Origin of the sequence: Paraeggerthella sp. LCP19S3_G8 (genome assembly GCF_052119225.1) — a bacterium.
Taxonomy (GTDB): domain Bacteria; phylum Actinomycetota; class Coriobacteriia; order Coriobacteriales; family Eggerthellaceae; genus Paraeggerthella; species Paraeggerthella hominis.
This window is the reverse complement of the sequence record NZ_JBQKFQ010000012.1, coordinates 1-54,489: the sequence shown is the minus strand read 5'-3', so window position 1 is coordinate 54,489 and position 54,489 is coordinate 1. Positions and strand designations below refer to the sequence as shown.

The following is a 54,489-nucleotide window of genomic DNA, read 5'->3' as shown; positions in this document are numbered from 1 at the left end:
CGCACGGCTCGACCGCCGCGCCGCCGCGCCCGGACCGCCCCACGCCCCCGTACGCGCCCTACGCCCCCGCCCGCCGCATCCCCACACCCACACCCACACCCACACCCACACCCGCGTCCCCAACACGCTCCACCACTTTACTGCGCTAAACCGTAGAACCCCCTGAAACGACCGCTCGGGGGCCGTCAGGCCCTGCCTATCCAGTTCGAAACGCATAGTTCTTTGATAAAACGCGCTCGGGGCCGTATAGTGGTGCGACTGCATACCATGTGCATGTTCGGAAAGAGCGAACATTGTGGAAAGGGGAGAGGATATGAATATCAAGAAATGGGGCCTCGTTGCCGTTGCGGGCATGCTGGCCGCAACGCTGACGCTGTTCGGCTGCTCGTCCGGCGACCAGAACGCCGCTTCGGATGCAGCGGGAGCCGACGGGAGCTACCAGCTGGTCAACGGCGGTAAGCTTACCGTTGCCGCATCGCTCGATTTTCCGCCGTTCGAGAATCTTAACGGCGACAAGCCCGAGGGTTTTGCGGTGGACCTCATGAACGCCCTTGCCAAGGAAATGGGCCTTGAGTGCGAGTACCTGCCTTCCACCAAGTTCGACACCATCGTTCCGCTTATCCAGGCTGGCGGCAAGGCCGACGTGGGAGTTTCCTCGTTCACCATCACCGACAAGCGCCTGCAGCAGATCGACTTCACCGATTCGTACTGCGACGTGAACCAGAGCATCACCGTGCGCAAGGATTCGGGCATCACCGACGTGTCGCAGCTTGAGGGCAAGAAGATCGGCGCTCAGTCCGGCACGACCGGCTACGAGTGGGCTGCCGAGAACATCAAGGACGCTGAAGTAACCGCGTACGATGAGATGACGGCCGTGTTCGCCGCTCTCGATTCGGGTCAGATCGACGCGATTTCCGTTGACCTGCCCGTTGCGAACTATTACGTGAAGGCGTACTCCGACTGCGAAGTCATCAAAGAGATTCCCACGGGCGAGCAGTACGCCGTTGTGGTGAGCAAAGAGAATCCTGAGCTGACGAAGGCTCTCAACGAAGCGCTCAAGGCCGTGCGGGACAACGGCACGTACGACGAGCTTGTTGCCAAGTGGCTCAAGTAGTCTGACTGTTTCGAATCATGAACATCGTTAACGGTGCAAAAGCGCACATCGCTCGTGTCGCAGTGGTCTTGGCCGCTGCGGCACTTGCCGTTTCGCTGGCCCAGCCCTTGTGCGCGCATGCGTTGGAAACCGAGCGTTGGAGCGCCCAGCCCAACGACGCCGACGGTTCGCAGGTGCTCGGTGCCACGCCCACGCGCGTTACGTGGCAGGGTCAAACAGCCGAGGACGAGTCTTTGTCCCAGGTGGTCATCGACTTGCCCGAAGGTTCCACGGTTGAAGCTGAAAACGTGAAGGTCACGGTCATGAATGGGCTCGACCGGTTGGACGTGGCCGCTCAGGCGACGGTCGACGGCGTGCGGGTGACGGCGTCTTTCTCTGATCCCGCTCCTGCCGGTTCGCTTGTCATGCTGGAATGCAATCGCGTGTTGCTGCCGGGCGGAGGCGGAAGCTTTGGCCTGGCGGGAAGCTACACAACCGCCGATGGGCAGCAGCATGACATGCCTGCAACCGACAAGACGTTCACCGTAGTCAGCACGTCGCCAGCCGATCAGCTGTCCTCGTGGCTCGGGCAGCAAGAATGGGTGAAGGCGTGGAACTCCAACAAGTTCCTCCACCTGTTCTTCGATCCCACGATCGTCGTGACGTCGGTGCCCACGGTATTTTCCGGTTGGCTTGTGGCCCTTGCGCTGGTGGTGGTCAGCTTCCCGCTGTCCATACCCTTGGGGTTGATGTGGTCGTTCCTTCGCATGGCGAAAAGCCGTATTCCGCGCGCTATCGGCGCAACGTACATCAACGTCGTGCGCGGTACGCCTCTGTTCTTGCAGATCTACATCGCGTTCTTCGGTCTGCCGCTGCTCGGCATCAAGATGGACCTGTTCGTGCTGGGAGCCATCGTGCTGGTGCTGAACTCCAGCGCGTATCTGGCCGAGATATTCCGTGCGGGCATCCAGTCCATCAACACGGGCCAGTTCGAAGCGGCCCGCTCATTGGGCATGAACGGCGCGCAGACTATGTTCTACGTGATCATTCCGCAGACCATTCGTCGCGTCATTCCTACGATGACCAGCGAGTTCATCCTTATGTACAAGGACACCTCGCTCTTGGCGGCTGTCGGCGTTATGGAAATCATGATGTTCTCGAAGACCATCACGGCGGCAACGGGCAACGTAACGCCCTACATCGTGGCCGCGGGCTTCTACTTGATCGTGACCATCCCCATGACGAAGCTCATCAACTCGATGGAGCAGCGCATGGCGGGCGGTCGCAGGAAGCGCAAGAAGGGCGCGCATGCGGGTTTGGGCAGCAATCCCACCGATGCGATCCTTCCCGATTCCGACGCTGCCGTAGCGCGCAGCATTCGCATGTCCGAGACGTTTGCCGGCCCGGGTGCGGTGGGGGACGACCCCTCGCCCAGCGGCCGACTGAGCCATTAAGGAGGTGCTTCCATGAACGATGTAAAGGAATCTTCGGAGGCCCCCGTCGTGCGTATCGAAGGACTGCGCAAGGCGTTTGGCGACAACGTGGTGCTGCGGGGCATTGACCTTGACGTGTATCGTGGCGAAGTGGTGGTTATCCTGGGGCCGTCCGGCTCGGGAAAGTCCACGCTGCTTCGGTGCGTGAACATGCTGGAAACGCCCACCGAGGGCCGCATCTTCTTCGAGGATACCGAGATCACCTCGAAGAAGACCGACATCAACAAAGTGCGCGCCAAGGTTGGCATGGTGTTTCAGAACTTCAATCTGTTCCCGCACCTTACGGCGAAGCGCAACGTGATGCTGGCTCAGCAGAAGGTGCTCCGTCGCGGCAAGGAGGAGTCCGAGCAGATCGCGATCGAGCAGCTTGAGCGCGTGGGCCTTGGCGAGCGCGTGGAGTACAAGCCGTCCGAGCTGTCGGGCGGCCAGCAGCAGCGCGTGGCTATTGCGCGCGCGTTGGCCATGGATCCCCATGTCATGCTGTTCGACGAGGCTACCAGCGCGCTTGATCCAGAGCTTGTGCGCGACGTTCTGGGCGTTATGAAAAGCCTGGCGAAAGCGGGTATGACCATGATCGTGGTCACGCACGAAATGGGCTTCGCGCGCGATGTGGCCGACCGCGTCATCTTCATGGACGGCGGCTTCATCGTGGAGCAGGGAACGCCGGAAGAGGTGTTCGACCATCCGAAGTCCGACCGTACCAAAGACTTCCTCGGACACATTTCGTAACCCGTCCGAATACTGCGTAGAAAAGAGAGGGCCGGACTCCTGGAGTTGCGGCCCTCTCTTTGCGTGCGGTGCCGGTGCCGTCGAGCGCGATCGCGTTTTCCGTGAGCATCCCTTCATTCACGTTTAGCGTGCCAAGGAGGATAGCCTGATACAGGTCATTGTCCTGGTGCTTCTTATCCCAAAACGCAAGGCTGACCAGGAGGCCCGTATCTCCCAGGCAGCATCTGGAAGTCGAGTGCTCCGCGCTCAGTTTCTCGCCCGCCCCCGCTCCAGCCCCCATCCCACCCCCCCCCCATCCCGCGCCCGCACCCATCCCGCACCCCCCCCCCCCGAGTTCTACGCTTCCCTTACGAGGTCGAATATCTTACGAAAAGGGGAGTATATTGATGCTGCAAGGCTGTTTCGCCCTCGAAACAAGGCGTCGGCGCGGTATTCCCGTGCAAACGTACTGGCGCTTCTCCGTAAATGATGTTAATATTGTAACAATTAGGGTGTCGGATGGTTTCAGAGGGCGTTCGGCACGAGGGTGCAAGACGAGACAGTAAGGGGGTGTGCGATGGATATCTTCACCGATCCAGCGTTTCTGGCGCGTTTGCAGTTCGCTTGCACGGCGGCCTACCACTTCATTTTCGTGCCGCTGACCATCGGGTTGGGACTTATCCTTGCCATCAACGAAACACGGTACTACCGCTCCGGCAATCAGGCGGATGCGGCGGCTACCAAGTTCTGGGTCAAGATCTTCACCGCGACGTTCGTAGTCGGCGTGGCTACGGGCATCACGATGGAGTTCTCGTTCGGAACGAACTGGGCGGATTACTCGCGCTTCGTGGGCGACATCTTCGGCGCTCCGCTGGCGGCAGAGGCTCTGTTCGCGTTCTTCTTGGAGTCGGTGTTCCTGGGCGTGCTGCTGTTCGGGCGCAATCGCGTGTCGCGTAAGTTCTACCTGGTGTCGGCCTGGCTCGTGTGGTTCGGGTCGTGCCTGAGCGCCCTGTGGATCCTCATCGCCAACTCGTGGATGCAGACGCCTGCCGGAGCCGAGCTTGCTGCGGACGGTTCCAAGGCCGTCATCACGGACTTCTTCGCCGCGGCTTTCAACCCGTCGCTCATGGCGCGCTATTCGCACACGGTGGTCGCGCTGCTTATCGTGGGCGCGTTCGTGGCGATGGCCGTTGCTGCATGGTACCTGCTCAAGGGCAAGCATGCCGACTTCGCCATGAAGACCATGAAAATTGGCGCGGTGGTAGGCATTGTCACTACCGTTGTGATGCTGGGCACGGCCCATTCTTCGGCCGTGGTCGTTTCCGAGGAGCAGCCCACCAAGCTTGCCATGATGGAGGGCATGTACGAGTCCGAGGCTCCCGCATTGTACTTGTTCGGATGGGTCGACGAAGAGAAACAGGAAGTCCTTACCCCGTTCTACATTCCGGGCGGCACTAGCTTCTTGGCAACGGGCACGTGGGACACCGAGTTCCAGGGCCTCAACGATCTTGCCAAGTCCGAGAAGTACGGTGACTTCGACCCGTCGACCGCTCCCGTGAACTTCGTGTTCCAGACGTACCACTTGATGGTGGCCCTGTTCGGCCTGATCGCCATCACGGTTTTCCTGGCGCTGTTCTTCACGCTGCGCGGCGGCAAGATTAAGAACATGAAGTGGCTCCAGCGCTTGATCCTCATTTCCCCGGTGTTTCCGATGCTGGCCATCCAGGCCGGTTGGTTCACGGCTGAGGTCGGGCGTCAGCCCTGGGTAGTCTATCCGTCCGCAACGGGCCCGGATGGCGTGAGCCTGCTGACGAACGAGGGCATCTCCCAGTCGGTTTCCAGCGTCGAACTGCTCATTACCATGGTGCTGTTCCTGGTGGTCTACACGTTCTTGATGGTGGCGTGGGCGCGTGTCCTGGGCCGCTTCATCAAGGAAGGCCCCGTTGTCGAGCCTGCGTTGAAGAAGGAAGGTGAGTAGTCATGGAAATCACGTTCTTCCAGGGGCTGTGGTTCCTGCTGATCTTCGTGCTCATCGCTGGTTATTTCGTGCTCGACGGATTCGACTTGGGCGCCGGCGTGCTGTATCCGTTCGTTGCGAAGAACGATCGCGATAAGGCTATCGTGCGTCGCAGCATCGGGCCGGTGTGGGACGGCAACGAGGTGTGGCTGCTCACGGCGGGCGGCGCGCTGTTCGCGGCGTTCCCTGCGGCGTACGCCACCACGTTCTCCGGATTCTACCTTGCGGTTATGCTGGTGCTGTTCGGTTTGATCGTGCGCGCGGTTTCCCTTGAGTATCGCGGCCACGACCCCCAGTGGGGGAAGGTGTGGGACGGCTGCTTCACGGTGGGCTCGCTGCTTCCCGCGCTGCTTTTGGGCGTGGCCGTGGGCAACATCTACGCTGGCATCCCCATGGACGCCAACGGCGATTACGCGGGTATTCCGCTGCTGGGCCTGATCACGCCGTTCACGCTCCTGTGCGGTCTTTTGGGCTTGGCCATGTTCTTGGCGCAGGGCGCTACGTGGCTGTCGCTGAAGGCTCCCAAGCCAAGCGACCTTCAGGCTCGCGCGGCGAAGCTGCGCCTGCCGTTGCAGGTGGTTGCGCTGGTTCTGTTCGCGGCAGTGTCGGTGTACGGCCACTTCATCATCCAGCCGGCCATGGATCCCGCTCTCGGCGCGCTGCGCTGGATGTTCGCGATTTTGGTTCTGGGCGGCATCGGCGCGTCGATCTTCTTCGCGCTCAAGAAGAACTGCGACCTGGGCGCGTTTCTTGCCCAGTCCGTTTCGGCGGCGATGCTGGTGGGATTGCTGGCTGCTTCCATGTTCCCGAACCTGGTGGTTGCGTCGGCCGGCAGCGTGGGTCCCGCCATCACGGCGATGAGCGCGGCGTCTTCCGAGCTTTCGCTTATGTGGATGACCGGAATCACGTGCGTTGGCTTGCCGCTGGTGCTGGCGTACCACGTTATCATCTACCGCACGTTCCGTGGCCGGGTGACCGAAGAGGATCTGGCACACTACTAGGCAAGCGCCCGCAAGCGGGCATGTTGACCAGGGTGTTCTTGGAGCGGGGCCGTTGCATGCGGCCCCGCTCTTGCTTGTTTGAGAACTGAATCGATCGGTAAAGCATGGCGCGAACCTTCGGCCTGAATCTATTGCATCGGCGGTGCCGTCGGTATAATGCCTAACCAGCCCCTTGGGTTTAACGACACCGAATACGTGAGGACTAGTATGAGTACCGAGAACAATCCCAACCAGCCCCAACAGCCCGTCATGCCGCCAAACCCCGAAGGCAATCAACCTGTTGCGCCGCCGGCTCCTGATCAGCAGCCTGTTCATGCGCCCTCGAACGGCAAAGCGGTAGGTGCGCTTGCATGCGGCATTCTTGCTATCCTGTTCGCTTGGATGCCCTTGCTTGGCGTGGCGCTTGGCGTGGCGGCCATTGTTTTGGCTGGCAAGGCGGTCAGGGAGTCCGGGAAAGACGGCAAGGCTACGGGAGGAAAGGCCTGCGGCATCATCGGAATCGTGCTGGCGGTGCTTTCGCTTGTTCTCTATCTGGTTCTGTTCAGCTTCGGCACCATGGCTTACCTGATGGCGGGATCGACCAGCACCGAGTACCTTTCCTCGCTGTCGACGGGGGACGCCCGCGCGAACGAGGCCGATATGGAGGCCGTTGCCGCGGCTGAATACGATAGGCTCAAGAACAAGGATGCTGCGTTGATTCAGCAGATTGCGGCCAGCGTGGACAAAAGCTTTGCGTCTGCGGCTCATTACGGGCTGGCTGATCTGGGGCTTGATCCTCAAACGTTTGCTGAATGGATGCTGACCGATTTCGATTACAGCCTTGACGGCGCGTACGACAACGGTGACGGAACCGGAACCGTTTACGCGAACGTGACCGTGCGCGATGCGACCGCTTTCGCTAACGCGTTCGTGGCCGACGCCCAGGTGGCGCTCGATTCGGGCCAGCTGGACGGCTTGGACGAGGCTGCCATGAAGGCCAAGCTTGGCGAGATCTACGCTTTCTCCATGGCGAAGTCAACGGGCACTACGACCAGTTACTCCGGGATATCGCTTGTTCAACAGGGCGATGTGTGGAAGGTCGACCAGGATGCCTGGAACATCGAGCTCAAGCGTTTGCTGGGACTGTACTACTAGAACATGAGAAGCGCCGCGGTTCGTTTCAGTACGAACCGCGGCGCTCGATGGTTGCGCGCTAGGACAGCTTCTGGCCCAGCATTTGGGCGGCCGCTGCCTTGTCGAAGTTGCCGCCGGTCTTTCCCGTGAGGGCGCCCATGATGCGCCCCATATCCTTTTTCGACGATGCGCCCGTTTCTGCAAGCACCTCGTCGATCAAAGAGGCCAGCTCGTCGCCTGCCACCTGCTTGGGCAGATAGCTCTCCAGCACGGCGACCTGAGCGGTCAGCGTGTCGGTGCGCTCTTGGTCGTTTCCTGCTTTGATGGATCCGTCGAGCGTTTCCTTCGTCTGCTTGATCAGGCGCTTGAGCATGGCGTCCACATCGGCGTCCGTGATCTCGCGGCGTTCGTTCACCTCGATGTTCTTGATCTCGCCGTGCACTTGGCGCAGGATCGACAGGCGGGGCTTGTCCTTTGCTTTCATGGCTGCTTTGATCTCGTTTTGCAGTTCCTCGTAGTTCATGCGCTTCCTCTTTCGCTTGCGGCCGTCGTTCGTGTCCGAGTATACCTTACTGCGAAACCGCTACGAACTTTTCGTTTTCCAGAGTGACTTTCCTGATGCCCTCTTTTTGCAGAAGATTTCTCAGCGCATTCTCGGCTCCGTTTCCAGACATTGCGATGCTCTCTTCTGCGGGCAGTTCGTACCATTGGCCCTTTTCGCCCACCAGCCCGTTGTTGTCGCAGATGTACTTGGCTTTCCATCGATCCCCTTCGCTTATGCGCTTTTCGGGGCCCGCGTACAGGAACACGTGGGCGGCGGAATTGTCGTAGCTTTTGAACTGCAGGTAGTACGTCTTTTTGTCGTCCGTCGACTGCACCGAAGGCCATTCCGTTATGCCGGCTGCTTTTGCGTAGTTTTGTCGATACTCATCATCCGTCTTTCCGGTCCATGTTTGACCGCCCAGCCAATTGACCATGGCGTCTTCGGAGCTCAGCCCATGCTTGGAGCATTTGACCACCATGTTTCCGGGTTCCTTCCCCAGCGCCAGGCTGTAAGATCCTCCCGCGGGGCACAGATCGTGGTTGCCGTTGCCCTCCTTGAGCTGGGCGACGTATCCGTCCAGCATGCTTTGAGTGGGCGTTTCGTCCGTCAGCAGGTAGTTGTCGGCCACCATGACTTTCAGCGATCGTCGGTTGGCGGCGCAAGCGGCTTCCTCGGCGCTTTGGGTCGCGCCGGTGAACACGGGCACGGCAATGGCCACCAGCACGAGCACGATGGCTACGACTACCAGCAATTCCGCCAGCGTGAAGCCTGCGGTTCCGGCTTGCCGAGAGGCGAAGCGACGTGCGACGGCGTGATTCTCCATGAAGTTCCTTTCCCGATGCGCCCGCGTTCGGCGAGGAACGCGGAGGGAGCAGCGCGATGCAGCGTTCCGAACGAAGATCGCGTAGAGAGATTCCCCAGGCGCATCATAGCTGGTCGAGGTAAAGTTTACAATAAGACGCAGCATTGGCGGCGCCGGCAGCGCTGCCGGTCCTGTCGGCGCTGCATTTCGCGGACGCACCTTGGTGCCTTGTGCAAAAACCTCGTTACAGGGTGGGATATAGCGTCGGAGCCTTTTGACCGCTCTGGTATGATGGATTCCAGTGTTAGAGCTATAACGAGCAAAAGGACCTCCATGAAAGAATTGCCGGTCAATCAACTCAATCCGAAAATCAAGTCGGTGTGGCGGATAAACGACGCAGTGTGGCTTACCGTCGTGTTCCTGTGCTGCTTCGTGCCGTTTGCGATAGCGGCGGTGACGGATGCGTCTCCTTGGATCTTCGTCGTTTTGGCGGCTATCGCCGCCGTGTACGCGGCGTCGCTTATCCTGTGCCTGATCGTCTTGCCGCCCATTCGCTTCATGCGCTGGCGCTACGAGCTGTCGGATGACTATCTGGACATTGCGAAGGGCATCGTCTGGCGCAAGCGCTACATTATTCCGTTCATTCGCGTGCAGAACACCGATACGCGTCAAGGACCCATCCTGCGCGCGTTTGGCTTGGCGAGCGTCACCGTTGCTACGGCTGCGGGGGAACACGAGATTCCCGGCCTTGACGCCGATACGGCCGAGCAGCTGCGCGACAAAGCCGCCGAGCTGGCTCGCTTGGCGCAGGAGGACGTGTGATGTCCGACTTCCAGCAGCAAACGATTCCGTCCGAACCGACGCAACCCCAGCCCCAGGCCGATGAGCCCCAACGCCATCATGTGCACCATAGCTATATCTGGTTGAACAGCATCCAGGTGGCCGTCACGCTGCTCGTAGTCATGGCGTTCACTTCGTTCTCGTCCATTATCGGAGTGCTTGCCGACGGGCAGGCGTTTGGTCCGGGCAGCGTTCCCTTGGTGCTGTTCGTCCTGGGCGCGAGCGTTGTCGGCTTCGTTCTTCTGGTGGGTTTGATAGGGCTTATCCAGTGGTGGTCGTACAAGCATCTGTATTACGAACTGGGGGCCGAGGAATTCAACCTGTATTCGGGCATCTTCAACAAGAAGCGCGTCCACGTTCCTTACCAGCGCATACAGTCCGTCGATCAGCGAGCCACCCTTATGCAGCGCGTTTTCGGCGTGTGCACGGTGAGCATCGATACGGCCGGCGGCGCGGCCAACAAGGCGGTTCAGGTTCCCTACGTGCAGAAAACGCGCGCCGAGGAATTGCGCAGAGAGCTGTTTGCGCGCAAACAGTTCGCGGTTGCCGTGCAGAACGGGGCGGCTCCCGAGGCTGCCGCCCAAGCCGTTGCGGCGGCAACCGGCGTGCTTGTTCCCGGTGCGACGGGAGTTGCTGCGGATCGGCCTGCGTCCAACGTGCTGGATGCTCCTGCCGAGATCTGGCAGGACGTGCGCGGCGTGTTCGGTGGGCAGCACGTCGATACCGGCGCTGTCAGCTACGAATACGGCCTGTCCAACAAAGAGCTTGTTTTCACGGGCCTGTCGAACCACACGGCGTTTTGGGTGGTTGTTCTGGGCGCCTTCGGCGCTGTCAGCCAGCTTGCTTCTTTGTTTTCCGGTGCGGCGGAGCCGATGGTCGATCAAGCGGTCACGCTGGGCACGCATTTGTTCGGGGGCAACTTGATCGCACTGGGCGTTGCTGCGTTCTTCGTAGGGTCCGTTGTGATCTGGGCCATATCGGCGGTTGGTGCTTGCCTTTCGTACGGCGGGTTCCGTGCGTGCCGTCGCGGTAGCCGCATCGAGGTTGAGCGCGGTCTGCTGCAGCATCAGTTCCAGGGCGTTGACGTCGACCGCGTGCAGTCGATCATGGTGAAGCAGAGCTTCATTCGTCGGCTTATCGGCTATTGCGAGATATCGTTGGGCAAGATCGACGCGGCTGCGGAAGGCTCGGACGAGCAGCAGCAGGGGCTTGCCCCGCAGGGCGTCGTCATCCACCCGTTCGTGAAGCTCAACCGCGTGCCGGAGATCTTGGCCGGCATCGCCCCCGAGTTTGCCGACGTGCCGGTTGAGACCACGCCCGTTGCTCCCGTTGCGCTCAGGCGCGCGCTCATCCGACGCTGTCTGTTGCAGGGCACGGGCTTCTGGCTGGCTGTTGTTATTGCTGCCGGACATATCGCCGTCAACATCGCCGCAAATCCGGCGGATCCGGCGCAGGCTGCGTCCCTCGGATTCGTCAACGCGGGTGCGTGGGCGGGCTATGCGCTGTGCGTGGCGCTGTTCGCGTTCGACGTTGCGGGGTCTATCTTGTGGTTCCGCGGCTCGGGATTCGCGTACAACGATCGGTTCATGCAGGTGAGCAACGGCGGTTTGGCGCGCGAGACCATCAGCTTCCCTCGCAAGAAGATCCAGTTCGGCTATACGAAGACGAACCCCTTCCAGCGTCGAGCCGGCACCGCTACGGTTAACGCCCGCACGGCGGCGGGCATCGGAGGGACTACCATTCGCTTGATCGATGCGCGCGTCGAGGATGCGCAAGATTGGCTCGAATGGATCAAGCCCCATGGAAATGTGATACAGTAGAGCCATGGATACCCAAGCGACATCTGACAAACAAAGCCCCCGAAGCACGGAGTCCGGCACTGCCGACGCGCGGCCCGATGCCCCGGGGGACTCTTCCGCGAAGCCTCCGGCTCCCGGTTGGACGCCTTCGCAGTTCAAGCCCGATAATTTCGCCAGCATGCGCCGCGACCGCCACAAGGTTTCGAACACGTCGGCTAGCGCGGTGAACAAGGCTCGCAACGTGCGGGAGTACACGCTTGGCGAGGAAATCGCCAACTCCATCACGCATGGCATCGGCGCTTTGCTGGCCATCGCCGCAATCCCCATCTTGGTGGTGCGCGCGCTCGATGACGGCGGCGGCGTGTATCTGTTCGCCGCCCTTGTGTACACCCTGACCATGCTGCTTGAATACACCATGTCCACGCTCTATCACGCCATTGCGGTCGATCGTGCGAAGAAAGTGTTCAAGATTCTCGACCACAGTTGCATCTACCTGTTTATTGCGGGTTCTTACACGCCGTTCTGCCTGATCTCTCTTGCGGATCACGGTGGCATGTGGCTGTGCTTGTTCGTGTGGGCGGTCGGGTTGGCCGGCGTGGCGTGCGAAGCGTTCTGGGTGTTTCGTCCCCGTTGGATTTCGGCGCTGCTGTATTTGCTCATGGGCTGGTGCGTCGTGTGGTTTTTGCCGGTGCTGGTTTCGGCTATCCCCGCGCAAGGCCTGTGGCTGCTCGTGGGCGGCGGCGTGTGCTATTCCATCGGGTGCATCTTCTACGTCCTGAAGAAGATTCCCTACATGCATTCGATTTTTCATCTATGGGTTCTTGCCGGCAGCGTTTTGCAGTTTTTGGCTATCGCGCTGTACGTCATGTAAACAGGAAGCAGCATGGATATCTGGATAAGCATTATCGTCACATTCTTGCTCGTGCTGGTCAACGGATACTTTTCTATGTCCGAAATGGCGTTGGTGAACGCCAAGTTGGTGCTGCTGCAGCATGAAGCGGAAGCAGGCGACAAACGGGCGGAACGCGCGTACAGCTTGGCGAGCGATTCCAGCCAGTTTTTGGCAACCATCCAAGTGGCCATCACGCTGGTCGGCTTCTTTGCCTCGGCCGCCGCTGCCACGAACCTGTCCGAGCCTTTGGCTTCGTGGTTTGCCAGCTTCAACGTGGCGTGGCTTACGGCTATTGCGCCCGGCTTGGCTCCCGTGGTCATCACGCTGGTGGTGTCGTACCTCAGCATCGTGGTGGGCGAACTTGTCCCGAAGCGCATTGCCCTTGCCGATGCGGAGGGCATGAGCAAAGCGGTGGCGGGCCCGCTTATGGTGTTCGCCAAGATTGCTTCGCCGCTGGTCACGCTCACGTCGGCTTCTGCTAACGGATTGTCCAAGCTGCTGCGCGTCAAGAACGCCGACGAGCGTCAAACCGTGTCCGAAGAAGAGATCAAGTACATGGTCACGGACAACGACGAGCTGCTTGAAGACGAGAAGCGCATGATCCACGACATTCTGAATCTGGGGGACATGAGCGTGCATGAGATCATGCAGCCGCGCGTGGACATGATTCTGGTCGAGGATACGGAAACGGTGCAGCAGGCTCTCGAACGCATGCACGGCACGGGGTACTCGCGCCTTCCCGTGTATCACGAGGACATCGATCACATCGTGGGCATCGTTCATTACAAGGATCTCATGGGTCCGTTCATGGATTCCAAGGGCGCTGATCCGGCCTCTTCTTATGCGTATGAAGCGCTGTTCGTTCCAGAGACGAAAGACATCTACCCGCTGCTTGCGGAAATGCAAACGAACAGGCAACAGATGGCCATTGTCGTGGACGAGTACGGTGGAACGGATGGTTTAATTACCGTAGAGGACATCGTGGAGGAGATCGTCGGCGAGATCATTGACGAGTCGGACCGAGAGAATCCGTTCGTGGAGCAAGCGAGTGGCGACACCTGGGTGGTCGACGGGCGTTTCCCGGTAGAAGATGCCGAAGAGTTGGGGTGGCCGGTCGAGGAGTCCGCAGACTACGAGACCATTGCCGGTTGGTTGATGAACATGCTCGACTCCGTTCCTCAAACCGGCGATGAGTTCGACCACGACGGCTACCGATTCAAGATCTTGTCCATGCGCCGTCGCCGCATCTTGTCGGTGCGCGCTGAACGCCTGAAAGCCCAGCCCGATTCCTCTGAATGCTCATGTGAGGAACTAGGCCGGGAGGAAGCGTGACGCAAGGAAGGCAGCTGTATCGTTCGCGCGATGCGCTTATAGCGGGTGTTTGCGCCGGCGTAGCCGACTATTTTTCCGTGGACCCGCTTGTTGTTCGCATCTTGGCAGCTGCGTTTACGCTCGCTTCCGGGGGCTTGCTTGGCTTGGCGTATCTTGCGATGTGGATCGTGGTTCCCAAGGCTCCTAAAATAGTGAAACCGCTTGAAGTAAAACCCCAATCGGTTCATTCCGACACGTACGGAACGGTGGACTTCGGCAGTCGATACGGTTCGACCGGGCAGGGTCCGTCGCGGTCGAACACGCCGGCCCAGGCAGCGGGTTGGCGCTATTCGGTGCCATCGTATACGGGCGCCGCGCACGTGCCGCCCGAGCCTCCTGCGGCCGCGCCGTTGAAGCGGGTCCCGCAACCGGTGGTCCACCATCCCGTCGATCCTCCGAAGGAGGCGTCTGAAGCGGGCGTTCGAGCCGCTTTGTGGCTGGGCTCGTTTTTGCTGTTTACCGGCATCGTCGCGATGGCGGTGACGTTCGTTCGCGATATCGCGTGGTGGCAATACGCACCGCTCTTCTTTGTCATCTTGGGAATTGTGGGCATGGTTGTTCCGGGAACCCCCGGGCGCCGCATGCGCAAGTTCGTGGAGGGGCTTGCGTGCTTTTGCATAGGCTCGATGGCGTTGACCATGAGTTTGGGCATCGTTGCTTGGGAATCCATTGTTCCCATGCTGGTTTACCTGTGGCCCCTGCTGCTCATGACGCTTGCGTTCGCGGTGTTTTCGGCAACGCTTAAATCTTCCATGATGAATTTGCTTGCGGGCGCTTGCTTCGCGGTGTTCTGCACGGTGGGGGTGCTGTGGTATTCCATCCCCGGCCCTACGACCGAGATCGTGTTCATGGCTCCGTACGGGCGCGAATACCATATTCAGATGCTGTTGAAGGAGCGCGAATTCGATTTGCTCAACGGAGACGTTCTAGAGTGGTCTATTCGGCTTTAGCTAGCAGAGCACTTACCGTTCGCCCGCATCTGCACATTTCGTTCGCTTGTTCGATTTTTCAATCGAACGCATTGCGACCTGCGGTTTTGTAAAGCGAATTTTTGTCAAGCGAACAAATGATGTAGGGTGTCTCCACACTTTTTTGCCCTATAGCCCCCTTGTCCGCTAAAATGTCTTGTACCACAACAGCATATCGCCCTCCAGGCAGCAATCCCTCTTACAATCTACTACGCTGTCAACCGCCTAAGCGGTAAGGGGTCGTGCGCTGTGTAACGAAAGGTTATTGAAGTTTTGACGGTGAAACGCACTAAACAACGGAAGTCGAACATAGCTGCCAAAATCGCTGCGGTTGGCTGCGCATCGTGCGTGCTGGCTGGGTGCATTGGCTTCGGCTTCGCCTCCGCGGGTAGCGGCGCTTCTCATGATATAGATTCGTTCGGGATTGATTCGGTAAGCACGGCTGCGTCTACGACGGACTATGGCTTTTCGTCGGAGGCCGCCGATTCTGACGCTCGCGAGTCCACGGTGCTTACCAGCACGGCTTCGCGCGATATATCCCAGGGCATCGCTGCCATAGAGGCGGAAGAGGAGGCGGCTCGCCTTGCCGCCGAAGAGGCCGCTCGGAAGGAAGAGGCGGCTCGCATTGCCGCCGCAGAGGCTGCGAAGGCCGAGCAGCAGGCTCGCGCCGCTCGCGAGGGTGCCGCAGATGCGCTGGCTTCCCTTTCCGACGTTGACTGGTCGGTGGGCCACGAGGCGTTCGTGGCCGAATGGAGCGGCCGCATCGACGCGTATCTGGCCGGTTCTCCCTTGTTTGGGCACGGTGCCACGTTCGCGGAAGCTGCTTGGGTCCATGGCGTTGATCCTCGCTGGTCACCCGCTATCTCCAATACCGAAAGCTCGAAGGGCTCTGCGTGCTTCAAGCCCTACAACGCTTGGGGGTGGATGTCCTCGGTTGCGTGGAGCAGTTGGGAAGAGTCCATCAACGCGCACGTTGCGGGTTTGGCTAGCAACTACGGGTATTCCATCACCGTAGCGAACGCGCAGAAGTATTGTCCTCCTACTTACATGGACTGGTTCAATAAAACGCTTACGCAAATGAAGATGATCTAATCGAAGCGCCGCCGGAAAGGCGGCGTTTCGCTTGTTGCGGGCTCGCGAGCCCGCCCCGTGCGCGAAGCGAGGCAACGATCGAGGCGCTGTGCTCGCCCTTCCGTTTCGCTTGCCGCTTCACCTCTTCGCTACCGTTTCGTTCCGTTATCTTGTTATTGCAGTATGCTGGGTGCTTGCAGGAAAGTGCGCCTTGGGCGCAGACGAAAGGACTGGTATGAGCAACGTGATCGTCGTAGGCTGTGGCCGCGTCGGTTCTCAGCTGGCAAACATGCTGTCGGACAACGGCAGCAACGTGTGCGTGATCGATCGCAATGCCGATGCATTTGCGAACCTGGGCCGCAACTTCAACGGTTCCACCGTGCAAGGGGTTGGCTTCGACGAAGAGACGCTGATAAAGGCCGGCGTGGAGGATTGCGACGTTGTGGCGGCGGTTACTCAGTTCGACAACACGAATCTTATGTGCGCCGAGGTGGGCAGCCGTTTGTTCGGCGTGCCTCACGTTATCGCGCGTCTGTACAATCCCGACCACGAACGCGCGTACATGCAGTTGGGCATTGACTACGTGTGCGGCACGTCGCTTGTGGCCGAGGACGTGTTTAGCAAGGTGGTGTCGGGGCACGGTGCGCACCTGGACACGTTCGGGGAGTTCGAAGTGCTGCGCTTTTCGCTTGACCTGAGCTGGTCGGATAAGCGCACCATTCGCGTGTCCGAGCTGGAGCGCGATCACGACATCCGCATTGTGGCGTTCGAGCGCGGAGACGGATCGGCCAGTTCCATTCCCACGCGCGATTCCATTCTGTATAACGGAGATTCGGTGCTGGCGTGCGTGCGCCATGAGCTGATCGAGTCGTTTTCGAAGTATATTCAAGATTAAGGTGCAGCGTTGGCCTGCAATGAATGCGGGCGGCTTGCAGGGCTGTCGGGAAAGGAAGCTTCATGTATATCGTGATCGCGGGAGGCGGCAAAATTGGCGAGTACCTGGCCACCGTGCTGCTGCAAAGCGGCAACGACGTGGCCATTATAGAGGAGACGCTTTCGACGGCCGACAGGTTGTCGGTGGCGCTGCAGGGCCGGTACCTGGTCATCCACGGCGACGGCTGCGATTCGAAGTATCAGGAAGATGCGGGCATTCGCCGCGCTGACGTGTTCGTGGCCACTACAGGCCAAGACGACGACAATCTGGTGTCGTGCGAGATCGCGCAGCGCGTGTTCAACGTGCCGCGCTGCATTGCCCGCGTGAACAGCCCGAAGAACCTTCGCATTTTCAAAGAGGTGGGCATCGAATGCGTGTCGTCCACCACGCTCATTGCGAACCTCATCGAAGAGGAGACGCTGCTTGGCAGCGTGAGCGTTGCGTCGTCGCTTACGCACGGCAACGTCATGCTGACCGAGATCGTGGTGCCGCGCATGCGCCATCACTCCAACGAGGCGGGTATTCTGGTGTCGTCGCTGCCCATGCCCGAAAACAGCCTGGTTGCCGCCGTCTCTCCTCAAGACGACGACAACGTGGAAGTGGTCAACGAGGAAACCGTGCTCTATCCGGGCGACAAGGCCATCGTCGTGGTTGACAACGAGGTTCTCGACGAAGTGCGAGCTTTGTTCAAAGCGTTGTAGCTTTTTGAAAAAGCTCCTTCGTTATGCGTCGGAAAGGCCGAGCAGAAAACGAAGTTGTTGTCCTTGCGCGGACAACTTCGCTTTTTGTTGCGTTTCTCATACGGTTATCCAGTTCCGTTCTTTGAAAGTTTCCCAGAGCACCTGTGACAATGGGTGCATCGAGCGGACGCTGCTCCGCTGAGAATGGGACGCAACAAGGAGGGGATCGTATGAAAGACGGTTGCGGTAACGGGTCGTTTGGCGAAGCGGGTATATCGAGGCGCACGTTTCTCGGAGGCAGTGCTGTAGCCTTTGGCACGATGGTGCTTTCAGGGGTTATGAGCGGGTGCTCTTCTTCGGGGGAAGGTGGCAAGCAGGGCGCGCAAGGACCCGTCGACGGCGAGCAAGTGCTGTATGAGCTCTATGATACGGACATCCTTATCATCGGCGGCGGCCTTGCCGGCTCTCATGCGGCGCTTCAGGCTTACAAGCAGGGACAAGACGTCGTGGTGGTGGAGAAAGCACCTTTCCATTTCGGGGGAGCATGCGGATACAATTGGTGCAATTGGGTGAACTTCATCCAGACCGATACGCCATGGGACAAGTCCGAAGACTTCGTCCTGAACGAGCTTACGAACAAGAAGATCGCCAAGGCGACTCACGAGGCATTTTCCGTCGAGGATCGCAATCTTCTCTTGCGTTATGCGCAGGAAGGGAACAATCTGTTTATGCGAGACGAGACGGGCGCGTTCGTCCCCGGCCTCGACATGCCCGGGTACCCGCTTTTCGGAACCTTCAATGGCTTTCCTCGTTACTTTACCGACTCGGTAGAGCGATCAGGTGCTCGTATCTTCGATCAAACTATGATTACTGATGTCATTATTGAAGACGGCGCGTGCATAGGCGCTATCGGATTGCATATTCCTACCGGGACGGTGCGCGCGTTTCGAGCCAAGTCGACGATTTCCTGCACAGGCGCAAGCTCGTGGGTGTATGGGTGGAATACAGTAGCGGCCACTTCCATCAACTCACCGGACAATACGGGCGATGTCGATGCCGCAGCTTATCGACGAGGCGCGGCCTTGCAGGATTCGGAGTTCTTCCAGTTCGATCTCATCAGCATGTATCCGACCGGTCTTGCAGCTACGTTCGTAGGCGGTATCGGCGCCGACAACCTATGCTGCGAGTACATTTGCGATGCGAACGACAACTACTTCTTCAGAGGGATGGACTACTCGACGCTCGACCGCATCACGTTCACGCGAACGATTGCCAAGGCTATCCACGATGGCGGAGGGTCGCCCAACGGCGGCGTGTACGTGGATTTCTCGAGCCCTGAGGCTTTCGCGGCTATGGGGGAAGTCTACCGTCGCAACGTTACCTTGTGGAAAGAGGTGTTCGGCATAGACGTATCCTCTTCCAAGCTCGAATGCGCGCTTGAAACGTACGAGCACGGTGGAAATCCGCGTGTGGACGAGAGCCTGATGGTCGAGGGCATGCCGGGGTTGTTCTGCGCCCGCGGCGGCGGCGTCTCGGGTGCTCAAGGGGGCACTTCGGTCAATGTCGCATACCGAGACGGATCCTATGCGATGATGAAGGCGATTGAATACGCCGAAGGACCGGGCAAGAACAAGCCGCAGTCGTTTACCTTCGCTTCGGTTGAAGAGGAAGTCGGGCGGTTGCACGAAATGCGTACGCGCCGATCCGGTGGCAAGCGCCCCCAGGAAATTACGCGCATGATTCAACGCGCCTGCTATCAAGCATGTCAGCCTACGCGGGAAACCGCGGCAATGAAAGAGGCCGTGGCGGAGCTCGAGCGCATCCGTGCGGAAGAACTGCCCAAAATGCAGCTCGGAGACGCCTCTCTGAACTACAACACCGACTGGAAGGCCGCTATCGAAGCTTACAACCTGCTCGACATTGCCGAAGCTAGTTCGAAAGCAGCTCTTATGCGCGAAGAAAGCCGTGGACATAGCTATCGACCTGAATTCCCGCAAGAAGACCCGGCAAAGTGGACGTGCAACATCGTCGCTAAAAACGTGGACGGCAAAATGCAGCTCGAAACCGTTCCCGTTGTCGAATTGGACTAGCTGCTGCTGTTTGCGCGCTTACGAGGAGGTAAGTTATGAAAATCAAGATTCAAAAGTACAATCCTTCGGTGGATCCCGCTCCTCATTTTGAGGAATACGAAATCACGCATACCGAGCATATGACTTTGCTCGAGGCGTTGGTTCAAGTTAACGATACGATAGAGCCCATTGCTTTCGACTACAGCTGTCGTGGACGCGTGTGCGGGCGGTGTGCTATGACGCTCAACGGGGTTCCTTGCCTCGCTTGCGTGACGCCGGTGGAAGATTCAGATAAAAACGAGGTTACCCCTCTTAAGCATTTCCCGGTAGTGCGCGATTTGATCGTGGACAAGACGAAGATTACCGACAGGGTGAGTCGAATTCTTGCGCGCCAGCGTGCTTTCGATCTTACGGTCGAAGAGGTGAAGGCTCCGGTCGACGCATCTTTGCCCAAGAAGCTCGAACCGCTTGAGTATTGCGCTCGTTGCGGCGTGTGCACGGCAGCTTGCCCTGTTGTGGAACAGAAAGGACTTAAATCCTATATTGGACCGACGGGCATGATTGCTATCGCAAATCGATTTTACGATCCGTACGATCAAGGGGACCGTGTGGTGGAGGCTGTGCAAAACGGCTTGTGGGAATGTATAGAATGCGGCATGTGCGATACCGTGTGCAAGGCGCTTGAGATCGATCACCTGTCGGTTTGGAAGGATCTTCGCGAAGCCGCCGAATCAGCCGGGTTGAATCCGCCTCGCTCTTAACGAGCTTCGATGTAGGTTTGAAATAGCCTGTTGATTTCCCAGCTCCGTTTCGCGACGGAGCTGGGTTGTATGCTGGCGCTCATCGTGAGTGTATACTGGAGGGGCCGTATGGGGATGCGGACGGAGGGGGCTATGAAGGCGGATTCTTGGGAGCCGAAAGGGCTTTTTGATGACGAGGATGTGCAGATGAAATTGCGCATCATGCACGCAGTCGATAGATCTCTCGATCAGGTTAAAGTGACGGATCTTTGCGAACGCGCAGGTATATCCCGACAGATGTTCTATCGGCATTTCGACAGTAAGTACAGCTTGCATTGGTGGTGGCCGACGCATGTTCACAAGTTCTATCTTATAGAGGTCGGTCGTACGATAGACTGGGAAACGGGGTATTTCCATCACTTGACCCTGCTGTCGCTTGAAAGCGATTTTTTTAAAGTAGCGACGCAATACACGCTTAACTGCCCGAGCGAGCGCAGCATCATGCCTCATTACAGAAAGTGCGCGTTGCTCGAAACCCTGCAAGATTACCGTCATATGGAGATTAGCGATGAACTTATGTTTTGCCTCGATAGATGGGTGAAAACTGAAACAGAGATACTCACTGAATGGTACCGCATGGGAACCATGCCCTCACCTCAGGAGGCTGCTGAAAAGTTGGCCCTTGCGGCTCCAAGAATGCTCTACGATGCGTTGCTGATGGATTGATCCCCGGTCGACTATCCTTGTGCCGCACGCAGCTCTTCAAGGGCTTCGGGCGGCGTGTAGCCGCACGTTCCGTCGCCTAGAGAAACCACTTCAACGGCGTCGCCTTCCTTGATTTGGCCGTCGGAAAGCGCAACGAAGAAAATTCCTTCGCGCGGGAAAATGCAGTCGCCGGCTAGGTGATAGATGGCGCATTTCGTGTGACAGACTTTCCCGATTTGGGAAAGCTCCAGAAGCACGTCATCGCCGATGCGCACATGTGTGCCCAAGGGCAAAGAAAGCAGATCGATACCTTCGGTGGTAACGTTTTCGGCGAAATCGCCTTCTGCCACGTCAAGGTCCATGGCACGAGCCTTCTCGATGGACTCCCAGGCTAGAAGCGAAACCTGTCGGTGCCAATCGCCGGCGTGCGCGTCGCCCGCCACGCCCTGATGCTCGATGACGGCAATAGGGGAGGTGCAAGGCGTTTTGCGCGTGCCTTTTCGTTTGGAGACGTTGACCGAGCGTACGCGGCCTCGCATGTTTCGATTTCGTTCTGCTTGCTCCATGACGTCCCCCTAAAAACTAGAAACTTACTAGGAAATAGAGTACTGATTTGACGGAAGAAGTCAAGGATGCTTCTTCCGTCCGGCCCACCGCGCCGCCGCGTTCGTCTGCGGCCTCGGCGCTTTCCGTGGAAACCGTCGCTTGGCCGCATGTTTGCGGTATCCTATTGCCATCAGGTACGATTGGGTGAAAGGGACCGGCGTGATCAACCGCTACACGCGCCCCGCAATGGGGGCCATCTGGGAGTTGCAGAACAAGTTCGAAATCTGGAAGGAGATCGAGGTGCTGGCGTGCGAAGCCCAAGCAGAGCTGGGCCAAGCGGGCATCACGAAGGAGGAGGCTGCGTGGATTCGCGCGCATGCCGATTTCACCGTGGAGCGCATCGACGAGATCGAGAAAGTGACGAACCACGACGTTATCGCCTTCACCACGAACATGGCCGAGTACATTGACGCTGACGTGCCGGAGGGCCAGGAACCTCCCAGCCGTTGGGTGCACTACGGCATGACTTCGTCCGACTTGGGAGATACCGCTTTATCGTACCAGGTCACGCAGGCTATCGACATCATTCTTGAGGACATCAAGCAACTGGGAGAAACGTGCAAGCGTCGTGCGTTCGAGTTCCAGAACACGCTGTGTGTCGGTCGCACGCACGGCATTCACGCCGAGCCTATGACGTTTGGCATGAAGTTCGGTAGCTGGGCTTGGGCGCTCAAGCGCGCGCAAACGCGCATGGAAGAGGCGCGCAACGTGGCGGCAACGGGCGCGATCAGCGGTGCGGTAGGAACGTATTCCAGCATCGATCCGTACGTGGAGCAGTACGTGTGCGAAAAGCTGGGCCTCACGCCCGATCCGCTGTCCACGCAGGTGCTCGCACGCGATCGTCATGCGCAGGTCATGGCTGGCCTTGCCGTGACGGCGTCTACGCTCGAAAGCATTGCCATGCAGGTGCGCTTGCTGCAGCAGTCCGACGTGATCGAGGCCGAAGAGCCGTTCACGAAGGGCCAGAAGGGCTCTTCCGCCATGCCTCACAAGCGCAATCCCATCACGGCCGAACGCGTCTGCGGCCTGGCGCGCGTGGTGAAGTCCAACGCGCAGGTGGCTTTCGACGACGTGGCCCTGTGGTATGAGCGCGACATCAGCCACTCCGGTGCCGAGCGCGTGGTGCTGGCCGACAGCTTCACGGCGCTTGACTACATGTTCGGCAAGATGCAGTGGATGCTGGATGGCTTGCAGACCTACCCCGCCAAGATGGAGCACAACCTGTGGCGCACCAAGGGTCTCATCTTCAGCTCGAAAGTGCTGCTTGCGCTGGTGGACACGGGGATCAGCCGCGAGGATGCGTACGTGATCGTGCAGCGCAACGCCATGAAGGTGTGGGAAGACATCCAGAATGCGGTGGACGGCCCCACGTACCGCGAGAACCTCGAGGCCGATCCCGAAGCCAAGTTGTCGAAGGAAACGCTCGACGAGATCTTCGATCCGTGGGACTTCCTTACCCGTAAAGACATCGTGTTCGATCGTCTTCAGGAGCTGGAGTTCTAGCTGATCGCCGGGACGCAAGATCGCATGGTAACGAAGGCCCTTCACGTACGGAGGGCCTTCGTGGTTCATGGGCTGCCGGCCGGAGTTTGAATGCCTGCAAGTTGCGGAGCCTTCGCGATCGCTTCCGCGCGTTTCTGGCGTCGGATCCAGATGAAACTGGCACGGCATTCCCGGTCTGCGTTCTCGAGCTAGCGTATAAAACGGACCCTTTTTGCGCGCATGAACAAACAGCGCAGGTCAGAGCTCTGGCGTTTTCCCGACGTCTGAAGGCGACGCACCGAGGGGAGCGCAAGCCCGTCGATTCGTGCCAAAATGCGGGCCGCGAGCCTCAAGTTGCGAGCTGCAAGCCGCCCGCCGCAAGCGGCAAACCCTGAATCGCATTCGACGGTGCGCCGACCTTCGGCTTCGGAACCGATCTGGGAATCGCTTGCAGCTTGTTCCCGGCTTACGCCGTCGGCGTCCACACGCGCACGCGGCAGCACTTCACGGGTTCGCCGCCAAGCGGAACGTGGTCGATGTTGGCGAACGTGACTACGGTGTCGTGCGATCCGGTGGAGGCAAGATACTCGCCGTAGTCGTCGGCTCCGCTCTCCACGTCGAACGCGAAGTACTCGTTGGTCGCAAAATCAACTCCGCATACGGCGGTCGTGGACTTCACCATGAAGTACTTGCCGCACCATGCTGGCGGGGCGGACGGCGCGCGGCCGAACCAGAACCACGGCGCGTTGCTGTAGTCGGCGTTCGTTGCGGCGGCGGTTGGGGTGTACGTTCCTACTTTGGAGATGCCGTCGCCGTAGTCGTACCCGGCATCGAACGAGAACGTGAATCCGGTTTTGCCGTACCCTGCCTCTAGCGGCTTCATCGAAACGGGAAGGGCTAACGAGTCTTTCACGTTGCCGGAATTTGCATCGATGCAGGTCAATTGATAGTGAATGGACGAGGTGTCGGTGCGGGGCGTGATTATCACAGAGTCGTTCGACGCATAGGGTGGCGTTGCCATGCGTCCGCGCGAGGTGTATACCACCTCGGTGTCGGATGCTCCCATGGTCGCACGCTTGAGCAAGGAGCTTTCCGCCTTCTTTGCGCCTTTCGGCTTGGGAAGCACTTGCCAGAACGCACGATTTCCAACTGCGGCGATGGACGGCGTCTCGTAGTCGGCGTTGCCTTCTTCAACCAGCACGGGCTCGCCTATGCTGGTGCCGGCAGAGCGCGCTGTGTAAATGCGCCAGATGCCGTCGAGGATGTCCGCCTCGGTCCAAACCAGTCCCGAAGACGTTGCGCGTACATCGTAGATCTCGAAGCCCTCGTCAAGGCCCACGGCTCCCTCCAGAACCGTGGTGGAGACGCCTGATCCCAAGGCCAGCAGGGCAACGTGCGTGAGCGGCTTGGCGCTTTCGGCGGGAAGCAGGCAAGCGGCTACGTGCTCGTCGTTCGCCCACACGAGCGTTCCGTAGGGCAGCTCGAAACTGCCGGTCAGGCTCATGCGCGTGCGGTAATCGTCCACGTTCGCGAGCGAGTCCGATGAGGTGACGGCGCTAGCGGGGACTTTGAGCACGGTCAGGTCGGCGTCGGGGTCTTTCTCCATCTGCTGCGCGACCACGGCAGCTCCGCCGCCGACCGCGGCCAACGCGCCGATTCCCAGTGCGCCGAACAGGAAGTGCCGTCTTGTCAGCAGGATTTCTCCGCCGCTTGGCGTGGGGATGCGCGGGCCGCTCGTATTGCCGCCGGTGGTTGCGCGGGGAGTTGCGTGGCTTGTGCCGGGAGAGGTCGTGCGTCGATGAGCCCCGCCGGATCTGACGTTGGTGCTGCCGGTTCCGTACCCGGCAACGTTGCCGACGCTCGGGGCTGCTCCGCGGCTGCTGCCTCCGCTTCCGGTGCCGAATCCTGCGACGTTGCCTACATGCCCGCCGCGCGCATTGGCCTTGCCGCCCGCGTAAAGCGGTGCGCTCTCCGAGGCGGCGCGCCTGTTCGCGCGTCGTTTCGAAGCCGTGCTGGGTTTGGCGTGATTAGCGTGTGTTGATCTGCGGGTTACCATGGTGTTTATTGTGTCATTTCCTGTACAGGTTCAAGTGCCCTCTTGCGTAATTGCTACAATAAACGCAAACACGACCACCGCGTTTTCACCTGGTCGCTTTAGAGGAAGCGGGCCACGGCGGTGGTAGCCACCGAGCTTGAGGAGTGATCCATGAGCAACGAAACACGACGCATCTTGCTGGTTGAAGATGAAAAGGCCATCCGCGATGCGGTGACCGCGTATCTCGAGCGCGAGAATTACTGGGTAACGGCAGTCGGCGACGGCCAGGAAGCCCTCGAAGAATTTTCAAAGCACCATTTCGATCTGGTTATTCTTGACCTGATGCTGCCTCGCGTTCCGGGCGAGCGCGTCTGCCGCGCCATCCGCGACAATTCCGATGTGCCCATTATCATGCTGACGGCCAAGGGCGAAGTTGAAGACCGCATCATCGGTCTGGAGCTGGGCGCTGACGACTATCTGGTAAAGCCGTTCAGCCCGCGCGAACTGGTTGCCCGCGCTCGCGCGCTTCTGCGTCGCGTGCATGCCGATTCGGAGCCTCAGCGCGAGGTTTTGGAGTTCGGCGAGCTTACCATTGACGTTTCGGGCCACAAAGTGCTTGTCAACAATGAGGAAATCGACCTGACCGCGAGCGAGTTCAAGTTGCTCACAACGCTGTCCCGTTATCCGGGTCGCGTGTATTCGCGCATGGAATTGGTCGAGAAGGTCCTCGGTTACGACTTCGAGGGCTACGAGCGCACCATCGATTCGCACGTGAAGAACCTTCGCGCGAAGATCGGCGACAACCCGCGTAGCCCGAAGTGGCTGCACACGGTGCATGGCGTGGGCTATCGCTTTGAAGACCCCACGAAGGTCTCCCAGTAGCCTGCAGCGCATCGTGAGCGACGCAATCAACGAACGAGCTTCGACCGGAACGTCCGTTTCTTCCGATAGATCGGCAGAGCGTGTGACGGTCGAAGCTGATTCCGGCACAACTGGACCTGTTGTCGTGCCCCATACCGGGGCCGGCAGGAAGCGCGGGCAGAAGATCCTTTCGTGGGAGAACCTGACCTACACGACGCGCGTCACCTCCGCCTTTGCGTTTATCGCCGTAATGACGGCGCTTGTCGCCATTGGCGTGCTTTCCTTTGTTTGGGAGCAGCATTTCCAGACGTATTCCCAGGACAACATGAAGTCTCTAGCCGAAAACACCGCTCACAAAATCGAGGAATCGTACCGCGAGGTCGGCACGCTTTACAGCCGGGATGTGCAGGCTATTGCCGAATACGCTCAAAGCTTGAGCAGCGGCGTGGGCATTGTGGTGGTTGACAACATCGGGCAAGCGGAAGTCTACAACTCCGCCCGGATCAAGATGGGGGATTCTGGTGCCCCCGCTCCGAAGGACGGGCCTTCGCTTGATGGGGGGCCGTCGCTTGCGCCGGGCATGAATTCCAACGGCATGGAGCACGCGAATATCGTCGTTGATGGTGTTGCCATCGGGTCCGTGCGCGTATGGGTGTACGGATCGGAGGCTTTGGTAACCCAGGCTGATGAGGAGTTCCGCAACAATTCCTACCAGGCGATGGTGTTTGCCGCGGTGCTGGCCATCGTGCTGGCTTCGTGCATCGGTTTTTTGTTCGCACGCACGCTGGTTGGCCCTATCAACCGCATGACCAGTACGGCAAAAGCTATCAAGGAAGGCGACCTGTCCGCCCGAACCGATTTGCACGGCGAGGACGAGATCGCGCGGTTGGGTGAGACGTTCGACGCCATGGCCGATTCCATCGAGCGCGACCGCGAATTGGAGCGCCGCCTGACCACCGATGTTGCCCATGAGCTGCGCACGCCGCTCATGGCCATCCAGTCGACGGTCGAGGCTATGGTGGACGGCGTGTTCGCTGCCGACGAGGAGCGCCTGGAAACGGTGAACTCTGAGGTTCAGCGCCTATCTCGCCTGGTCGATGCCATTCTGCGCCTGTCTCGCTTGGAGAGCCGTTCCACTCCCATGAAGAAAGAAATCGTGGACGTGGGCGAGTTGATCAACGGCATCGTGTCCACGCACGAAGCGTTCGTGTCCGACTCGGGGCTTACGCTGTCCTACGAAATGGAGCGCAACGTGTGCGTGCTCGGCGATGCCGACATGATTCGCCAGGCAACCGCCAACCTCATTTCGAACGCGGTGCGCTATACGCCCGAAGGCGGTCATATCTCCGTACGCGTGAGGCGCGGCGAGATCATGGCGGCTATTCAAGTGGAGGACACGGGCATCGGCCTGTCGCCCGAGGAGGCCAAAATGGTGTTCTCTCGGTTCTGGCGAGCAGACGCCGGGCGCACGCGCGAAAGCGGCGGTTTGGGCATTGGCCTGTCCGTGGTGAAAGAGATCGTGGATCGCCATCACGGATGGGTTCAGGTGGAGGGCGCCAAGGGCAGGGGAGCGTGCTTCACCATTCATATTCCGCTGTATAAGGACGAGGGGCAGCAAAAGGGCCAAAAAGCGCAAAAATCACGTGGAAAGTCCCGTAAAGACCAGAAATAGCCATTGAAATAGACGATAATAACGTAGGTTGAGGGAACTATCGCGCGCGAGCTATCCGGCTCGCGCTGCGTTGTTGAGAGAGCAATGAAAGGACCGGCATGACGGGGATTGACATCAAGCCCGATGCGCAGGGTAAAGTGCGCGATCTGTACGATCTGGGCGACAAGCTGCTGCTGGTGGCGACGGATCGTATTTCTGCGTTCGACTACATCCTGGAAGACGAAATTCCGCACAAAGGCGCGGTGCTCACGCAGCTGTCGTGCTTTTGGTTCGAGCTTTTGGACGGCGTGGTGGAAAACCACCTGATTTCCGCCGACGTCGAGGATCTTCCCGAGCAGTTCAAGCCCTACGCCGACTACCTGCGCGGACGCTTTATGCTGGTCAAGAAGGCCGAGATGTTCCCTTCCGAGTGCATCGTGCGCGGCTATCTGGCCGGCAGCGGCCTCAAAGAGTACCAGAAGCAGGGCACCGTGTGCGGCATCGACTTGCCCGAGGGCCTGGTGAATTCGTCGAAGCTTCCCCAGCCCATCTTCACGCCGTCCACGAAGGCCGAGATCGGCGACCATGACGAGAACATCAGCTTCGATCGCTTGGTCGAGATCATTGGCGAAGACGACGCGACGCAGCTGCGCGATCTGTCTTTGAAGGTGTACACCACGGCGCGCGATCATGCCGAGAAGCAGGGCATCGTGATTGCCGACACCAAGTTCGAGTTTGGCCGCCTGGACGGCAGGATCATCTTGGCGGACGAAGTGCTGACGCCCGACTCGTCCCGCTTCTGGCCGGGCGACGAATACGCCGAAGGCAAGGATCAGCCTAGCTTCGACAAGCAGTTCGTGCGCGATTGGCTGACCGCGAACTGGGATAAGACGGGCAACCCGCCGCGTCTTCCTCAGGACGTTATCGAGAAGACCAGCCAAAAGTACATCCAAGCCTACGAGAAGATCACGGGCCGCGCGTTCGCGTACTAGCCGCGCCCGCTTCGCCGAATCGCAAGTAACCAACAAGGAGCAACAAACTCATGACCCAACGCAATCCCATGAACGACCGGTACCAGACTGACGAGCATCAGGGACAAACGCGCAAGAGCGCTGCGTCCGCGAAGCCCAAGTCCAAGGCCGCGGCTTCGGTGCGCGTGCAGCCCACTCAGAAGACCAAGCAGCAGAAGAAGGCCGAGCAAAAGGCCGCTCGCGCAAAGCAGTCGCAGATCGATCGCCAGTACTACAATCCGCCTACGCCCCAGTACAAGAGGCTGCGCAAGATCTGGTGGGGGCTTTTGATCGGCGCGATCGCCTTGACGGCCCTTTCGTGGGTTGGCCGTTCCTTCCTGCCGGAAGTGGGGACGTACATTTCGTTGGGCTTGGCGTACGCCTGCATCATCGGCGCGCTGTACGTGGACTTCTCGAAGATCCGCAAGGTTCGCCGTGCCTATCAAGAAGAGATGATGAGCAAGAAGTCCAAGGAGATGCGCGCGCAGGAAAAGAAGGCCAAGGCTGCTCAGCGCGCCGCGAAGCAGCAGGAGGCTGAAACGCCGGAGGTTGCCGAAGAGGCTCCGAAGAAGCGCGGGCTGTTCGGCAGCGGCTTCAGGCTGAAGAAGGCCGAGGAGACGAAGGCCACCGAGCAGGATGCGAAGCCTGCGCAAGATTCCAAAAAGTAAGGGGGCCCCATGGTTTCTCGTGTCTACGTAGAAAAGAAGCCCGGTTTTGACGTGGAAGCCCAGCAGCTTGCGCATGAGCTGCGCAGCATTTTGGGCGTCGAGGGGCTTGAGAGCGTGCGTTTGGTGAATCGCTACGATGTGGAAGGCGCAAGCGACGAGCTATTCGCCCAGTGCGTTCCCACCGTGTTCAGCGAGCCTCAGTCCGACACCGCGACGTTCGAGCTTCCGCAGGCTGATGGCGCGCACGTGTTCGCCGTGGAGTACTTGCCGGGCCAGTTCGATCAGCGCGCCGATTCGGCAAGCGAGTGCATGCAGCTGATCAGCCAAGGCGAGCGTCCCGACGTGCGCAGCGCGAAGGTGTACGTGCTGTCCGGCGACCTTTCGAACGAGGATGTCGAAGCTATCAAGCAGTACGTGATCAACCCCATCGAGGCGCGCGAGGCGTCGCTCGAAGAGCGCGACACGCTCAAGATGGAGCAGCCGGTTCCCGGCATGGTGGAGACGATCGAGGGCTTCCTTGATTTGGACGAGGCAGGGCTGGCAGCGTTCATAGCCGACCGCGGGTTGGCAATGGACCTGGCCGACATCGTGTTCTGCCAGCAGTATTTCGCCGAAGAGGGCCGCAATCCCACCATCACCGAGATCAAGATGATCGACACGTACTGGTCGGACCACTGCCGTCATACCACGTTCGGCACCGAGCTCACGAACGTCGAAATCAACGACGCGGCGGTGCGCGCGGCGTTTGAGAAGTACCTGGACATGCGTCATGAGCTGGGCCGCGATCATAAGCCGGTGTGTCTTATGGACATGGGCACCATCGGCGCTCGGTACCTGAAGGCGAAGGGCGTGCTGACCGGCCTCGACGAGTCCGAAGAGATCAACGCCTGCACCGTGAAGGTCAAGGTCGACGTGGACGGCGAAGAGCAGGATTGGCTCTACCTGTTCAAGAACGAGACGCATAACCATCCGACGGAGATCGAGCCGTTCGGCGGCGCGGCCACCTGCGTGGGTGGTGCCATTCGCGACCCGCTTTCGGGCCGCAGCTACGTGTATCAGGCCATGCGCGTGACGGGCGCGGCCGATCCGCTGGTGCCCGTGTCCGAAACGCTGCCGGGAAAGCTGCCGCAGCGCAAGCTGGTGACCACGGCTGCCGCAGGCTATTCGTCGTACGGCAACCAGATTGGCTTGACCACCGGCCAGGTGAACGAACTCTACCATCCCGGGTACGCGGCAAAGCGCATGGAGATCGGCGCGGTCGTGGGCGCTACGCCGGCTGACCACGTGCGCCGCGAAACGCCGGCGCCGGGCGATGTGATCGTGCTTCTGGGCGGGCGCACGGGCCGTGACGGCATCGGCGGGGCCACGGGTTCCTCGAAGGCCCACAACCTTGATTCCCTTGAAAGCTGCGGCGCCGAGGTCCAGAAGGGCAACGCGCCTGTCGAGCGCAAGATTCAGCGCCTGTTCCGCCGCGGCGACGCGTGCCGGCTTATCAAGCGCTGCAACGACTTCGGCGCGGGCGGCGTGTCCGTGGCGGTGGGAGAGCTGGCCGATGGCCTGTTCATCAACTTGAACAAGGTTCCCAAGAAGTACGACGGACTGGATGGCACCGAGCTGGCAATCTCGGAAAGCCAGGAGCGCATGGCCGTGGCGCTGGCGCCCCAAGACGTCGATGCGTTCCTGGCGCTTGCGCGCGAGGAGAACCTCGAGGCTACGCCTATCGCCGAGGTCACTGAAGAAGCGCGCGTGCGCATGGTCTGGAACGACAAGACCATCGTGGACGTGAGCCGCGACTTCCTGTCCAGCAACGGCGCGCCGAAGCATCAGGACGTGCGCGTGGTCGAAGGCGGCTGCTACGAGCGCTCTTGGCCGGGCTCCACGCTGGCCGAGCGCATGCGGGCGCTGGTTACGGACATCAACGTTTGCTCGAACAAGGGCCTGTCCGAGCGCTTCGACTCCACTATCGGCGCGGCTACCGTGCTCATGCCGTTCGGCGGAAAGCACCAGCTTACGCCGAGCATGGCTATGGTTGCCAAGCTGCCCGTAGATGGCGAGACCACCACGTGCAGCGGCATGTCCTGGGGATTCAACCCGTACCTGACCGAGGCGAACCAGTTCACCGGTTCGTACGTGGCAGTGGTGGAGAGCGTGGCGAAGCTGGTGGCTGCGGGCTTTTTGCGCAAGGACATGTACCTGACGTTCCAAGAGTACTTCGAGCGCCTGCGCGACGAACCCGAGCGCTGGGGCAAGCCCGCGGCGGCGGTTCTGGGGTCGCTGATGGCTCAGATCGATCTGGGCGTGGGCTCGATCGGCGGCAAGGACTCCATGAGCGGCAGCTTTGAAACGCTGGACGTGCCGCCTACGCTGGTGTCGTTCGCGACGGCGGTGGGTTCGGTCGAGCGCGCGACGTCGCCCGAATTCAAGGCCGCCGGCAATCGCGTGGTGCGCATTGCCCCGCGTTACGCCGAGGACGGCGTCACGCCGCAGATCGATGGATTGCTGGAAGCTATTGCCCTGGTCGAGCGCCTGATCGGCGACGGCGCGGCTTTGTCCGTGTCTACGCCCGGATATGGCGGCACGGCGGAAGCCCTGTTCAAGATGTGCGTTGGCAACGGCATTGGCGTGAAGCTGGCCGATTGCGTGCAGGCCGATCAGCTGTTCGCTCCCGCTTACGGCAGTTTCCTGGTGGAGATGCCCGCGTGCGTCGAACTGCCGGATGCAAGCGATGCCGTGTGCGTGTCCGAGCTGGGCCAGACCGTTGACGAGTACGCGTTCGAGGCTGCTGGCGAATCGATCGACCTTGCCGGTTTGCAGGAGGCATGGGAAGGCGCGTTGGAGCCGGTGTTCCCGTATCGTGCCCAGGGCGAGCCGGTCAAAGCCGTGAGCTTCACGGACGGCGCTCCGCTTGTGTACAACGGCACCATCGCGAAGCCGCGCGTCATCATCCCGGTGTTCCCGGGCAACAACTGCGAATACGACTCCGCCCGCGCGTTCGAACGCGCAGGTGCCGTGGCCGAGACGTTCGTCATCAACAACCTGACGCCCGAGGCGGTTGCCGAAAGCACGGCGGAGCTGGTTCGCCTTATTAAGAACAGCCAGATCATCATGCTTCCGGGCGGTTTCTCCGGCGGCGACGAGCCTGACGGTTCGGCGAAGTTCATCACGGCGTTCTTCCGTGCTCCGGCAGTGACGGAAGCCGTGCGCGATCTGCTGCAGAACCGCGACGGCCTCATGCTGGGCATCTGCAACGGTTTCCAGGCGCTTGTGAAGCTGGGGCTGGTGCCGTACGGCGATATTCGCCCGATGGACGAGGATTGCCCCACGCTTACGTTCAACAACATCGGCCGTCACCAGAGCCGTTTGGTGCGCACGCGCGTGGCGTCGAACCTGTCGCCTTGGATGAGCCGGTGCGAAGTGGGCGACATCCATACAGTGGCGATCAGCCATGGCGAAGGCCGGTTCGTGGCGAGCCCCGAGTTGCTGGAGCGTATGGCCGCCAATGGTCAGATCGCCGCGCAGTACGTTGACGATCAGGGTGCGCCTTCCATGGGCTTGGATGTGAACCCGAACGGGTCTGCTTGGGCGGTCGAGGCTATCACCAGCCCCGATGGTCGTGTTCTGGGCAAGATGGGCCATACCGAGCGCAGCGGTTACAGCCTGTACAAAAACGTGCCCGGCAACCTGTACCAGCCCCTGTTCGAGGGCGGCGTGGGTTACTTCACGGATTAATCGATTCCGCGTACAGCGTGTTTGCAGGGGCCGGCGTACTCACGAGGTGCGTCGGCCCTTGTTGCATAGACGGGTCGCTCTTCCTGCCAAATGGGTGAAGTTGTCGGGGCGATCGTCGGCCTCGGTTTACGAGGCGTTCTTCGTTTTCGGTGCAAGCCAGCCCGCAACGCCTCGCGCTGCGTCGTGGGCGATCAGGTTGGTCAGCGTGCCCAGCGCGCTTACCAGAATGTCCCGGTTCGCCTGATCGAGCGCTTTGGCGGCTTCGACCAGCAAGGCTATGGACTTCACCCCGCCCATCAGGATGTCTGCGGCATCGAGCGCGCTCGATGCTTCGATGGCCCTGAACGCGGCCTCGACCACCTGCCGGGTTTTCTCGGGGGAGAACCCGGTCAGCCATTGCTCCATGATCGCGTGGGTCGAGAGGGACGAATCTGCCAGCTGATCGGCGTAGACGAAATCGGTTCCCTTAACTTCCCAGTTCAGCACGCTGTGCTGCATCATACCGTGATCTGCGCTGTGCACCACGTGCAGGGGCAGTTCACGCGGCGTTTCCAGAAGCATTCCCACGATGCACTCTTGCGGCACCGTCTTGTGCACGCGATCGCGGATGATCGAGAACGCGCGGTCGTCGACGGCTCCCGCCCGAAAGCCGGGGCCATCGTGGTCGTATATGCGTTCGATACGCTCTTGGACTTTCGGCGTTGCATGCAGAGCTGCGTATTCGGCCAGGTTTCCGCCTTTGGAATGGCCTCCTAGATACAGCCGCTGCGGCAGGCGGGGCGCGACGGCTTCCAGGTAGCGAACAGCCAGGTCTTGCGTGGGAACAGGGAATTGGTAGGTCATGTTGAAGTTCTCGCGCCATCCAGTGAACGACCGATCGGTGCCGCGAAACCCCACGTAGGCGAACTTTTTGCCGCAAACGAACGTCATAGCGGCGAATTGGGTTTGCGTCGCCTCGTCGAACACGCTTGCGCAGTCCTGTACGGTCATAGTGCGAAAGCGCGGGCTGGCTGCAAGGGCCAGCATGTTGTTTTTCACGGGCTCGGGCACCAGGCCCGTGAACAGGCTATCGTAATGCTCCGCCCGCAGCGCGTCGGTGAAGCGCACGGGCCGTACGGGACGGAGGCGATCCGCGACGGCTGCTCGAAGGCTCGGAGGTTCGCTCCATGCGCGTTTCATAGGGGTGATGTCTTCCATGCGAACCATGCAGAACTGCGAAAGGGCTGCCGAGTCCACCGGGTTGAACGGCTTCTCGTCAAAGGATGCGAATTCCGTTGCCAGGTAATCGAGGATGTTCATGCGCGCTCCTTCAGGGCAGATCGACCGCTTGGTGCCTGCCTCTAGTGTAGCGCACCAGCTTCCTGCGCGCGGTGAGGGCCGCTTTTATATGGGAAGGCCCCGACTGCTGAATGAGCTGCGCAGCCGAGGCCTTGAGAAACGTCGAGCACCGTTGTCCTACGCGTAGATTTCCTTTTCCACCACCAGGTCGTTCTTGATCTTGCCGACCAGTTTCTGCAAGGCGTCGATGCAGTTGGGGCGGATGTCGGCGCCGATCAGAACGTACATGATGGAGTCGCCCACGCCCAGCACTCCCTCGTTCAGCCATACGCGCACGTAGTATACGCCCGGCCAGGTCAGAGCTTCCTCAACGGCTGCGTCTACACCAGCGGCGTCGTAGGAGAACTCCACCTGCGCAACGTCGCCCAGCCCTTCGACGCCTTCGCGTACCTGCTGTTTCGGGGTGATGCGCACCACGCCGTTGTGGGTGAGAAACATGCCGCACTGAGCGGCCTTCGGATCCTGCTTCGCTTCCTTGAGCCACTGATCGATAGAGGGTTCCTGCTTGGCCATGAGCGAGCTCCTTTCTGTCTGTGCTGCATAGTATACTCTATTGAGGATTATAGAAGCTATAAAGTCATAGCAAGTTGATAGGGAAAAGTTGCCTTTTTTACGGATGGAACTCAACCCTGCAGAGGTACGGCGTGCGTGCAAGGCTTCGTGTTTTGCTGCGCATTCCGGTTCGCCTGCGCCCCGTGCGCCGATGCGGGCTTCGCCCGGAAGCGCGGTGACCGAAGCGGCTTGGCAGCGCACGGCTTTCTCCTGGCTCCAGGGTATCCATTCTACGAAAATTTACGCTCTGCACCCGGGGAAATGCAGCAAGGCTGGTAGTATGAACCCCAATCACAACAGCCGGCGACGGGCCGGCTCTGCCGACGGGCAGGTCGGCGACATCAAGGGAAGCAAACAGGCAGAAAGGTAGGCGGACCTATGGCTTTGCCCGCATCCGATTTGAGCAAGCAGCCCGACAACCGTACCACCATGGAGCTGGGCGCGGTGCTGCCGCGTACCGCCGAAGTGCGCGACGACCACTTGTACGTAGGCGGCGTCGACATGGTGGAGCTGGCGCGCGAGCAGGGCACGGCTTTGTACGTCATGGACGAAGCGGACATGCGCAGCCGCATGGAGTCCTACCGCGAGGCGTTCCGCAGCCGCTATCAGAATTCCGATATCGTGTATGCCAGCAAGGCGTTTCTCAATAAAGAAGCGGCTCGCATGGTGGCCGACGAGGGCCTGTGCCTTGACGTATCGGGCGGTGGCGAGCTGGCTATCGCGCGTGCAGTGGATTTTCCGGCCGAGCGCGTGTTCATGCATGGCAACAACAAGACGCCGCGCGAGCTGCGCGAAGCCATCCAGGCGGGTGTCGGCCGCATCATCATCGACAGTCGCATCGAACTCAAGCGCATCTCCGAGATCGCCGGTGAGCTGGGCGTCGAGCAGCCTATCTACATGCGCATCACGCCAGGCGTCGAGGCCGACACGCATCAGTATATTCGCACGGGTTGCGAGGACTCGAAGTTCGGCTTCACCATGCGCGAGGATTTTGCGTTCGGTTGCGTGAAGGACGTGCTGGCTGCGCCGAACGTGCGTTTGGCGGGCCTGCATTGCCACATTGGCTCGCAGATCTTCTCGCTGCACTCCTACCCCGAGGCCGTCGAGGTCATGGTGGACCTTATGGCCCGCATCGAGCAAGAGTACGGTTATCGCATCGAGGAATTGGATGTGGGCGGTGGTCTGGGCATTGCCTATACGGCTGACGACAAGCCGGCCTCCATCGACGAGTTCGCCGAAACGGTGACCTCGTCCGTGCTCGCCGCGTGCCAGAAGTACGGCGTGGCTGAGCCGCGTCTGCTCACCGAGCCGGGCCGCAGCCTGGTGGCTACCGCCGGTGTAACGCTGTATACGGTGGGCATTATCAAAACCCTGCCGAACATTCGCAAGTACGTGGCGGTTGACGGCGGCATGTCCGACAACATCCGCACGGCGCTGTACCACGCCGATTACGAGCCGGTTATCGCCAACAAGGCGGGGCAGCCGCGTACCGAGATCGTCACTATTGCGGGCAAGCATTGCGAAAGCGGCGACGCCGTGGTCATTGACATGCCGATCCAGCATCCTGACCTGGGCGATATCGTTGCTGTCTTCGGCACGGGCGCGTACTGCTACACTATGGCAAGCAACTACAACGGCCAGCCGAGGCCGGCCGTCGTGTTCGTGAGGGACGGCGAAGCGCGCGTGGTTACGCGCCGCGAAACGTACGATGATCTGATGAGCCGGGACATTTAGGAAAGGGAGAGCGACATGGCGGTTAAACTTGGCTTGGTGGGCACCGGCACGGTGGGCGGCGGATGCATCGACATCCTGAAGAACCACCGGGAGGACTTCAAGCGCCACTACGGTGTTGACCTGGAGCTGGTGCGCGTGTGCTCGCGCAATCCCGAACAGGCCATCGAACACGGCGTGGAGGATATCTTCACTCAGGATTACCAGGACATTCTCAATGATCCTTCAATCGATATCGTTATCGAGCTGATCGGCGGCACTACCGTGGCGCGCGATGTGGTGCTGGGCGCGTTGCGCGCTGGCAAGAACGTGGTCACGGCCAACAAGGCGCTCATGGCTACGTATGGCGAAGAGGTCATGCACGCTGCGGACCAGGCGAACAAGGAGATCGCGTTCGAGGCGAGCGTGGGCGGCGGCATCCCCATCATCGATCCGATGAAGCATTCCCTTATCTCCAACGAGATCTCGTCGGTCATGGGCATTGTGAACGGCACGACGAACTACATGCTGACCCGCATGGTCGAAGACGGTTTGAGCTACGACGATGCGCTCAAGGAGGCGCAGCAGAAGGGCTTCGCTGAGGCGGATCCCACCGCCGACGTGGACGGTTTCGACGCTGCCGCCAAGATTGCCATCCTGGCCTCCATCGCATTCAACTCGCGCGTGACCATCGGCGACGTGCATACCGAAGGTATTCGCAACGTAACCACTATGGACCTGGACGCGGCGCGTGATATGGGCTATTGCGTAAAGTTGCTAGCCCTTGCTCACCGTACGGCGCAGGGCATTGACGTGCGCGTGCATCCCACTATGCTGCCGCTGACGCATCAGCTGGCCACGGTCAACGGCGTGTTCAACGCCATTTACGTGACGGGCGATGCCGTGGGCGAGACCATGTTCTTCGGCGAGGGCGCGGGTTCGGGCCCGGCTGCGAGCGCTGTGATGGGCGACGTGCTGGAGGTGGCGCGTCATGTTACGTTGGGCGTGGGACCGCTTGTGGGTTGTACCTGTACCGATAGCCTGCCTATCGTTCCCATGGAAGAGCTCAAGACCAAGTATTACATCCGCTTCAAGGTGGCCGACCGCTCGGGCGTTCTTGCCTCTATGGCCGGCGTGTTCGCCAAGCACAACGTAAGCGTGTACTCGGTGGTGCAGCGCGGCAAGAAGGAAGGCGGCACGGTGGATCTGGTGTACGTGACGCATACCGCGTGCGAGAAGAGCGTGCGCGACGTGCTGACCGAGATCGCGCAGCTTGACGACATCCTGCGCGAGGAGCCCAGCGTCATCCGCGTAGAAGACGAGTAACAGCTAGCTTGCCCGGTTGGCAAGTTGCTCCGATTTTTTAGCAGCGTATGCATGCGGCCCTGACGATATTGATCGTTGGGGCCGCTTCTTGTATCGGGGCGATGCGCGTTGCTCGCGTTTCGAAGCCCTCGCCCGGCTTGATTCTAGTATCATATTCATCGGAAGATCGTGCGCGGGTGGGCCGCGCCGCATACGGATAAGGAGCCGGGCATGGAGCAGTACAAGCAGGAGTTCATCGAGTTCATGGTGGAGAGCAAGGTGCTCAAGTTCGGCGAGTTCACGCTCAAGAGCGGCCGCAAGTCTCCTTTCTTCATGAACGCCGGCGCCTACGTGACGGGCGACCAGCTGCATCGTCTGGGTTTGTACTACGCCCGCGCCATCCATGACAATTTCGGCTTGGACTTCGACGTCGTGTTCGGTCCGGCCTACAAGGGCATCCCCCTGTCGGTGATTACCGCCATGGGCATTTCCGAGCTGTACGGCAAGGAAGTTCGCTATTGCTCCAACCGTAAGGAAGTCAAGGATCACGGCGCCGATGCGGGCAATCTGCTGGGATCCGACCTGCAAGACGGCGATCGCGTGGTCATGGTCGAGGACGTGACCACCTCCGGCAAGTCCATTGACGAAACGTATCCCGTGCTCAAGGGCGCGGCTGACGTGGACATCAAGGGGCTTATCGTGTCGCTCAACCGCATGGAAGTGGGGAAGGGCGGCGTTGTGACGGCTCAGCAAGAGGTTCAGGAGAAGTACGGGTTCCCCGTGGCGTCCATCGTCAGCATGGCCGAGGTCACCGAGTACCTGTACAACCGCGAAGTGCAGGGAGGCGTGGTCATCGACGACGCCGTGAAGACGGCGCTCGACGCGTATTACCAGCAGTACGGCGTGAAGTAGCCAAGTGCCCGCGGTTGCCGGTCCCGGTGTGCAGCGAAGGACGGGGATCGCTGCTGGATCGCTATCGGCAAGGGCCTTGCGCGCGAAAAACCGTCCTCGCTGGCAGCTTTTTGCGGTTTGAGGTCGTCGAGCCGGGCAGCGTTTTCATCGTTGCCCGGCTCGCTTTTTGTTTTACCTGGTCACGGCGGCGGATAGCTGAACCGCGCAGGCGCAAGCGCTTCTCCTGCGGAATCAAACGACCTCAAACCGTCAAAACCTGCCAGCGAGGACGGTTTTTCGCGCGCTGACAGTCGTAGAACGGCGGGGACCCTTCCCGGCAGCGAGGGCGGGACTTGCTATCTGCGGTTGCTCGCGCGCTTCATGCGCTGCGGAACGTGCGAGCAGCGTGCGAACGCCATCTTTCAAGCGCCCGAAGGCAGGCGTTGGCTTCGGAGGTAAATATCCTGCAAATTCGCGTTTCCGGTCGCTCGTCCGACGGCGGGGGTTTGCTAAGATTTGCCCGAACAAGAAACCTTGCCGCAGCGACGTGCGTTGGTCGCTCGGCGTATCCGCGAAAGGACCCCCCACCATGAACCCATCTTCGATCGGCATCGTGTTCGATTGCGACGGCACGTTGCTCGATTCGATGTGCGTGTGGCGCGAGATGGAAGCCGAGCTTGCGCGCCGCGCGGACGTGACGCTGACTGAGGACGACAAAGACGTGCTGACCACGCTCACCATTCCTGAATGCGGCGCCTTCTTCCATGAGCGATTCGGCTTGGGAGCGTCCGGGAAAGACGTGGAAAACATGGTCGACGAATTCATGCTGGACTTTTATCGCACGCGCGTCGAGGCTCGTGCGGGGGCGCTCGCGTTCGTGCAGGAACTTGCCAGCCGCGGGGTCCGCATGACCGTCGCATCTTCAAGCCCTCAGCTGTATTTGCAAGCTGGCCTGGAGCGTTGCGGGTTTGCTCCGTATTTTGACGCTATCGTGTCGGTGGATGACGTGAATGCGTCGAAGCGCGAACCCGCTGTTTGGGACCGCGCGCGCGAGCTCATGGGCACGCCGCGTTCGTTCACGTGGGGCATGGAGGATTCGGTGTACGCCGTGCACACGCTCAGAAAGGCGGGCTATCGCACGCTCGGCATCTACGACTGCGACGTTTCCGGCACGTACGAAGAACTCGTCGAATCATGCGATCATGCGGTTCGCACGTTCGACGAGTTGGAGGTGGAAGCGTTCTTGGCTTGGAACGAAGCTCGATAGCAAGCTGCATTGCGGAAGGTTAGCGCCAGGGGTCTTCCTGGTACGTGGGCTCCGGTGCGGGCGGTCGATCGCTGAAAGGGTCGTAGCCGTCGTCGTCTTCGGTTGCCGGGCGAATGAATGGATCCGCCTGCTTTTGGGCGGGGGCGGATCCATCGATCGTCTCCACGATCGGCGTCGATACCGGTCGCAGCGTGTAGTGCAAAACTCGCTCCTTCGCTTCGTCGTGTTGCTTACTCATGCGAAGAGTCCTCCTCGGTTCCCACTTTGTCCAGATCGTAGGGAGTGGTCTGGTAGACGTAGTAGTTCAGCCAATTCGTGTACAAAAGCTGCGCATGGGCGCGCCATGTTGCCGAGGGCTTTTGCGTTGGGTCGTCGTTGGGGAAGTAGTGCGCAGGCAGCGCCACCCCCATGCCCTTCGCCGCGTCTCGCTCGTATTCTTTCAGAAGCGTATCGTCGTCGTATTCGGGGTGGCCGAACGCGAAAAAGTGACGGCTGTCGACGCTCTTGGCAAGATACACGCCGGCTTCTTCCGATGTTGCGATCAGCTCGAGCTGCGGATGGGCCTCGATGTCTTCGGCTCGCACTTCGGTGTAGCGCGAATGCGGGGCGCGAAACGCGTCGTCGAATCCGCGAACCAAGGGCGACGAGGGCTTGTCCACCTGGTGCTCGAATACGCCTGACAGCTTGTTTTCCAGTTCGTGCTTCTGAATGCCGTAGTGATGGTAAATGCCCGCTTGCGCGCCCCAGCAGATATGGAACACTGAGTGCACGTTGGTCGTCGACCAATCCATGATAGCTGTCAGCTCGTCCCAATAATCCACATGCTCGAAGTCCAGCAGCTCTACGGGCGCACCCGTGATGATCATGCCGTCGTATCGCTTGTCTTTGATCTCGTCGAACGAGGTGTAGAACGTCGATAAGTGCTCGCCGGACACGTTTTTCGCCTCATGGCTGATGGTCTGCAGCAGCTCGACTTCGATTTGCAGCGGCGTGTTCGACAGCTTGCGCATGATTTGGGTTTCGGTGACGATCTTCGTGGGCATGAGGTTCAGTAGCAAGACCTTGAGCGGGCGAATGTCCTGATGCATGGCCCGGTACTCGGTCATGACGAAGATGTTCTCGCCTTCGAGGATGTCGGTGGCGGGCAGGGAATCGGGGATTCTGATGGGCATGATGACCTCGCAATCTCGTCTGCCGCTTCATGCGCTGCGGCGGCGCTCAAGGCCGAGTGTTTTGGCTGAGTGTATGATACCGGATAATCAGATGACCTACCTATCCGAAGAAGAGATAACGCGTTGTCGGAACGCCCCATTCCTTTTCCAACCTTCCTCGTTTTCCAGCCATGCCGCGTTCGTCCGGTCGTTCGTCGTGCATTGCGGGGCGAATCCGCCGGGGAAAATGGATACGATAGGGATGCGCTGCGACGTGCGGTGGTAATACGGTGCGAGACGGGAGGAAGCAATGGCGGGAATCGAAACGCTTATTGCGACGAAGGATACCGGGGAGCGTACGCTCTACTGTTTTTTGGCGGGAAGGTTGCGCCTGGAGCCTGAATACGCGCCGTTTGGCTACGACCGGATTCAGCTGTACCTGAACGTGCGCACCGAAAACGATGCGAACGCCGATGCCGCCTCCACCATTATCGCCGACGTCACGCTTACTCAGGGAGATTCCTCGGACGACCACGTGCGCATTATCGATTTCGTTACGCGCAAGGAGGACTTGGGCTGCGGCACGTTCGTACTGGAGGTGCTGTGCTTGATCGCCGATTACTACGGGTGCCGCGGAATCATGGGGGAGCTGTTCGAGGACGACCTGACGCGCAACAAGGAGAAGACGTTCGCGTTCTTCGGCAAACGTGGTTTCGAGGTCTTGTGCCAAGAAGATAACAAGGTTCATCCCTATCGCGTGCAGACCACTACGTATCGCGACCGCTTGCCGGAGGGTATCGTCCTTTCGCTTACGGGGTTGGAAAGCTGATTGCTTCACGTGGTTTCACGGCCCATGATCTGCCCATAGCAAATACTTTCTAGTCCTTCCTCGAACTCTTGAACGCCTGGTTACGCATTTGAGACTATGGCCCAAGAAGGTGATTCTTGAGACGAGGTGAGGATCATGGGGGAGGGTCTTGTGGCAGACGATCGGTCGTTGCTGGGGCGTGCTTTTTCCCTTGCGTCGAGAAAGTCGCAAACGCTCGAATCTATCGCGAAAGCCCTCGACGTTTCTCCCGAGGATCTGTCGTTGTGCTGGATCGTGCTCAATAAGCTGCGCCGCTGCCAGGGCAGAGCGCTGCCCGTTCCCTTCGCCGTGGAGCAATCTGCCGCAAGCACTGAAGCGCCGATGACGCAGAATTGGTACGCTCCCACATGGCTTTTGAGCAGCTTGCTTGAAACGTACCAGGTGAACGAAGGTTTGGCTGTTCACTACGCTCGCATTTTGTCGGATCCCGAGGGCGGGCATTACGAGTTGAACCTTGCGGCCGAAGAGGTTGCTGCTGCCGCGCGGTTGGAGTACGGCGCGTCCGACACCTTGCGGTTGAAGCGCGTGTGCGTTCAGGCATGCGAACCTGAAAACGGCGTTGAACTGCTTGTTTCTAATGCCGGAAACATCTTGCTGAACATCGAGGCGTATCGCGGCGAGCCGCTTTCCGCTTCGTTCATCGAGTCTTTGCATGCCAAGCTGGTCGAGGGCATTTCGATCAAAGAGGTATGCGGCGTCGAGTTTCTCGAAGCCGACGTTTCCGAGCGGCGTGCTTTGGCGCTGGAGTCGTTTTGCGCGACCTGCGAAGGAAACCACACACTGATCAACGCGCTTGTTTCTCTGTACTACTTCAAAACGTTTCGTCTCTTTCCGGCGGGGAATTCCGTACTCGCCTACATACTGTACTTTATCGTTTTGCATCGGGCTGGATACCACTTCTCCGCCCATATTCCCGTCCTTAAACTGCTGTACTCCGATGACGAAAACTTCGTCGAGGACCATTGCCTTTCCGGAACGCCCGAAGATCTGGCTGTGGCTTGCGACGGGTACTACGATTGGACGGGTTATTTTGAGCGGGCCGTCGCGCTTGTGGTGGACGAGCAGCGATGGACCATGACCAAGCTTGAGGGGATGCGGCGCCGGCGCGAGCGGCTTCGCCTCATTATCGACGCTGACGAGTCGCTGAACTATCGACAAAAGGCGGTCCTGCTCGAAGCCGTTCTGCACAGCAACGCCGAGTTCACGTACGCAATCCACGTCCATCGGTACGGGATATCCTATCCATGTGCTCGAAGTGATTTCGCCCGCCTTCTTGATCTGGGGTTTTTGCGGCAGCATGATGATGGTATTCGGCACTTTTTCGTGGCTTCCGAGAAGTTCCACCTCACGTTTCTGCCTTACTTGCAAGAACACTGCTCCGAGATGTTTCTTCGATACTATCGCGAAGACGGATCGCTCATAGATGAGTTCAAAAGCATCGAGGACGCGTCTCTTGAATACAACCGAGACGTAGGGTTTTACGAAAAGTCCCTGCTGGACAAGACCTATATCGAGCATTACGACCATCGTCGCGCTCAAATCGCAGAATCAGATGGCCCGCAAAGACGCGGACAGTCGAAGGGATAGCTGCGCCAAGCGGCTGCGAACCCATGGCACGAGGGAGGGGTTCGCGGCTTGCTGTGGCGCTGGCCTGCCAAAAGAGGACAACCGGAAGAAAGGAGAATCGGTTTTCGTTTCCCATTGCAAAGGAGGATTTCATGAAGAAAGAAGAATGCGCGGGTTCGCGCCATCGAAGCAAGCCGAAGTTGATCGCCTCCCTCGTGGCAGTAGCCATGGTCGCTTCGTTTGCCGCATGGGGGTGCAGCCCCAAACCTTCGTCGGACGAGCCGGATTCAACCGGGACGAAGGCGGAACCTGCAGCTAGTTCGGGTCCCGATCAGCTTGCAGCCTATAGCGGATTTCCCGAGTCGGGTCGCTTTGTGGACGGCATTGCGTCGTTGCCCGAGTTTTACCAGAACACCGAGAAGAACGACGCCAACGCCGAGTCTCGCTCTCCGCGTCGTTACACCGACCGCAACGGTTTTTTGGTGCAGCCGGTTCCTTCCGATGACATCGGATTCAACAACACCTACCTTGACGCAGACAAGCGCGGATGCACCTCGTGCCACACGCTCGAGAACGCGCTCATGAGCTTGCCAACGTACCATCGGCTTATTTTCTTTGGATACAACACCGAGCAGGGATACCAAAACTGCATCGCGTGCCATTCCGAATCCTACTCGGGAAACAAGCTGAGCGACCCCATCCATACGCTGCACATGGGCAGCCCCATGTTCGTCGACAAGGACGGCGGCACATGCCAGTCCTGCCATTACGTCGATGCGAAAACGGGGACGTTCGAGCGATGGGACGAAGTGAAGTACAACTTGTACAAAGGCATCACCGATCTGAAGGCCGACGAGGCAAAGCCTTCCATCTCGTACGACCAGACCACCATCACGCCGCCGGAAAACCGATTCTACAAGACCATCAAAGACGAGCCGAGCCAATGGTTGACCGATGATTCCCAGGTTGACGAATCCATCTACCAGAACTGGGTCGTTTCCATTGACGGCGATTGCGAGAATCCCGTCGAGATGACGCTGCCCGAAATGGAGCAGAAGTTCGGCACCGTGAAGCAGGTCATGAAGATGGACTGCACCATCAACGGCGTGGGTCAGGCTACCATCATGCAGAGCGAGGTGGAGGGTATTCCCGTATCTGCCATCATCGACTATGCGAAGCCCAAAGCGGGTGCCAACATTTTGAGCCCCATCAGCTCCGACGGATACGATTACGCTCAAATGAGCCTCGATTGGCTGCGCGACAACGACGCCATCATCGTGACCAAGATGGACGGCAAGCTGCTCCCCAATTCTCAAGGATATCCTTGCATGATCTGGGTGTATAAGACTTCGGGCGGCAACTTCACGAAGCGCATTTCCAACCTGACGTTCATGACGAAGCCCGCTGACGAACTCAATGACCAGCTGTACGTGGGCCAGTTCACCGACGATCGCACGGGCGAGATCTATTCCAAGCCCAACAGCGGCGTGCTGAACTACCCGACCGGCGTGGTCCTGTCGGGCGATGAGGCCAAGACCGTGCATTTGGAAGGCTTTGCCGATGCATGGGACGAGCCTATAAAGAAGGTCGAATTCTCCTTCGACCATGGAAAAACGTGGACGACGCTCGACACGCCCGACAACAATGCCGATTACTGGACGTATTGGCGCATGGACTTCACGCCGCCGTCTCCGGGTGCGTACCTGCTTGATATTCGCACCACCAGCGTAACGCCCGACGGAGCCGATCGTGTTTGCCAGTACAACACGCAATTCATGTTCACGGTAGAGTAGAGAGGAGTCGACATGAAAACGAAGATGCAGCACGGTCGCACGACGCTCTCCGCTTTGGCCGGTTTGACCATGGTTGCTTCGATGGCGGCCGCGCCGGTTGCTCTCGCGTCCGAGACGGATGCTTCGACATCGCGTCCCGCTGGCGAAAACGAGGCGCGGACCTACGGTGCGCCGATCGAGAACATGCAGGTCACCGATACTGTAGTCAAGGGCGAATTCTCGTATGACCAGGGTGCCATTACGCCGAACGCCCTCATCAAAACACTGTTTCAACGGGCTACGAACGCCTTGTGCGGAGCATCCGTCGATCTTGCGGTCGACAATCCCCTTGGTTGGCAGCTGTCGGTTTCAGGGGACGTGCAGTCAGCGTTCACCGCTTCGGTTGGCGATCTTGCCAAGGAGGAGTCCACGAACAAGGTGATGTCATGCACCTGCGGCGGGAATCCGGTTGGCGGGCGCGCAACCATCACGGCCGACGTGAAGGGCATTCCCGTGGAGCACGTGCTAAGCCGTGCGTCCGTGCAGCCGGGAGCGAACACGGTGACGTTCGTTTCTTCCGACGGTACCGAAGTCTCGTTCTCTTTGGGCTACGTGCTGGGGCATCATGCGGTGCTGAGCTATCAGATCAACGACGAAGATCTGTCCGCTTCCGTAGGCGGCAATAACCAGCTTTGGATGACGAAAACGCCTGCAAACTACTTCGTTCGCGACATTGCGAGCATCGTGGTCTCCACGCAGGAGCAGCCTCCTGCGGATCCAGGGTTTTCCGACGCTCACCCCAACAGCCCCAATATTGGCGTGTTGGCAGGCGTTCAGGAATAGGTGGAGCCATGATCGTTCCTATGCAGGTGGAGGCCGGGAAGCCGGTGACGTTGAGCGGATACGCCGAAGACTACGGAAACCAGATTTCATCGGTGCAGTTTTCGTTGGACAACGGTCGGAACTGGACTACGTTCGACGTTTCCGACTCTGCTCCCGAATTGTCCGTTCAATGGAGCTTCTCGTACACGCCGCCTAAGCCTGGTTTCTATCGTCTGCTGGTTCGATCTGTTGCCGAGGACGGGACGGCGAGTCCCCTGGCCGACGTAGCGGAGTTCACGGCTACCTGATGAAATTGCTTGGCGGATTGCCGGAACGGCCCCGGATCGTCCGGGGCCGTTTCTATGCGTTTGAAAACAGATAGCCCGGTTATTCCATAAACAGATTGCAGGTTATCGGAAAGACACGGCTACCAAGCGCGTCGCAGTGCTCGGTATAATGAGCCGGACACATTTCCCGGACCCTTGCGATGAGGAGCCTTTATGAGTGAAAGCATAAGCACGACCTGCGTACAGGGGGGCTACCGTCCCGGCGACGGCGAACCTCGACAGATTCCCATTTACCAGTCCACCACCTGGAAATACGATACGAGCGAGCACATGGGCAAGCTGTTCGACTTGGAAGAAGCAGGGTATTTCTATACGCGTCTGCAAAATCCCACCAACGATTTCGTGGCGGCCAAGATCGCCGAGCTTGAGGGCGGCACGGCGGCTATGCTCACTTCGTCGGGGCAGGCGGCAAACTTTTTCGCGGTGTTCAACATCGCCGGTTGCGGCGACCATATTGTGGCCAGTTCGGCAATCTACGGCGGTACTTACAATTTGCTGGCAGTCACCATGAAGCGCATGGGACTGGAGTGCACGTTCGTGTCTCCCGATTGCACCGACGAAGAGCTCGAGGCTGCTTTCCGTCCGAACACGAAGGCCGTATTCGGAGAAACCATCGCAAACCCCGCCTTGTCCGTGCTTGACATCGAGCGTTTTGCCGCGGCGGCACATGCGCACGGCGTGCCGCTTATCGTGGACAACACGTTCCCCACGCCGGTGAACTGCCGTCCCATTGAGTGGGGCGCCGACATCGTCACCCATTCCACCACGAAGTACATGGACGGCCACGGAGCGAGCGTCGGCGGGGCTATCGTTGATTCTGGAAGGTTCGACTGGACCGCGCATGCTGACAAGTTCCCCGGTTTGTGCGAACCGGACGAAAGCTACCACGGAGTAACGTACACCGAGCGTTTCGGCTTGGCCGGTGCGTTCATCACGAAGGCGACGGCGCAGCTCATGCGCGATTTCGGGTGCACGCAGTCGCCGCAAAACGCCTTCCTCGTCAATATGGGGTTGGAAAGTCTGCACCTGCGCATGGCGCAGCACAATGCCAACGGGCTTGCGCTGGCCGAATTCTTGGCGGAGCATCCAAAAGTGGCGTGGGTGCGCTATCCGGGCCTCAAGGGCGATGCCGAATACGAACTTGCCCAGAAGTACCTTTCCCATGGCGCAAGCGGCGTGGTCAGCTTTGGCGTTGCCGGCGGTCGGGCGGCAGCGGAGACGTTCATGAAAAACCTCAAGTTGGCCCAGATCGCCACGCACGTGGCGGATGCGCGGACCTGCGTGTTGCATCCGGCGAACGCGACGCATCGCCAAATGAACGATGCGGAGCTGGCGGCTGCCGGCATCACCGCCGATCTCATTCGCTTGTCGTGCGGTATCGAAGGCACGGGCGATCTTGTCGCCGATGTCGAACAGGCTCTTGCCGCAGTGTAGACGTGCCGCATTTTAGGCAAGCGAGAAGAATTCCAAGCATCGCGAAACGCAGGACGCTCGAAAAACGAGCGCCTGCGTTTCTTTTTCGGCGAGGCAGAGTTCGAAATCGGACGGCTTCTTGCTGAATTCCCCTCCGGTCGACGGCCAAGGCTCGGTATACTGTTTTTCATGGAAAACCGCAAAGAGCATATGGTCGCGCTGTCTGATATCCCCGTCGAGTTTGCCCAGTTGAAGTGCACTGACGAGGGGATAAGGCCACTTGTTGCCAACGATGAGTTTTTCGCTTTGATGGGTTGCGTTCGCGCGCCCGGAGAGCTTTATCCCGAAGCCCTGCTTGCCACGTCTGGCTGGGATCAGTTTTCCGAGCGCCTGCGGATTGGCATCGAAGCGGGCGAAACCATAATCGAAATCGAAGTTCCTCAAGAAACCCTTGACGGATCCGTCCTCCGGGTTCGAACGCGTTGCAAGTACGACCCCGATCGACGAATCGCCTCATGCAGCGTACTGGACGTGACGTCGTGGCTGGAGACGCGCAGACGCTTGCGCATGAGCGAGGATGCCTTTCGGGTCGCCGTCGAAATGAGCGGCAAGATCATTGCGGTTTTCGACACCGTCGAGCGAGCGCTGCTTTTGCAGAATGTTTCCGGCGGAAGGCTGATCGAGCCTATCCGCTACGAGGACGTTCCCGATAGTCTGGTAACGCGAGGGCTGGTTGCCCCCGAAGGGGTCGATGCATTTTTGGGGCTGTACCACGATATCGATAGGGGCGTTCCTCATGGAACGGCGGTCATCCGCATGCGCAGGTCTGTTTCCGGCGATTTTCGGTGGTATCAGGTTGATTATACGCTGGTGACCGATGATGAGGGCAATCCCGCTTCAGCGGTTATCTCGTTTTGGGACGTGACCGAGCGGCGCGAGCTCGAGCACGCGCAGAAGACGCGTGCGGAACGGGATTCCTTGACAGGCGTTTTGAACCGGGCTACGTTCGAGGCGCTGTCCTCTCAGCTTATCCGGGAATCAGAAGACCAGGTCAACCATGCTTTCATTATGGCCGATCTGGATGGCTTCAAGATGACGAACGATTCGCTCGGCCATGCGGTGGGCGACCTTGTGCTGGTGTGGTCGGTAGAGGCGCTTTCCGAGGCCGTTCGCCATGGCGATATGGTTGGGCGCATAGGCGGCGACGAGTTCATGGTGTGCTTGCGCGGCATTTCGTCGCGCGAGGTCATCGAGGCCATTGCGCGGCGCATGTGCGCGGCCGTGTCGGAGATGGCCGCCAACGATCCGCGACGCCGAGACTATCCTACCGTGAGCTTGGGCATCGCTCGGTTCCCGCGCGACGGCGCCACATACGAAGAGCTGTACCGCAACGCCGATGCGGCCATGTACCGAGCCAAGCGCAGCGGCGGCAACACGTGGGAGTTCTTCTCGTAAATCGTTCGCCCTCCCAGGCTTGCGGTCCTATTCCCAGCCCGGCTTTCCAACTCCTCCTTGCTCGATGGTGTCGAGCAACCCTTGACGATCGAATACGCCCACCTTGCGGTAGATATTGCTTACATGGTGCTTCGCGGTGCCCTGGGCGATGGACAATTCGTCGCAGATATAGCGGACCGTACGTCCGCGCGCCAGCAGGACCAGCACTTCTCCTTCGCGGTTCGTCAGTCGGCACATTGCCGCGATGCGCGCGCATTTTTGCTCAAGGCTCGTGTCGGTCGCTGTGCGCGGCGTGGCATACAGTCTCTGCACGTCGGTCTGCGTGAAAAACAGCATGCCCACCAATGTCAGAATGAGCACGCCTACAAGGAACACGTCGGTTCTCAAGGCGCCGGACCATATCGATGGCTGTTGCAGCACGTCAGCGGCGAACGATCCCGCAAGCGTGCCCGTTCGCGCGCAGAAGATGACCAGCCCGAACGAAAGCGCCACGGGAATGCGCGCGCGGAAAGCAACGTCGGTAGATACCAGCATCATGAACATATCCAGGCAGTACACACCCATGATGATGAGCCCCGCTCCTATAAAGCGATAAGGGGCGGATAGAAGAAGCAAGAGGACAAGGCCTGCTACCATGGCGGGAATAACGGGACGGTACAACGCGATGGGCTCGGCGAACGACGGTGCCGCCACCATGGAAAGCGTGATGGCGCCTATGCCGCCTCCTGCCAAAATGAGCGCTTTCGCGATGAACGAAGCGTCTCCGTCGGCAAACGTGTTGGCCATTCCCTGCGACATGCCGTACACAACGCTTATGATAAGGATGCATGTGAGGACCCGAGGTACCGGTATTGTTTTTATATCAAGCGGCAGCACGGAAGGCTCTCTGCGCGGTTCCTTTTTACAGGCTTTCAAAACGGCTGCCGACACCAGGGGCATTGCGGCGTTGAAGGCTACGGCTGCCCACTGCGGAAGCGCGTATGCTGCGAAAAACAGCGCGAAGGCAAACGTGTACGACACGTATAGATGACGCCCTACGCGGCCGGTGGCAAGCGCGCTCCATAATTCTCCCCACATGACAAGCAGCAACGCATTGCCGAACGCTACGGCGAGCGCCCCTGCTAAAAATGCAGAGAAGCCAATCGGACCGACCCCGAACGTCAGGGCGAGGGGGATGACGACCGATCCTGTTGCGGTCAGCCCTCCTGCGGCTGCAAAGCAGCTACGTCGGGTGAGAAACGGGGCGTGCCACCGAGCTGCGAGCATTACGGCTAGGTATCCCATCGCGGTAAGAGCGAGTATCCATAGCAAAGCATTGCCGGCGAAAGAGAATCGTTCTGCATCGGGAATGAGCGTGGCGGTGCACATGCTGATCATTTGCCAAGCCTGCCAGAATCCCAGGCCCAGCAAACGCCATCCTGAGAATCGCTCGCCCTCTTGGTTCAACCGTGCTTCGCCCATGCGTACTCCGTTTCGCTTCCCCCTGGCCTCCCTCTTCAAAGCTAGCAAAACCGTGGGACAGGTGCAAGTTGCGTGCGGGAAATCCTATGGTCCGATGTGGCCCATAAGCCGTTTTCCTGCGAAAATGGGCCGCTTTGTTCGATGACTGCGCATCCCGGAAGACCCATGATGACCTCAAGCGCAGACGGAGGGATCTGCGAATGAATCGAAAGGGGTTCGTATGTCCGAGCATGTGAAAAGCGGCCTATCGCGCCGTGCGTTTCTAGGCCTGGGTGCTACGGCTGCCGTTGCAGCGGGCGCAGCGGGTCTTGCTGGTTGTGCGCCTGCGGCGGGCGGGGCGTCAGACTCGAAGGCTTCTACGACGGATGATTCCGCCGCAGGGAAGTCTGCGTACGCTTGGGAAGTTGCGCCGGAGCCCATTACCGATATCGCGTCCACGGTAGACACGGACATCTTGGTTATCGGTGCGGGCCTGGCCGGATGCGCGACCGCTGCGGCGGCTGCCGAAAAAGGCGGCAAGGTCACGGTGGTCGAGAAGACGTCCAGTTGGAACGGCCGCGGTGGCGGCTTCGGCGCCATAAACTCGCACTACATGGACGAACTGGGCATCAAGGTCGATCGCGTGAACGCCAAGCAGCACTGGATCGCGCAGTGCGCAAGCCGTGCGAACGAAGATTTGATTTCCAAGTTCTTCAACCATTCCGAAGAAGCATCGAACTGGCTTTTGGCCAAGGCTGAAGCGTTGGGCGGTTCGGCCATGGTAGGCGCGTTCTACAGCCATGACGACGTGTACGCCGAGCAGCCGGGTTACCACATGCTCCGAATCCCCGAGGAAGCCGGCCTCAAGTCCACCGGGTTCGCCGGCGCCGAGCTGTGCTACAACGACGCCGTGCGCGATGGCGCCCAGTTCGTCTTCGACGCGCCGGCCGTGCAGCTGGTAAAAGACGGCTCTCGGGTGACGGGCTGCATCTGCGAGACGAAGGACGGCTACGTGCAGTACAACGCAAGCAAGGGCGTAGTGCTGTGCACGGGCGACATCGGCGGCGATGCGGAGATGGTCAAGGCGTACGCGCCGATCTGCGCCGAGTACGGACAGCCGCGCAGCCAGTACACCCCGATGGGCGTGAACACGGGCGACGGCCACAAGATGGGCATGTGGGCCGGTGCGCAGCTGCAGGACCTGCCGCTTCCCACGATGATGCATCCGCAGGCGTTTTGCTGGTTCCACGGGCCGTTCCTGTTCGTGAACGACAACGGCGAGCGCTTCATGTGCGAAGATACCTGGGTGCAAGGCAAGTCGCTCGCCATCAATCGCCAGCCAAACGGCGAAGCGTGGTCCGTGTTCGACGCCAACTGGAAGACCGACCTGGTGAACGGTCTGCCCTACGGCGGCGGTATGTTCTGGGATTCGTTCCGCCCCTACGGCAGCGACCTGGAGCTGGCTCCGCAGTACTTCGAGACGCAAATCCCCAAGTACATCGAGCAGGGCATTGCCTATCAGGCAGACACTCTGGACGACCTTGCCAAGAAGATCGGCTGCGACGCCGCTGCGCTCAAGGCCACGGTCGATCGCTACAACGGCATGTGCGAAGCGGGCGAGGACACCGACTACTACAAGAAGCCCGTGTTCCTGACCCCCGTGAAGGAAGGCCCGTTCTACGCGCTCAAAGTCGGCCCGGCATTGCTTGCCATCCCGGGCGGCCTGCGCACGAACGTCGACTTCCAGTGTCTCGATGCGGAAGGCAAGGCCATCGAAGGCCTTTACGCGCTCGGCAATGTGCAAGGCGACATCTGCGCGGTTGACTATCCCATCAACGTTGCCGGCAACAGCCACGGTCGCTGCATCACGTACGGTTACGTTTTGGGACACGAGTTGGCTCAGGCATAGGCCTTTCCGCCAATCCGATTTCCCGGCCCCTCCCTCGGTCCCTCGCGCTTCGGCGCGGGGGACCGCTTGCGTGTCCGACGTCGCCCTGCAGAGCGGATCGTTGCCCGCGTTGCCTGCCCAGGTGCTCGGCCGTTCTTTCTTTATGCAAATAGCGCGCAGCGTCATGATTATTCGTTGACTTCTGGGGTATTCCCTGTTTACAATGCAAAGGTTCGCTTTCGAAAGCCCCGTGCATGCAGTAAGAAGCGGGAGCGCGAACCGGGGAGTCCAGACCTTAGGTTGCGCGTCGGCGTAGGAACCCGACATCCGATCTACCTGCACTTTTGAAACCGATCATTCGCCGCGAAGCGGTTGGTTCGCTTTGGCGAGCCGCTGAAGAGCGACGGAAATCCCGCCCCGCACGGCGGGGTAGGACAGGATTTTGGAGGAAGATAGTGAAGACGTATTACGCGAAGCCCAACGAAGTTGAGCGCGAGTGGGTCTTGATCGACGCAGAGAACCAGGTTCTCGGTCGCGTCGCTGCAAAGGCTGCTCATATTCTCAAGGGCAAGCACAAGCCGCAGTACACGCCGCATGTCGACACCGGTGACTTCGTGGTCATCATCAACGTGGACAAGATCCGCGTGACGGGCACGAAGGCTCAGTCCAAGAGCTATTACCGTCACAGTGGTTTCCCCGGCGGGCTGAAGTCCGAGACCTTTGAAGAGGCCATGGCAAAGCATCCCGAGCGCGTTATCGAGCATGCTGTCAAGGGCATGCTGCCGAAGAACACGCTTGGTCGCGCCATGGGCAAGAAGCTCAAGGTGTACACGGGTGCGGAGCATCCGCACATGGCTCAGCAGCCCCGCAAGATCGAGATGGAGGGTTAACCCATGGCAGGTGAAGCTTTGTACTACGGCACCGGCCGTCGCAAGAACGCTGTTGCGCGCGTGCGCCTCGTTCCCGGCACCGGCAAGATGACCATCAACGGCCGCGAAGCTGCGCAGTACTTCGGTCGCGAGGCTTTGGTCGATTACGCCAAGACGCCGTTCAAGGTTACGGATACGGTGGACCACTTCGACGTTATCGCCATTCTGAACGGTGGCGGCATCTCGGGTCAGGCCGGCGCTCTGCGTCACGGCATCTCCCGCGCGCTGCTTTCCGCTGGCGATTATCGCGCCGAGCTCAAGAAGGCTGGCTTCCTGACGCGCGACTCCCGTATGGTGGAGCGCAAGAAGTACGGTCTCAAGAAGGCCCGCAAGCGCCCGCAGTTCTCGAAGCGCTAAGTCGTATTTGCGAACAGCAGTCTTTGCAAAGCCCGTCTCGTTCGAGGCGGGCTTTTTCTGTATATAGGTAGGACGAGACTGCGGACGGGTGAAGCTATGCGATTTCGCGCGATTCCCGAAAAGGGCCTTGCGCCGCGTCCCGGCTTCCCGTAATATGCTCCCTCCGCGCTTCCCGAGGGGAGGGCGCGGCTGCAACCCGCGGTTCCTCGCAAGGCGGACGAAGCCTCGACGGGAACGGGCCGAAGAACTTTTTCGAAAAAAGTTCTTGACGCCGGGCGGTGGCACGGGTAGTATATCTCCTTGCGCTTCGGGCTTCGGCTTGAAGCGGAGAACCTTGAAAACCGGATACTGAGAAGCAGAACAAGCGAGAAAAAAGCCAAGTGAACGGATCCGCATGAGACGGACCCCGGCCGGCCGCGGACCCCTCGGGGGAGCGGGCGGCGGGAAACCAAGATCGAACGCGGCAGCGATGCCGCACTCTTTTAAACGGAGAGTTTGATCCTGGCTCAGGATGAACGCTGGCGGCGTGCCTAACA

Annotated in this window: 47 protein-coding genes; 37 read left to right on the top strand and 10 right to left on the bottom strand. The window is 59.7% G+C overall.

From position 1 onward, the window contains the following. Positions 1-313 precede the first annotated feature (313 nt). The 6 genes from ACTQZK_RS11665 to ACTQZK_RS11640 all read left to right on the top strand — a co-directional run bounded on the left by ACTQZK_RS11665 (position 314) and on the right by ACTQZK_RS11640 (position 7,446). Positions 314-1,114 carry an ABC transporter substrate-binding protein gene (locus ACTQZK_RS11665; RefSeq protein WP_114568039.1) on the top strand — a complete coding sequence of 267 codons (801 nt, stop codon included), beginning with the start codon at positions 314-316 and terminating at the stop codon, positions 1,112-1,114. Positions 1,115-1,131: 17 nt separating this feature from the next. Continuing rightward, positions 1,132-2,547, top strand: coding sequence for an amino acid ABC transporter permease (locus ACTQZK_RS11660; protein WP_114568040.1), 1,416 nt, complete (start codon positions 1,132-1,134; stop codon positions 2,545-2,547). 12 nt (positions 2,548-2,559) lie between these two features. Then, the gene (locus ACTQZK_RS11655; protein ID WP_114568041.1) at positions 2,560-3,315 is read left to right on the top strand and encodes an amino acid ABC transporter ATP-binding protein; all 756 of its coding nucleotides are present in this window, start codon (positions 2,560-2,562) and stop codon (positions 3,313-3,315) included. Between the two features lie 556 nt (positions 3,316-3,871). Then, a complete protein-coding gene (locus ACTQZK_RS11650; RefSeq protein WP_216529209.1) occupies positions 3,872-5,272 on the top strand; it encodes a cytochrome ubiquinol oxidase subunit I in 1,401 nt (466 codons plus the stop codon). 2 nt (positions 5,273-5,274) lie between these two features. Continuing rightward, on the top strand, positions 5,275-6,312 hold the full coding sequence (cydB, locus tag ACTQZK_RS11645; protein ID WP_216529210.1) for a cytochrome d ubiquinol oxidase subunit II: 1,038 nt from the start codon (positions 5,275-5,277) through the stop codon (positions 6,310-6,312). A 207-nt stretch (positions 6,313-6,519) separates the two neighbouring features. After that, a complete protein-coding gene (locus tag ACTQZK_RS11640) occupies positions 6,520-7,446 on the top strand; it encodes a DUF4190 domain-containing protein (RefSeq protein WP_441899689.1) in 927 nt (308 codons plus the stop codon). A gap of 58 nt (positions 7,447-7,504) precedes the next feature. Here ACTQZK_RS11640 and ACTQZK_RS11635 read toward each other — a convergent pair whose 3' ends face one another. Together ACTQZK_RS11635 and ACTQZK_RS11630 are read right to left on the bottom strand one after the other, a co-directional pair. Next, a complete protein-coding gene (locus tag ACTQZK_RS11635; protein ID WP_216529212.1) occupies positions 7,505-7,948 on the bottom strand; it encodes a GatB/YqeY domain-containing protein in 444 nt (147 codons plus the stop codon). Positions 7,949-7,994: 46 nt separating this feature from the next. Then, positions 7,995-8,792: a prepilin-type N-terminal cleavage/methylation domain-containing protein gene (locus ACTQZK_RS11630; RefSeq protein WP_216529213.1), complete on the bottom strand. Its 798-nt coding sequence runs from the start codon at positions 8,790-8,792 to the stop codon at positions 7,995-7,997. Between the two features lie 312 nt (positions 8,793-9,104). Between ACTQZK_RS11630 and ACTQZK_RS11625 the strand changes: the two genes are divergently transcribed. The 11 genes from ACTQZK_RS11625 to ACTQZK_RS11575 all read left to right on the top strand — a co-directional run bounded on the left by ACTQZK_RS11625 (position 9,105) and on the right by ACTQZK_RS11575 (position 20,861). Beyond that, on the top strand, positions 9,105-9,593 hold the full coding sequence (locus ACTQZK_RS11625; RefSeq protein WP_114567850.1) for a PH domain-containing protein: 489 nt from the start codon (positions 9,105-9,107) through the stop codon (positions 9,591-9,593). Further along, positions 9,593-11,431 carry a PH domain-containing protein gene (locus ACTQZK_RS11620; RefSeq protein WP_216529238.1) on the top strand — a complete coding sequence of 613 codons (1,839 nt, stop codon included), beginning with the start codon at positions 9,593-9,595 and terminating at the stop codon, positions 11,429-11,431. Before ACTQZK_RS11625 ends, ACTQZK_RS11620 begins: the two co-directional genes overlap by 1 nt. 157 nt (positions 11,432-11,588) lie before the next feature. Continuing rightward, entirely contained in the window at positions 11,589-12,281 is a 693-nt protein-coding gene (gene trhA, locus ACTQZK_RS11615) for a PAQR family membrane homeostasis protein TrhA (protein WP_216529239.1), read from the top strand. A 12-nt stretch (positions 12,282-12,293) separates the two neighbouring features. Next, entirely contained in the window at positions 12,294-13,634 is a 1,341-nt protein-coding gene (locus ACTQZK_RS11610) for a hemolysin family protein (RefSeq protein ID WP_114567848.1), read from the top strand. Then, a complete protein-coding gene (locus ACTQZK_RS11605) occupies positions 13,631-14,623 on the top strand; it encodes a PspC domain-containing protein (RefSeq protein WP_225749792.1) in 993 nt (330 codons plus the stop codon). Before ACTQZK_RS11610 ends, ACTQZK_RS11605 begins: the two co-directional genes overlap by 4 nt. A 297-nt stretch (positions 14,624-14,920) precedes the next feature. Beyond that, positions 14,921-15,733, top strand: coding sequence for a CMP-2-keto-3-deoxyoctulosonic acid synthetase (locus ACTQZK_RS11600; RefSeq protein ID WP_418831661.1), 813 nt, complete (start codon positions 14,921-14,923; stop codon positions 15,731-15,733). A 214-nt stretch (positions 15,734-15,947) separates the two neighbouring features. Beyond that, positions 15,948-16,607, top strand: a complete 660-nt coding sequence (locus ACTQZK_RS11595) for a potassium channel family protein (RefSeq protein ID WP_114567857.1) — start codon at positions 15,948-15,950, stop codon at positions 16,605-16,607. Between the two features lie 62 nt (positions 16,608-16,669). Continuing rightward, the gene (locus ACTQZK_RS11590; RefSeq protein WP_114567845.1) at positions 16,670-17,347 is read left to right on the top strand and encodes a potassium channel family protein; all 678 of its coding nucleotides are present in this window, start codon (positions 16,670-16,672) and stop codon (positions 17,345-17,347) included. Between the two features lie 209 nt (positions 17,348-17,556). Beyond that, positions 17,557-19,416, top strand: coding sequence for an FAD-dependent oxidoreductase (locus ACTQZK_RS11585; protein ID WP_441899688.1), 1,860 nt, complete (start codon positions 17,557-17,559; stop codon positions 19,414-19,416). 35 nt (positions 19,417-19,451) lie between these two features. Continuing rightward, the gene (locus ACTQZK_RS11580; protein ID WP_441899687.1) at positions 19,452-20,156 is read left to right on the top strand and encodes a succinate dehydrogenase/fumarate reductase iron-sulfur subunit; all 705 of its coding nucleotides are present in this window, start codon (positions 19,452-19,454) and stop codon (positions 20,154-20,156) included. A 132-nt stretch (positions 20,157-20,288) separates the two neighbouring features. Beyond that, positions 20,289-20,861: a TetR/AcrR family transcriptional regulator gene (locus ACTQZK_RS11575; protein WP_114567856.1), complete on the top strand. Its 573-nt coding sequence runs from the start codon at positions 20,289-20,291 to the stop codon at positions 20,859-20,861. 11 nt (positions 20,862-20,872) lie between these two features. On the opposite strand, the gene ACTQZK_RS11570 is transcribed toward ACTQZK_RS11575, so the two are convergent. Then, entirely contained in the window at positions 20,873-21,406 is a 534-nt protein-coding gene (locus ACTQZK_RS11570; RefSeq protein ID WP_216529217.1) for an MOSC domain-containing protein, read from the bottom strand. Between the two features lie 199 nt (positions 21,407-21,605). Between ACTQZK_RS11570 and purB the strand changes: the two genes are divergently transcribed. Continuing rightward, a complete protein-coding gene (gene purB / locus ACTQZK_RS11565) occupies positions 21,606-22,949 on the top strand; it encodes an adenylosuccinate lyase (protein WP_216529218.1) in 1,344 nt (447 codons plus the stop codon). A 445-nt stretch (positions 22,950-23,394) separates the two neighbouring features. On the opposite strand, the gene ACTQZK_RS11560 is transcribed toward purB, so the two are convergent. After that, positions 23,395-24,984, bottom strand: coding sequence for a Tat pathway signal protein (locus ACTQZK_RS11560; RefSeq protein ID WP_225749794.1), 1,590 nt, complete (start codon positions 24,982-24,984; stop codon positions 23,395-23,397). Positions 24,985-25,134: 150 nt separating this feature from the next. Here ACTQZK_RS11560 and ACTQZK_RS11555 point away from each other — a divergent pair, with 150 nt between their 5' ends. From ACTQZK_RS11555 to ACTQZK_RS11535, 5 genes are all read left to right on the top strand, one after another. After that, positions 25,135-25,845, top strand: a complete 711-nt coding sequence (locus tag ACTQZK_RS11555; protein WP_103264709.1) for a response regulator transcription factor — start codon at positions 25,135-25,137, stop codon at positions 25,843-25,845. 124 nt (positions 25,846-25,969) lie between these two features. Then, a complete protein-coding gene (locus tag ACTQZK_RS11550) occupies positions 25,970-27,496 on the top strand; it encodes an ATP-binding protein (protein ID WP_441899690.1) in 1,527 nt (508 codons plus the stop codon). 98 nt (positions 27,497-27,594) lie between these two features. Then, entirely contained in the window at positions 27,595-28,467 is an 873-nt protein-coding gene (locus ACTQZK_RS11545; protein WP_216529220.1) for a phosphoribosylaminoimidazolesuccinocarboxamide synthase, read from the top strand. A gap of 50 nt (positions 28,468-28,517) precedes the next feature. Next, positions 28,518-29,153: a hypothetical protein gene (locus tag ACTQZK_RS11540; RefSeq protein WP_114567838.1), complete on the top strand. Its 636-nt coding sequence runs from the start codon at positions 28,518-28,520 to the stop codon at positions 29,151-29,153. A gap of 9 nt (positions 29,154-29,162) precedes the next feature. Further along, the gene (locus ACTQZK_RS11535; protein ID WP_441899686.1) at positions 29,163-32,882 is read left to right on the top strand and encodes a phosphoribosylformylglycinamidine synthase; all 3,720 of its coding nucleotides are present in this window, start codon (positions 29,163-29,165) and stop codon (positions 32,880-32,882) included. Between the two features lie 126 nt (positions 32,883-33,008). On the opposite strand, the gene ACTQZK_RS11530 is transcribed toward ACTQZK_RS11535, so the two are convergent. Further along, the gene (locus ACTQZK_RS11530; RefSeq protein WP_441899685.1) at positions 33,009-34,181 is read right to left on the bottom strand and encodes an Mbeg1-like protein; all 1,173 of its coding nucleotides are present in this window, start codon (positions 34,179-34,181) and stop codon (positions 33,009-33,011) included. 156 nt (positions 34,182-34,337) lie between these two features. Further along, complete coding sequence (locus ACTQZK_RS11525) at positions 34,338-34,733, bottom strand: molybdenum cofactor biosynthesis protein MoaE (protein WP_114567835.1); 396 nt, start codon at positions 34,731-34,733, stop codon at positions 34,338-34,340. A gap of 417 nt (positions 34,734-35,150) precedes the next feature. On the opposite strand from ACTQZK_RS11525, the gene lysA reads away from it, so the two are divergent. The 4 genes from lysA (at position 35,151) to ACTQZK_RS11505 (ending at position 39,945) form a co-directional block, all read left to right on the top strand. Then, positions 35,151-36,506, top strand: a complete 1,356-nt coding sequence (gene lysA / locus ACTQZK_RS11520) for a diaminopimelate decarboxylase (RefSeq protein WP_441899684.1) — start codon at positions 35,151-35,153, stop codon at positions 36,504-36,506. 15 nt (positions 36,507-36,521) lie between these two features. Beyond that, positions 36,522-37,808, top strand: coding sequence for a homoserine dehydrogenase (locus ACTQZK_RS11515; RefSeq protein ID WP_418831648.1), 1,287 nt, complete (start codon positions 36,522-36,524; stop codon positions 37,806-37,808). A gap of 210 nt (positions 37,809-38,018) precedes the next feature. Further along, the gene (gene pyrE, locus ACTQZK_RS11510; protein ID WP_418831650.1) at positions 38,019-38,699 is read left to right on the top strand and encodes an orotate phosphoribosyltransferase; all 681 of its coding nucleotides are present in this window, start codon (positions 38,019-38,021) and stop codon (positions 38,697-38,699) included. A 568-nt stretch (positions 38,700-39,267) separates the two neighbouring features. Further along, positions 39,268-39,945 (top strand): HAD family hydrolase, encoded by a 678-nt coding sequence (locus ACTQZK_RS11505; protein ID WP_441899683.1) that lies wholly within the window; start codon positions 39,268-39,270, stop codon positions 39,943-39,945. Positions 39,946-39,964: 19 nt separating this feature from the next. Here the strand turns inward: ACTQZK_RS11505 and ACTQZK_RS11500 are convergent, their stop codons facing one another. Continuing rightward, on the bottom strand, positions 39,965-40,183 hold the full coding sequence (locus tag ACTQZK_RS11500; protein WP_441899682.1) for a hypothetical protein: 219 nt from the start codon (positions 40,181-40,183) through the stop codon (positions 39,965-39,967). Continuing rightward, positions 40,176-41,117: a homoserine O-acetyltransferase MetA gene (gene metA, locus ACTQZK_RS11495; protein WP_114567829.1), complete on the bottom strand. Its 942-nt coding sequence runs from the start codon at positions 41,115-41,117 to the stop codon at positions 40,176-40,178. Before metA ends, ACTQZK_RS11500 begins: the two co-directional genes overlap by 8 nt. 289 nt (positions 41,118-41,406) lie before the next feature. On the opposite strand from metA, the gene ACTQZK_RS11490 reads away from it, so the two are divergent. The 6 genes from ACTQZK_RS11490 (at position 41,407) to ACTQZK_RS11465 (ending at position 47,905) form a co-directional block, all read left to right on the top strand. Next, positions 41,407-41,925 carry a hypothetical protein gene (locus ACTQZK_RS11490; protein ID WP_114567828.1) on the top strand — a complete coding sequence of 173 codons (519 nt, stop codon included), beginning with the start codon at positions 41,407-41,409 and terminating at the stop codon, positions 41,923-41,925. A 135-nt stretch (positions 41,926-42,060) separates the two neighbouring features. After that, a complete protein-coding gene (locus ACTQZK_RS11485) occupies positions 42,061-43,551 on the top strand; it encodes a hypothetical protein (RefSeq protein ID WP_225749799.1) in 1,491 nt (496 codons plus the stop codon). 131 nt (positions 43,552-43,682) lie between these two features. After that, on the top strand, positions 43,683-45,323 hold the full coding sequence (locus ACTQZK_RS11480) for a molybdopterin-dependent oxidoreductase (protein WP_114567826.1): 1,641 nt from the start codon (positions 43,683-43,685) through the stop codon (positions 45,321-45,323). 12 nt (positions 45,324-45,335) lie between these two features. Beyond that, positions 45,336-46,145 carry a molybdopterin-dependent oxidoreductase gene (locus ACTQZK_RS11475; RefSeq protein WP_441899681.1) on the top strand — a complete coding sequence of 270 codons (810 nt, stop codon included), beginning with the start codon at positions 45,336-45,338 and terminating at the stop codon, positions 46,143-46,145. A gap of 8 nt (positions 46,146-46,153) precedes the next feature. Next, positions 46,154-46,432 carry an Ig-like domain-containing protein gene (locus ACTQZK_RS11470; protein ID WP_216529230.1) on the top strand — a complete coding sequence of 93 codons (279 nt, stop codon included), beginning with the start codon at positions 46,154-46,156 and terminating at the stop codon, positions 46,430-46,432. Between the two features lie 192 nt (positions 46,433-46,624). Next, entirely contained in the window at positions 46,625-47,905 is a 1,281-nt protein-coding gene (locus tag ACTQZK_RS11465; RefSeq protein ID WP_441899680.1) for an O-acetylhomoserine aminocarboxypropyltransferase/cysteine synthase family protein, read from the top strand. A gap of 12 nt (positions 47,906-47,917) precedes the next feature. Here ACTQZK_RS11465 and ACTQZK_RS11460 read toward each other — a convergent pair whose 3' ends face one another. Next, complete coding sequence (locus ACTQZK_RS11460) at positions 47,918-48,328, bottom strand: hypothetical protein (protein ID WP_441899679.1); 411 nt, start codon at positions 48,326-48,328, stop codon at positions 47,918-47,920. Between the two features lie 123 nt (positions 48,329-48,451). Here ACTQZK_RS11460 and ACTQZK_RS11455 point away from each other — a divergent pair, with 123 nt between their 5' ends. Beyond that, positions 48,452-49,339 (top strand): GGDEF domain-containing protein, encoded by an 888-nt coding sequence (locus ACTQZK_RS11455; RefSeq protein WP_441899678.1) that lies wholly within the window; start codon positions 48,452-48,454, stop codon positions 49,337-49,339. Positions 49,340-49,366: 27 nt separating this feature from the next. On the opposite strand, the gene ACTQZK_RS11450 is transcribed toward ACTQZK_RS11455, so the two are convergent. Beyond that, the gene (locus ACTQZK_RS11450) at positions 49,367-50,800 is read right to left on the bottom strand and encodes a helix-turn-helix transcriptional regulator (protein ID WP_225749804.1); all 1,434 of its coding nucleotides are present in this window, start codon (positions 50,798-50,800) and stop codon (positions 49,367-49,369) included. Between the two features lie 220 nt (positions 50,801-51,020). Here ACTQZK_RS11450 and ACTQZK_RS11445 point away from each other — a divergent pair, with 220 nt between their 5' ends. The 3 genes from ACTQZK_RS11445 (at position 51,021) to rpsI (ending at position 53,953) form a co-directional block, all read left to right on the top strand. After that, positions 51,021-52,688, top strand: a complete 1,668-nt coding sequence (locus tag ACTQZK_RS11445) for an FAD-dependent oxidoreductase (RefSeq protein WP_114567820.1) — start codon at positions 51,021-51,023, stop codon at positions 52,686-52,688. A 434-nt stretch (positions 52,689-53,122) separates the two neighbouring features. Beyond that, positions 53,123-53,557, top strand: a complete 435-nt coding sequence (gene rplM, locus ACTQZK_RS11440; RefSeq protein WP_114567819.1) for a 50S ribosomal protein L13 — start codon at positions 53,123-53,125, stop codon at positions 53,555-53,557. Between the two features lie 3 nt (positions 53,558-53,560). Continuing rightward, a complete protein-coding gene (gene rpsI / locus ACTQZK_RS11435; RefSeq protein WP_114567818.1) occupies positions 53,561-53,953 on the top strand; it encodes a 30S ribosomal protein S9 in 393 nt (130 codons plus the stop codon). The last annotated feature ends 536 nt before the right edge of the window (positions 53,954-54,489 follow it).

Excerpts from the sequence above, each read along its gene's own strand:
- ACTQZK_RS11665 (WP_114568039.1), top strand. The coding sequence starts at position 314 with ATGAATATCAAGAAATGGGGCCTCGTTGCCGTTGCGGGCATGCTGGCC.
- ACTQZK_RS11660 (WP_114568040.1), top strand. The coding sequence starts at position 1,132 with ATGAACATCGTTAACGGTGCAAAAGCGCACATCGCTCGTGTCGCAGTG.
- ACTQZK_RS11655 (WP_114568041.1), top strand. The coding sequence starts at position 2,560 with ATGAACGATGTAAAGGAATCTTCGGAGGCCCCCGTCGTGCGTATCGAA.
- ACTQZK_RS11650 (WP_216529209.1), top strand. The coding sequence starts at position 3,872 with ATGGATATCTTCACCGATCCAGCGTTTCTGGCGCGTTTGCAGTTCGCT.
- cydB (WP_216529210.1), top strand. The coding sequence starts at position 5,275 with ATGGAAATCACGTTCTTCCAGGGGCTGTGGTTCCTGCTGATCTTCGTG.
- ACTQZK_RS11640 (WP_441899689.1), top strand. The coding sequence starts at position 6,520 with ATGAGTACCGAGAACAATCCCAACCAGCCCCAACAGCCCGTCATGCCG.
- ACTQZK_RS11635 (WP_216529212.1), bottom strand. The coding sequence starts at position 7,948 with ATGAACTACGAGGAACTGCAAAACGAGATCAAAGCAGCCATGAAAGCA.
- ACTQZK_RS11630 (WP_216529213.1), bottom strand. The coding sequence starts at position 8,792 with ATGGAGAATCACGCCGTCGCACGTCGCTTCGCCTCTCGGCAAGCCGGA.
- ACTQZK_RS11625 (WP_114567850.1), top strand. The coding sequence starts at position 9,105 with ATGAAAGAATTGCCGGTCAATCAACTCAATCCGAAAATCAAGTCGGTG.
- ACTQZK_RS11620 (WP_216529238.1), top strand. The coding sequence starts at position 9,593 with ATGTCCGACTTCCAGCAGCAAACGATTCCGTCCGAACCGACGCAACCC.
- trhA (WP_216529239.1), top strand. The coding sequence starts at position 11,589 with ATGCGCCGCGACCGCCACAAGGTTTCGAACACGTCGGCTAGCGCGGTG.
- ACTQZK_RS11610 (WP_114567848.1), top strand. The coding sequence starts at position 12,294 with ATGGATATCTGGATAAGCATTATCGTCACATTCTTGCTCGTGCTGGTC.
- ACTQZK_RS11595 (WP_114567857.1), top strand. The coding sequence starts at position 15,948 with ATGAGCAACGTGATCGTCGTAGGCTGTGGCCGCGTCGGTTCTCAGCTG.
- ACTQZK_RS11590 (WP_114567845.1), top strand. The coding sequence starts at position 16,670 with ATGTATATCGTGATCGCGGGAGGCGGCAAAATTGGCGAGTACCTGGCC.
- ACTQZK_RS11585 (WP_441899688.1), top strand. The coding sequence starts at position 17,557 with ATGAAAGACGGTTGCGGTAACGGGTCGTTTGGCGAAGCGGGTATATCG.
- ACTQZK_RS11580 (WP_441899687.1), top strand. The coding sequence starts at position 19,452 with ATGAAAATCAAGATTCAAAAGTACAATCCTTCGGTGGATCCCGCTCCT.
- ACTQZK_RS11575 (WP_114567856.1), top strand. The coding sequence starts at position 20,289 with ATGAAGGCGGATTCTTGGGAGCCGAAAGGGCTTTTTGATGACGAGGAT.
- ACTQZK_RS11570 (WP_216529217.1), bottom strand. The coding sequence starts at position 21,406 with ATGGAGCAAGCAGAACGAAATCGAAACATGCGAGGCCGCGTACGCTCG.
- ACTQZK_RS11560 (WP_225749794.1), bottom strand. The coding sequence starts at position 24,984 with ATGGTAACCCGCAGATCAACACACGCTAATCACGCCAAACCCAGCACG.
- ACTQZK_RS11555 (WP_103264709.1), top strand. The coding sequence starts at position 25,135 with ATGAGCAACGAAACACGACGCATCTTGCTGGTTGAAGATGAAAAGGCC.
- ACTQZK_RS11545 (WP_216529220.1), top strand. The coding sequence starts at position 27,595 with ATGACGGGGATTGACATCAAGCCCGATGCGCAGGGTAAAGTGCGCGAT.
- ACTQZK_RS11540 (WP_114567838.1), top strand. The coding sequence starts at position 28,518 with ATGACCCAACGCAATCCCATGAACGACCGGTACCAGACTGACGAGCAT.
- ACTQZK_RS11535 (WP_441899686.1), top strand. The coding sequence starts at position 29,163 with ATGGTTTCTCGTGTCTACGTAGAAAAGAAGCCCGGTTTTGACGTGGAA.
- ACTQZK_RS11530 (WP_441899685.1), bottom strand. The coding sequence starts at position 34,181 with ATGAACATCCTCGATTACCTGGCAACGGAATTCGCATCCTTTGACGAG.
- ACTQZK_RS11525 (WP_114567835.1), bottom strand. The coding sequence starts at position 34,733 with ATGGCCAAGCAGGAACCCTCTATCGATCAGTGGCTCAAGGAAGCGAAG.
- lysA (WP_441899684.1), top strand. The coding sequence starts at position 35,151 with ATGGCTTTGCCCGCATCCGATTTGAGCAAGCAGCCCGACAACCGTACC.
- ACTQZK_RS11515 (WP_418831648.1), top strand. The coding sequence starts at position 36,522 with ATGGCGGTTAAACTTGGCTTGGTGGGCACCGGCACGGTGGGCGGCGGA.
- pyrE (WP_418831650.1), top strand. The coding sequence starts at position 38,019 with ATGGAGCAGTACAAGCAGGAGTTCATCGAGTTCATGGTGGAGAGCAAG.
- ACTQZK_RS11505 (WP_441899683.1), top strand. The coding sequence starts at position 39,268 with ATGAACCCATCTTCGATCGGCATCGTGTTCGATTGCGACGGCACGTTG.
- ACTQZK_RS11500 (WP_441899682.1), bottom strand. The coding sequence starts at position 40,183 with ATGAGTAAGCAACACGACGAAGCGAAGGAGCGAGTTTTGCACTACACG.
- metA (WP_114567829.1), bottom strand. The coding sequence starts at position 41,117 with ATGCCCATCAGAATCCCCGATTCCCTGCCCGCCACCGACATCCTCGAA.
- ACTQZK_RS11490 (WP_114567828.1), top strand. The coding sequence starts at position 41,407 with ATGGCGGGAATCGAAACGCTTATTGCGACGAAGGATACCGGGGAGCGT.
- ACTQZK_RS11485 (WP_225749799.1), top strand. The coding sequence starts at position 42,061 with ATGGGGGAGGGTCTTGTGGCAGACGATCGGTCGTTGCTGGGGCGTGCT.
- ACTQZK_RS11480 (WP_114567826.1), top strand. The coding sequence starts at position 43,683 with ATGAAGAAAGAAGAATGCGCGGGTTCGCGCCATCGAAGCAAGCCGAAG.
- ACTQZK_RS11475 (WP_441899681.1), top strand. The coding sequence starts at position 45,336 with ATGAAAACGAAGATGCAGCACGGTCGCACGACGCTCTCCGCTTTGGCC.
- ACTQZK_RS11470 (WP_216529230.1), top strand. The coding sequence starts at position 46,154 with ATGATCGTTCCTATGCAGGTGGAGGCCGGGAAGCCGGTGACGTTGAGC.
- ACTQZK_RS11465 (WP_441899680.1), top strand. The coding sequence starts at position 46,625 with ATGAGTGAAAGCATAAGCACGACCTGCGTACAGGGGGGCTACCGTCCC.
- ACTQZK_RS11455 (WP_441899678.1), top strand. The coding sequence starts at position 48,452 with ATGAGCGAGGATGCCTTTCGGGTCGCCGTCGAAATGAGCGGCAAGATC.
- ACTQZK_RS11450 (WP_225749804.1), bottom strand. The coding sequence starts at position 50,800 with ATGGGCGAAGCACGGTTGAACCAAGAGGGCGAGCGATTCTCAGGATGG.
- ACTQZK_RS11445 (WP_114567820.1), top strand. The coding sequence starts at position 51,021 with ATGTCCGAGCATGTGAAAAGCGGCCTATCGCGCCGTGCGTTTCTAGGC.
- rpsI (WP_114567818.1), top strand. The coding sequence starts at position 53,561 with ATGGCAGGTGAAGCTTTGTACTACGGCACCGGCCGTCGCAAGAACGCT.